The following is a 56,565-nucleotide window of genomic DNA, read 5'->3' on the forward strand; positions in this document are numbered from 1 at the left end:
CCTGCCGCTGCGCTCTCGTGCGCTCGTCCCCGGCGGGCCGGTCGCGCTGCACGAACGGCTCCAGCGCCGCCTGCACCTTCTCCCCGCCGACGGCGTCCAGGTGCCCGCGGAACGACACGCTGCCGTCACCGTGCTTCGACAGCGTCAGCGACCGGCCCTCGGTCGGGTCGGGCTCGGGACCGTCGGGGTCCAGCGCGTTCTCATAGCTCTTGACCACCGCCACCAGCGCGGCGTGCTCCTGCTCGACGGCCACCCCGGTGAGCACCCCGTCGACCTCGCCCAGATCGACCCCGGCGGCGGCGAACGCCGCCCGCCGCCGCGGAGTGACCAGCCCGGCGGCCTCGGCCACCTGCGCCGCGCTCACCCAGCCGGCCTCGTGCGCCTCGGCGAGCACGGGCAGGTGCTCCAGCGCCCGCCCGTTGCCGACGAGCCGGGACGCCGCCGCCGACGACAACCGACAGTGCCCCCGCAGCCACGAGGCCATCGACCGCTGCCCATCGCGCTCCGGCGCCTGGGCCAGCTCCGCCGCCCGCACCCGCCGGGCCAGGGCGGCGTCGATGCGGTTGCGCTCGGCGATGAGCGCGGCGACGTCGTCCAGGACATCGTCACCGGCCTGCCACTCACCCGAACACATGTACGAATAATACCTGAACACGAGGTGTTCCGCGACACGTATCCCCAGGTCAGAGGCTCATCCACAGATCCGCGATGAGCATTGACGACTCCCCAGGGGTGACGTGGAGCCGCGGTCTCCCCAGCCGGGCGAGCGGCCGCCGAGGCACCTCGCAGAGGCGGGGAGAGGTGCACCACCGTCGCTCGCGTGGAACAGGGCACTCGCTCGGAACAGGGCACGAGCTCTCGACGCGACGGACCTGGTGGGCTGACCCCGTGCTGGTGTGGTGGGCTGCCGGGCATGAGCGTCCCGCCGATGACCGCCTGGCCGACGACGGAGCCGGCGGAGGTGGAGCTGGTCAGCGGGGACGCGCGGCTCGCCGTCGACCTCCGCGGCGGCAACCTGCGCGCGCTGACCGTCGGCGACCGGGACGTCCTCGACGGCTACCCGGCCGGCACCGTGCCCACCGGGCGGCGCGGCGGCGTCCTGCTGCCCTGGCCCAACCGCCTGCGCGACGGGCAGTGGACGTGGGAGGGGCAGCAGCTCCAGCTCGACACCGCCGGCCCCGGCAAGCCGGCCGCGCACGGGCTGGTCAGCTGGCAGCGGTGGGAGGTGCTGGCCCGGCACTCCGACGCGGTGACCGTCGGCACCGTCGTCGAGGCCCGGCCGGGCTACCCGTTCCGGCTCGCCGCCGCCGTCGACACCCACCTGACCGGTGAGCGGCTGGCCGTCACCCTGCGGGTCCGCAACGCCGGCCGGCGCCCCGCCCCCTTCGGCGCCGGCATGCACCCCTACCTGTCGGTCGGCGCCACCGCCGACGGCGGCATCGGCGACGCCGAGCTGACCGTCCCCGCCCGCACCGCCCTCGACCTCGAGGGCGGCCTGCCCACCGGCACCCGCCGGCCCTTCGACGGCGCGGTCGGCCGGATCGGCGACCGGCCCCTCGACGACGCCCTGACCGACCTCGTCCGCGACGACGACGGCTGGGCCCGCGTCACCCTGCGCGGCCCGGCCGGCGCGCTGACCCTCGCCGTCGACGGCGCGTGGCCGTGGCTGCAGGTCTACAGCGGCGACACCCTGCCCCAGGGTCAGCGCCGCCGCAGCCTCGCCGTCGAGCCGATGACCTGCCCGCCGAACGCGCTGGCCGACGGCGTCGACCTCGTCGTCCTCGACCCGGGGGAGACCTGGGCGGGGACGTGGACCCTCGGCTGGACGGCGGCCTGACGTGCGCGTGCTCGAGCTGTGGCGCTACCCGGTCAAGTCCCTGCAGGGGGAGCGGCTCGATGCCGTCGACGTCGGCCCTCAGGGGCTGACCGGCGACCGGCAGTGGGCGCTGTTCGACCGCTCCACCGGCTTCGGCCTCACCGCCCGCCGGGTGCCCGACCTGCTCTTCGCCGCCGGGCGGCTCCGGGACGACGGCGGCGTCGAGGTGGTGCTGCCCGACGGCACGGTCACCACCGACGACGGCGTCCTGTCCGACTGGCTCGGCCGGCCGGTGACCCTGCGCGCCGCCGAGGTCGAGCGCGGGCCGCGGCACTACGAGGCCCCTGACGACGACGAGGACGTGTGGGACGCCTTCGAGGGCGCGTCCGGCGCGTTCCACGACAGCTCCCGCATCCGGGTCTCGCTGGTCTCCACCGGCACCCTGGGCACCTGGGACCGCCGCCGGTTCCGCTCGAACGTGCTCCTCGACGGCGCCGGCGAGGACGCCCTGGTGGGCGGCACGGTACGGCTGGGCACCGCGGTGCTCGACGTCCTCAAGCCGGTCAGCCGCTGCGTCATGGTCACCCGGCCGCAGCCCGGCGGGATCGGCCGCGACACCACCGTGCTCAAGACCATCCACCGCGAGCGCGGCAGCACCCTCGCCGTCGGCGCGCTGGTGCCGGTGCCCGGCCGGGTGGCGGTCGGCGACGAGCTCGTCCCCGCGTGACCATGGGGGACATGCGCACCGTCGAGCTCCGTCCCGGCGAGGACTCCATCCGCCTCGGCCAGCTGCTCAAGCTCGTCGACGCCGTGCCCACCGGCGCCCAGGTGAAGGACGTGCTGGTCACCGGCTCGGTCCGGGTCAACGGCGAGCCCGAGGACCGCCGTGGCCGGCAGGTCCGCCGCGGCGACGTCGTCTCCATCGAGGGCGGCGAGGACGTGCGCGTCGCGTGAGCGCCGCGGCGCGTTCCACGTGGAACCCCGTCGTCCCGCGCTGGCCGGAGGCGGCCGGTCCCGACGTCGACGCCATCCGGGCCGAGTTCGACGTCCCGGAGGAGTTCCCGCCGGCCGCACTGGCCGAGGCCGCCCGGATCGCCGCCGGGCCGCCGCTGCCCGACCTCGACGCCACCGACCTGCCGCTGGTCACCGTCGACCCGCCGGGCAGCCGCGACCTCGACCAGGCCGTGCACCTGGCCCGCGACGGCGGCGGCTACCGCGTCAGCTACGCCATCGCCGACGTCGGATCGGCCGTCCCGCCCGGCAGCGCGCTCGACGCCGAGGCGCGGCGCCGCGGGCAGACCCTGTACGCGCCGGACCGGCGCACGCCGCTGCACCCGGAGGTGCTGAGCGAGGGCGCGGCCAGCCTGCTGCCCGGCGAGGTCCGCGGCGCGGCGCTGTGGACCGTCCGCCTCGACGCCGACGCCGGCGTCCGGTCGGTCGAGCTCCGCCGCGCGCGCGTCCGCAGCCGTGCGCGGCTGGCCTACCCCGACGTCCAGGCGCAGGCCGTCGCCGGCACCCTGCCCGACGCCGTCGCGCTGCTGCCCGAGCTCGGCCGGCTGCTGCAGGAGCAGGCGGCCGACCGCGGCGCCATCGAGCTCGGCTCGCCCGACCAGGAGGTGGTCCGCACCGACGGCGGCGGCTGGACGCTGGTCACCCGCGCGCCGCTGCCGGTCGAGGGCTGGAACGCGCAGGTCTCGCTGCTCACCGGCCGGGTGGCCGCGCGGCTCATGCTCGACGGTGGCGTCGGCCTGCTGCGCACCCTCCCGCGGGCCCGCACCGAGGACGTCGCCCGGCTGCGCCGCCTGGCGCCCCTGCTCGGCGTCGGCTGGCCCGCGGGCACGGCACCGGGCCAGGTGCTGGCCGGGCTCGACCTGACCGACCCGCGGCACCTGGCCTTCCTCGAGGAGGCCGCCGCCCTGCTGCGCGGCGCCGCCTACACCCCCGTCGACGGCGACCCGCCGGAGGACCCCGGCCACGCCGGCGTGGGCGCCCCGTACGCCCACGTCACCGCGCCGCTGCGGCGGCTGGTCGACCGGTTCGGCACCGAGGTGTGCCTGGCGCTGGCCGCGGGCCGGGAGCCCGACCCCGCGGTGCGCGCCGCGCTGCCGGAGCTGCCGGCGCTCATGGCCGCCTCCGACCGGCGCACCCGCGCGGTGGAGCGGGCGGTCGTCGACGCCACGGAGGCCTGGCTGCTCGCCGGCCGCGAGGGAGAGGAGTTCGAGGCGGTGGTGGTGGACGCCGACGGCGGGCGCGGCACCGTCGTCCTCGACGAGCCGGCCGTGCGGGCGCGCTGCGCCGGCACCGGCCTGGAGCCCGGCTCGCGGGTGCGGGTGCGGCTGGAGGAGGCCGACGTCGCCCGGCGGTCGGTGCGCTTCGCGGCGGTGGACGCGTGACCGGCACCCGCGCGCCGTACCTCGCCGACCGGCTGCAGGGCTTCGGGACGACGGTGTTCGCCGAGATGAGCGCGCTGGCGACGGCGACCGGGTCGATCAACCTCGGCCAGGGCTTCCCCGACACCCCCGGGCCGGCCGAGGTCCTCGACGTCGCCCGCGCGGCCATCGGCACCGCGCACGACCAGTACCCGCCCGGCCCCGGCACTCCGGAGCTGCGCGCCGCGATCGCCGCGCACGTGGAGCGCTTCCGCGGCCTGGCCTACGACCCCGACACCGAGGTGCTGGTCACCGCCGGAGCCACCGAGGCGCTCACCGCGGCGATGCTGGCGCTGGTCGAGCCCGGCGACGAGGTGGTGCTGTTCGAGCCCGTCTACGACAGCTACGCCGCCGCGGTCGCGATGGCCGGCGGCGTGCTGCGCCCGGTGCCGCTCACCCCGCCGCCCGCCGACACCGACGGCGCCGTCTGGACGTTCGACCCCGCCGACCTGCGCGCCGCCGTCACCGACCGCACGCGACTGCTGCTGCTCAACACCCCGCACAACCCGACCGGGAAGGTGTTCGGCCGCGCCGAGCTCGACGCGGTCGCCGAGGTCGTGCTGGGCGCCGGCGTGCTGCTGGTCACCGACGAGGTCTACGAGCACCTGGTCTTCGCCGGCGCGGAGCACCTCTCCCCGGCCACGCTGCCCGGCCTGCGCGAGCGCACGCTGGTGGTGAGCAGCGGGGGCAAGACGTTCAGCACCACCGGCTGGAAGGTCGGCTGGACGTGCGGCCCGGCGCCGCTGGTGGCCGCCGTCCGCACCGCCAAGCAGTTCCTCACCTACGTCAACGCCGGGCCGTTCCAGCCGGCGATCGCCGCCGGCCTCGGTCTCCCCGACGCCTGGTTCACCGGCATCGCCGCCGACCTCGAGCGCCGCCGCGACGTGCTGGTGGCCGGCCTGCGCGACGCGGGGCTGCCCACCATCGCCCCGGAGGCGACCTACTTCGCGACGGTCGACGTCCGCGGGATCGCCCCCGACGGCGACGGGCTGGCGTTCTGCCGCGCGCTGCCCGAGCGGGCCGGGGTGGTCGCCGTCCCCGCCGGGGTGTTCTGGACCGCGGAGCACGCCGACCTGGGCCGGCACCTGGTCCGGTTCGCCTTCTGCAAGCGCGACGAGGTGCTCACCGAGGCCGTCGCCCGGCTGGGCAGGATGTCCCCATGAGGTCCGTCCGGGAGAGGGTCCGCAGATGAGGTTCGGCGTGGTCCAGCACGACATCGTCTGGGAGGACCGGGACGCCAACTACGCCCGGCTCGCGCCGCAGGTGGCCCGCGCGGCCGCCGCCGGCGCGGAGTTCGTCCTGCTCAGCGAGACGTTCTCCACCGGCTTCTCCATGACACCCGGCATCGGCGAGCCCGAGGACGGCCCCTCGGCGCAGTTCCTGCGCGCGCAGGCCGCCGAGCACGGCGTGTGGGTGGCCGGCAGCTGCCCGGAGGTCGCACCCGGCTCCGGCCTGCCGTTCAACTCCCTCGTCCTGGCCGGGCCCGACGGCACGACCCACCGCTACCGGAAGCTGCACCCGTTCACCCACGGCGGCGAGGCCGAGCGGTTCCGCGCCGGCGAGGCGCCGGTCACGGTGAGCATCGGCGGCCTGCGGATCACGCCGTTCGTCTGCTACGACCTGCGCTTCGCGAACGTCTTCTGGGCGGCCGCCGAGGACACCGACGTCTACCTGGTGACGGCGAACTGGCCGGCTCCCCGCCGGCACCACTGGACGACGCTGCTGCGGGCCCGCGCCATCGAGAACCAGGCCTACGTGGTCGCCTGCAACCGCGTGGGCACCGGGGGCGACGGCCTGGAGCACGCCGGCGACAGCCAGGTGGTCAGCCCGATGGGGGAGCTGCTGGCCAGCGCCGCGGGCGGCGAGACGCTCGTGCTCGCCGACGTCGACGCCGCCGAGGTGACCGCGACCCGGAAGCGCTTCGCCTTCCTCGCCGACCGCCGTCCCTGAGGCGGCGGCCGGCGGGACCGGTCAGCGCACCGGCGGCGACGCCTGGGGGTACTACTGAGTCGGGTACTCCTGCGGGGACGCTGCCTGTGGGGAGGTCGGCCGCGGTGAGCCGGACTGGTCGACGACGATCTGCTCGCGCTGCACCTGGTCGGTGATCCGCTCCTGGCCCTGGACGAGCTCGGTGCGCAGCCGCACCCGCTCGACCGGCACGACCTCGACGTTGACCACCGGGCGCTCGGCGTGCAGCACGATCTCCTCGGGCACGCCGCCGGCCACCCCACCTGCCGCCGCGCCCGTCATCGCGCCCGCCGTCCCGCCGGGGACCCCGCCGGCCGCACCGGCCGGGAGCAGCGACTCGCCGGGGCCGGGGTCGGGCGCGTCGAGGGGCACCTCCTCGACGCGGATCTCCTCGCGCCGGATCGGGACGGTCACCTGCACCTCCTCGGTGACCACGTACTTGACCACCCGGACGCGGGTGGCGGCGACCTGCTGGGTACCCACCCGCAGCTGCTCCTCGCTGCGGGTCATCGCGCCGTCGGTCATCCCGTGCTGCGGGGTGTGCTCGGCGGCCGGCGGCGGCGCGGCCTGCTCGGTGGCGGTGCGGACGTCGGTCGCCGGCGGCGGCACCGGCCGGGTGCCGGGGTCGGTCACGGCCGTGCCGGCGGGCGCCGTCCCCGGGCCGGCGGGGGTCCCGGCGGCGAGCCGGTCCTGGGGAACGGGCGGGACCGGGCCGCCGGCCGCGGTCGGCGCGTCCGTGCCGGTGCCCGCAGCGGGAGCCGTGCCGAGGCCGTAGTGCCGGCGCAGCTCGGCCTCCTCCTCCGGGCTCAGGTGGTCCCCGCCGATGGCCGGGGCGTGCTTGACGGCGTCCTTGCCAACCGGCACCTGCAGCACGCCGTCGGTGAAGGTGGCCTCGGTCGCCGGGACGATGGAGTGGCGCGTGCCGAACAGGCCGGTGCTGACGGCGACCCAGGTCGGTGCACCCGTGCGGTCGTCGACGAAGAAGCTCTCGACGGTGCCGATCTTCTCGCCGTCCGGCCCGTGTGCCGTGCTCCCGATCGCCGCGGACAGGTCTCGCTCGCTCAACACGGTGCTCGCCTCCTCCGGATCGCCTGCTCTGGCGGTCCACCGGCGAGGGCATGCCCGGTCCGGAGTGCCGCGACACCCTGCTCACGCCTACGGTCGACACGGGAGCAGACCCGGCGGAGGAGGACGACGTGGGCGGCGTGCAACTCGAGGTCGAGCGCAAGTTCGAGGCCAGGCCGGACGCCGTCCTGCCCGACCTGGCCGGGGTCGGCGGCGTCGTCACCGCCGAGGACGCGGGGACGCAGGAGCTCGACGCGACCTACTTCGACACCGCGGACCTGCGGCTGGCCCGCGCGCGGATCACCCTGCGCCGGCGCACCGGCGGCACCGACGCCGGCTGGCACCTCAAGCTGCCCACCGCCGTCGCGGGCTCGCGCCGCGAGGTGCACGCCCCGCTCGGGGTGCGGCGCACGGTCGTGCCCAAGGCGGTCACCGAGCCGGTCACCGCCGTCCTGCGCGGGGTCCGCCCCGAGCCGGTCGCCACCCTGCAGACGACGCGGCTGGTGACCGACCTGCGCGACGGCGAGGGCCGGCTGCTGGCCCAGGTCGCCGCCGACACCGTCACCGGCACCGCGCTGGCGCCGGACCCGGCCTCCCCGGCCGAGGTCACCACGTGGCGCGAGCTGGAGGTGGAGCTCGTCGACGGCGACGAGGCGCTGCTCGACGCCGTCACCGAGGCCCTGGCCGCGGCCGGCATCCGGCCCTCGGACTCGCCGTCCAAGCTCTCCCGGGTCCTCGCCGGCCGGCTCGCCGCGCTGGCCCCGGCCCCGCCCGTCCCCGCCGCAGCCCCGGCGCCCGAGCCCGCCAAGGGCCGGAAGAAGAAGGGGCGCAAGCGGGACGACGGCGGCTCCGGCCCGACCGCGGCCGACGTCGTCCTGGGGGCCCTGCGCGCCCAGGTCCAGGCGCTGCAGGTCGCCGACATCGGCGTGCGGACCGGCGACCCCGAGGGCGTCCACGACCTGCGGGTGGCCTGCCGGCGGCTGCGCAGCATCCTCGCCGCCTTCCGGCCCGTCCTCGACCGCACCGCCACCGACCCCGTCCGCGACGAGCTGCGGTGGATCGGCGCCGCGCTCTCCGGTGCCCGCGACGGCGAGGTGGCCCTCGAGCACCTGCGCGCGGTCGTGGCCACCCAGCCGGTCGAGCTGGTCCGCGGGCCGGTGTCCGCGCGGCTGCGCACCACCGAGGTGGCCGACGTCGAGCGGGGGCGCAAGGCGGCCGTCCGGGCGCTGTCGGACAAGCGTCACCTGGCCCTGCTGGACTCCCTGGACGCGCTGCTGGCCGACCCGCCGCTGGCCGCGGCCGCCGGCGAGCCGGCGCGGGCGGTGCTCACCGACGCGGTCCGGCGCACCGGCAAGCGGCTGGCCGCCCGCATCGACGAGGCACGCACCCGCGGCGCCCAGGAGGAGGTCCACGACCAGGACGCGGACCACGCCCTGCACGAGGCGCGCAAGGCGGCCAAGCGGGTCCGCTACACCGCCGAGGTCGCCACACCGGTGCTCGGCGCGCCCGCCGAGGCGCTGGTCACCTGCATGAAGCAGGTCCAGGACGTGCTCGGCGAGGCGCAGGACACCGTGGTCACCCGCCAGTGGTGCACCCGGCTGGCCACCGCGGCCTCCGGCGCGGGGGAGGACACCTTCACCTACGGCCGGCTGCACGCCCTCGAGGAGGTCCGCGCCGAACGGGCCGACCGCGCGTTCTGGGCGCTGGAGCCGAACCTGCGCACCGCCGTCAAGGCCGCTGCCAAGGCCTGATCGGGGCCTGATCAGGGCCTGACCGGGGCCTGACGGCGCGCCGGGCGGGAACAGGGGGACCGGCCCGCGCGTCTCCCCTGCCGGGCACGTGCCGCCCGCCGTCCGTCCGAAGCGAGGTCCTCCGCTGTCCCTGATCGCCCTGCTCGGGTTCGGCACGGTCGTCCTCGTGGCGATGCTCCTGCTGCACGCCTACCTGTGGTGGCGGCTGGTCCGCGCCACCACCGTGCCCGGGCGGCTGCGCCGGCGGCTGACGCTGCTCACCGCCGTCCTCGCGCTGCTCCCGGCCGGCGCCGTGCTGCTGCGGCGCGCGCTGCCGTTCGAGGCCGAGGTGGTCCTGGCCTGGGCCGGCTACAGCTGGCTGGGCATCGCCTTCTACCTGTTCCTCGCCCTGCTGGCCCTCGAGCCGGTGCGGCTGCTGCTGCGGCTGCGCGACCGCCGGCGCGCGCCCGCCGCCGCCCCGGACCCGGTGCCGGACCGAGTCCCGGCCGGCGCCGCGGCCGCGGCTGCCGAGCCGGGTCGGCCCCGTCCAGAGGCTCGCCGCGAGCCTGCGAGCGCTGAGGAGGAGGACGGGGTCCTTCTGCCGAGCCGGCGGCTGTTCCTCGCCCGCGGCCTCGCCGTCACGGCCGGCGCGGTGGCGCTCGGCACGGCCGGCACCGGCGCCTACCTCGCCAACTCCGCGCCCGTCGTGCGCCGGGTGCCGGTCACCCTGCCGCGGCTGGACCCGGCGCTGGACGGGCTGCGCATCGTCACCTTCTCCGACGGGCACCTGTCGGCGACCTACGGCGGCCGGCGCTTCGAGCGGGTGGTCGAGACCGTCAACGCCCAGCGCCCCGACGTCGTGGCCATCGTCGGCGACCTCGTCGACGGCGAGGTCGACGAGCTGCGCGGGGAGGCCGCGCCGCTGGCCGACCTGGTCAGCGAGCAGGGCGTCTTCTTCGTCACCGGCAACCACGAGTACTTCGTCGACACCGAGGCGTGGCTGCGGCACCTGCCCACCCTGGGCATCGACGTGCTGCGCAACGAGCGGGTGGCGATCCGCCGGGGCGGGGCGAGCCTCGACCTGGCCGGGATCGACGACCGCACGGCGGCGTCCTCGGGTCTGCCCGGCCACGGCGCCGACGTCGACGCCGCGCTCGACGGCCGCGACGACGCCGTCCCCGTCGTCCTGCTCGCCCACCAGCCGGTGCAGGTGGAGCAGGCCCGGGCCGCCGGGGTCGACCTGCAGCTGTCCGGTCACACGCACGGCGGTCAGCTGTGGCCCTTCGACTACGCCATCCGGCTCGACCAGCCCGCCGTCGAGGGGCTGTCGCGCCACGGCGACACCCAGCTCTACGTGACCGCCGGAGCGGGCAACTGGGGTCCGCAGATGCGGGTCGGCGCGCGGCCGGAGGTCACCGTGATCGAGCTGCGCGCCCCGGGAGGGTGAACGGGAGAGACGTCTCATACGACATGACGTCCGCAGACGTCTTCCCCCGCCTACGCTGGCGGGCGTGACGGCAGCGACGGCGGGACCGAAGTACCTCTCGGTCCGGGAGCACCTGCGGCGCCGGGTGGCGGCGCTGCCCGAGGGGGCGCTGCTTCCCCCGGAGCCGGTGCTGTGCGCCGAGTACGGGGTCAGCCGGATCACCCTGCGCCGCGCCGTGGACGGGCTGGTCACCGACGGGCACCTGGTGCGCGAGCAGGGCCGCGGCACCTACGTCACCCGGCCGGCCATCCGGCACGAGTACCGCGAGAGCTTCGTGCACCGCATCGCCGGGTGGAGCTCGGTGATGGCCGAGCAGGGCGCGCAGGTGGGCACCACGGTGCTCCGGCAGCGGGTGGTCCCGGCGCCGCCGCCGGTCGCCGCCGAGCTCGCCCTCGACGTCGCCCAGGACGTCGTCGAGCTCGAGCGGCTGCGCAGCGTCGACGGCGCGCCCAACCACGTGGCGCACAGCTTCCTGCCCGCCGACCGCTACCCCGAGGCCGCCGTCGAGGACTTCAGCGAGGGCTCGCTCTACGAGTTCCTGCGCCGCGAGTACGGCGCCGACCTCGCCCACGCGCGGATCGTCGTCGACGTCGGGACCGCCGCCCCGGACGAGGCCGAGCTGCTGCAGGTCGCCGCCGGCTCCCCGCTGCTCGTCGTCCGCACCACCGTGCGCGACAGCGACGGGCACCCGCTGGTGCACAGCTTCTCCCGGCTGCGCCCCGACGTGAGCCAGGTCGAGTTCGAGGTCTCGGTCACCGGCCGCTGAGCGCGGTCAGGCGGGGCTCGAGGTCGAGGACCATCCGGACGAAGCCGGCGCGCCGGGCGGCGTAGCCGAGCAGCTCGTCGGTGACCGGCTCGAACAGCACGTGCAGCGGCATGCCGGTGCAGGGGTACCGCAGCAGCGCCGCCAGCAGCACCCCGGTCTCCACCTCCTCGGCGGGGACCTCGACCCCCTCGGCGGCCAGGCCCCGCACGTGGGCGGCGACGGCCGGCCCGAGCAGGCCCGGCACCTCCTCGGCCGGCGCGTCCCCACACTCCGCCCGGCCGAACAGCAGCGGCACGAGGTCGAAACCGGCCGGTGCCGGCCCGGCCATCGCCCAGTCGACGAGCACGAACGTGTCCGGCGCGGCCGCGGGGCGCAGCAGGTTCATCGGGGTCGCGTCCCCGTGGCTCGGCAGCACCGGCAGGGGCGCCAGCCGGGCGTGCAGGCCGGTCACGCGGGTGGTCAGCGCGCAGACCTCCGCGCGCAGGGCCGCGACCTCGGGCACCTGCATGACCGGCGCGGCCCAGGTGCCGTCGTCGAGCAGCCAGGGGACCGCCCAGCTGCCGAGCTGCTCGTCGCGGTAGACGGTGAGGAAGTCCCCTCCCGGCATGGCCGGCCACGGGCGTCCCCGGCGGCGGGCGGCCAGCCGGCCGAGCGCCTCCGCGGCGCGCACGGTGTCCTCCGCCGTCCACGGGGCGTCGACGGGGTCGGCGTCCTCGAACCACAGCGTCAGCCGGTCACCGGGCTGCTCGTGCACCGCGACCACGGTCGGGGGCCGCAGGCCCGGCGGCGCGCACTCGGCCAGGCCGGCGGCGAGGACGTCGGCCTCCATCCGCCACGGGATGGTCGCGTCGAGGTGCGCCCGCGCGTCGTCGGGCATCTGCGGCGGCAGGCCGTACCGGGCCGACTGCAGCTCCTTGGCCACCAGGCGCAGCTCGACCGGCCGCCCCGCCCCGTCGCGGCCCTCGACCCGCACCCGCGCGAGGCCGCGGGTCGTGGGGGCGCTGATGTCGTGCGGGAGGGGCCGGCAGGTGACCGCGTCCACCTCGAGCCCGGGGTCGGCGGTCCAGCGGCGCAGGCCGGGCAGCAGGTCGGCGATGACGGCCCCGCCGGGCAGCTCGCCTCCCGTCGTCGCGCTCCGGGGGGAGGTCGTCATCGCGGGCTCCGTGGGAGAATGGTCAAGCCGCTTGTCTGACGAGGGTGATGGTGAAGCAGCTTGTCCGATCCCGTCAACGGGTTTCCGCCCCTCGTCACCGCCCTGCTGGAGGCGGCGATGAGCCGGGTCCGCGACGAGCTCTACGCGCTCAGCGAGGAGCGCTTCCCCGGGCTGCGGATGCGTCACTACCGGCTGCTGGCCCTGCTGCCGCCCGAGGGCGAGCGGCTGAGCCGGATGACCGTCGACAGCGGGCTGACCAAGCAGGCGCTGGCCCAGGCCCTGGCGCCCCTGGAGGCCGGCGGCTACGTCGAGGTCGTGCCCGACCCCGGTGACCGGCGGGCGCGGCTGGTCCGGCTGACCGACCGCGGCCGGGCGGTGGACGACGCCGCCCGCGACCGGCTCGCGGCGGTGGAGCGGGACTGGGCGGGGCGGGTCGGGGCCGAGCGCTACGCCGTCGCCCGCGGCGTGCTGGCCGACCTCGCGTCCCGGCCAGGCGTCCGCGGCCGCCCGGTTACCGTCGAGGGGTGACCACGGCGAGCGGGACCCGGGAGGTGGCGGCCCCGCGCAGCAGGGTGTGGCGGGCGCTGGCCGTGCTGGAGCCCTACTGCGCGGTGTGCGACGTCTCCTACGTGGTGGACGGCGACCGTGCCGGGGAGGGCGCGCGGTTCGTCTGCGTGCCGGGCCGGCTCGCCGACGGCGCGACCCCCCGCTCGGGCGCCCCGCGCGGGGAGATCGTCGAGTGGGAGCCCGAGCGCCTGGTCACCACCCGGCTGGAGCTCACCCCCGAGACCTGGACGACGCGCATCGAGCTCGCCGACGCCGGCCCCGGCGCCACCCGGGTCACCATCACGCTCACCCACGAGCCGCGCCGCGTGCGGCTGGCCGACCGGTTCACCCGCTCGGCGCTCCAGCGCATGGTGCGCGACACCGTCGACGGCGAGCTGGACAAGCTGCCGGCACACGTCGAGCAGGTCCCCGCCGGCTGACCTCCCCCGTGAGGGTGGACACGCGTCGGCCGAGCGCACGGGGGTAGAGGGAGCGACAGGAGCGCCCGGCGACCGGCCGGGCGCCGCGTCCCACGGAGGTCCCACCGTGATCGGTTTCCTCGTCGCCGGGCTCGTCATCGGCGCCCTCGCCCGCCTCATCGTCCCGGGCAAGCAGCACCTCGGCATCCTCGCCACGCTCGCCCTGGGCCTGGTCGGCTCGCTCATCGGCGGGCTGATCGCGCAGTTCTTCGGCACCGGGAGCATCTGGGAGCTCAACGTCCTCGGCTTCGTGTGCGCCGTCATCGCGGCGGTGCTGCTGATCGGCGTCGCCGAGAGCATCGCCGGGCGCAACCGCCGCGCCGTCCGCTGACCGGCCGCCGGGGGAGCGGCCGGGCTACAGGTCCACCGACTCCCCCGGCGTCAGCCGGGCGTAGGGGGTGGGGGTCCCCGGCCCCCGCTCCCCGAGCAGCCCGCCCACCAGGCCCAGCCCGGTGTCGTTGAGCAGGCCGTCGTGCACCGCGTAGGCCTGGTCGGCGCCGACCGCCCGCACGTAGTCGATCACCTCGGCCGTCTTCGACCAGGGTGCGTGCACCGGCAGCAGCAGCGTGGCCACCGGCGCCCCCGGCACGGTGAAGGCGTCGCCGGGGTGGAACACCCGCCCCTCCACCAGGAAGCCGACGTTGCGCACCCGGGGCAGCTCGGGGTGCACCACCGCGTGCCACTCCCCGTGCACCGTCACGTCGAAGCCCGCGACCGTGAGCGCGTCGCCGTCGCCGACGGTGTGCACCCGGCCGCCCAGCCCCTCGAGCTGCCCGGCGACCGACGGGTTGGTCCACACCTCCAGCGCCGGGTCGGCGTCCAGGGCCGCGCGCAGCCGGTCGCCGGCGAAGTGGTCGGGGTGCTCGTGGGTCACCAGCACCGCCGTCGCCCCCTCCAGCGCCGCGGGCTCGGTCCACGCCCCGGGGTCGACGACCAGCCGCCGGTCGCCGTCGCTGACCACCACGCAGGCGTGACCGTGCTTCGTGAGCTCCATGGGGGGCATCCTGCCGCCGGCCCGCCCGGCCTGCCGCCTCACCCGGAGGGAGGAGCCGGGAGCGGCCCGGCTGGCGCCGCGGCGCCGTGCTGCCGACCTCCCCGGCATGGCCCCCACCGCCTTCGCCGCCACCGCCTTCGCCGCCGCCCGCAGCCGGGCGCACGGCCCCACGAACGCCCTGTGGCACGCCGTCGAGCTGCACCGGCCCGCGGGGGAGGTCGACGGCGCCTGCGAGCTGACGCTGTGCGGCACGCTCGCGCGGGTCGCCGTCGACGAGCCGTGGCCGTCGTCGTCGCGCGACGTCTGCCGCGCCTGCGCCACCCTCGCCGGCGTCCGCTGATCCTCAGGCCCCCTGGGCCAGCTCGGCGCGCAGCCGTGCCAGCAGGTCCGAGCGGGTGCCGGCGCCCAGCCGCTGGCGCATCCGCGAGACGTGGTGCTCCACCGTCTTGGCGGAGATGTAGAGCTGCCCGCCGATCTCCCGGTAGGTCTGCCCGGCCACGACCAGCCGCGCCACCTCGCGCTCCCGCTCGCTGAGCTGCCCCCGCTGCGCGGGGACCCCGACGGCGCCGCCGTCGGCGTCGTCCGCCACCGGGCCGGCCGGCGGTGCCGCCGGCTCGCAGCCGGCGCCGTCGGCGACCGAGCGGGCGCAGGCCAGCAGCGCCGCGCGGGCCCGCAGGTCGGTGGCCCGGGCCGCGGCCTGACCGGCCAGCCGGGAGCCGTCCCAGCCCAGCCCCACCGCGGTGAGCTCCTCGGCGGTGGCCACGACGGCGGCCGGGTCGATCTCGTCGCTGAGCACCTGCAGCCAGGTCCGTCCGGCGCGGGCCAGCGTGGCCGCGTAGGGGCTGGTCCGGGCGGCGGCGACCAGCGCCGCCGCGTGCGGCCGCAGCCCGTCGCGGTCGTCGGTGATGATCGCGGCCTGCGCACCGCTCCAGTGCAGCGGCACCGCCCACAGCTGCGGGTCGCCGAGGCGGGCCAGCAGGTCCTGCGCCTGCGCGAGTTGCGAGCGCAGCCGCTCGCCGTCGCGCAGCCGGGCCGCGGCCACCACCAGCTCGCCCAGCGGCAGCAGGGTGAACAGGTCGACCGGGTGCCGGACGACGGCCTCCCGGGCCCGCACCCACGCCGCGACGAGGGCCGCGGCGTCCCCGCTGCGCCGGGCCAGGCCCACCTCCATCGCCTGCAGGAAGACGTCGTCGCGCGGCTCGAGCGGGCCGCAGGCGACCGCGCGGGCCTGCGCCATCAGCTCCCGGGCGCGCGTCATCCGCCCGGCCAGCATCGCGATCCACGCCTGCAGCAGCAGGTGGCGCGGCCGGCTCGAGGGCCCGCCGAGATCGGCGGCGACGGCGCGCTGCAGCACCGACTCGGCCACCGGCAGCTCGCCGCTGTGCAGCCCGACCAGCGCGGCCAGGGCGGCGGGGGTGTCGGGCAGCAGCGCGGTGCGGCCGACCGGCTCGAGCAGCGCCGCCGAGCGGGTGAGCGTCGACAGCGCCGCGGTGATGCCGTCGGCGGCCTCCGCCCCGGTGCGCAGCGACTGCACCACACCCTGGGCCATGAGCTCCTCACCCACCGACAGCACGCTCGCCAGCCCCAGGCCGGCGCGCGGGCCCGCCAGCACGGTGGCCGCCTCGCCGGCGGCGCCGGTGGCCAGCAGGGCCAGGGCCGCCGACCCGGCGCGCTCCCGCCCGGCCAGGAGGTAGAGCTCGGCGGCGCGGGCCAGCAGCCCCCGCTGCGCCAGCACGGTCGCCGTCACCGCGGCGGCGCGGGGCCGGTCGGCGGCGGCCGGGTCGGCGAGCGCGACGTCGGCCCACTGCAGGGCGCCGTCGAGGTCCCCGGTGAGCGCGGCGGCCTGGGCGCGGCGGGTGGCGAGTGCCGGTGCCGGGGCTCCGGCGGCGACCGCCTCGGACCACAGCTCACCGGCCAGGGCCGGGTCGGTGGCCAGGACGGCGTCGCCCTGCCGCTCGAGCAGCGCGGCCGCCTGCGGGTCGCGGACGCGGTCGGCGGCCAGCCGGCGGGCCAGCGCCACCGGCTCCTCGCCGCGGTCGACGAGCAGGCCCAGCACGCGGCGCCGGGTGCGGCGGGTGACGTCGGGCGGCACCGATCCGAGCAGCACCGACGCCACCAGCGGGACGACGGCGCCGCCGGCCTGCAGCAGCCCGGTGGCCCGGGCGGCGGCGAGCAGCCCGGCCACCTCGTCGGCCGGGACACCGAGCACCCCGCCGAGCACGTCGTCGTCGAGCGGGGCGCCGGCCGCGACGGCGTGCAGCAGCCCGCGGGTGTCGTCGTCGACGGCGTCGAGCTCGGCCCGGACCCGCGCGGCCACCTCCTCGGGCACCGGTCGTCCCGCGGCGGGCCGGGTCGCGTCGGAGCCCCGCCCGCGGGCGGCCAGCGCGGCCAGCAGCGCGTGCGCGAGCCCGGGCAGCCCGCCGGTCTGGACGGTGACGGCGTCGACGAGCTCGGGGGCCGCGGCGGCGCCGAGCCGCTCGCGGGCCCACTCGGCCACCTGCACGCGGTCGGCGGGACCGAGCAGCACCGACCGCCGGTCGGCGCCCACCTCGGCCAGGAGCGCCCCGAGGGGCGCCGGGCGCGGCCACGGGCGGAAGGCGAGGACCACGTGGCCGCGCGGGTGCCGCAGCAGCGGGACGAGCCGCTCGGCGAGCTCCGGGGTGAGCCGGTGGGCGTCGTCGACGACGACGGCGAACTCCCCCGGGGGGAGGGTCAGGTCGTCTGTGCGCCCGTCGAGGACGGGGACGCCGGCGCGCGTCCAGACGGCGGCCAGCTCGGCGAGCAGGCGGGTCTTGCCGGTGCCTCCGGCGCCGCGGACGAGCAGGGGGCCGGCGCCGGTGGCGAGGTCGCGCACCCGGCCGTGCCCCGGACCGGCGGTCGCGGTGCCAGGGGCGCACGGTGCGGCGGTCACGGGGCCTCCGCCGGGGTGACGGTGTCCCCGTCCGTGGCACCGGACGTGCCGCCGGACGTGGCACCGGACGTGGCACCGGACGTCGCGTCCCCGGCGGTGGTCTCCACGGCCGGGTCGGGTCCGGCCGTCGCCGGGGGATCGGGCGTGGGCTCGGTGGTCGGCTGGGTGGTCGGCTGGGGGTCGGGCGTCGGCTGCGGGTCCGGTGTGGGGTCGGGGGTGGGAGTCGGCGCGGGCTCGGGTGGGGCGGACCCGGTGGGCGGCGGCTCGGCCGCGGCGGTCGGCGTCGTGCCGCTGCCGGTGGCCGGGGGTGCGGAGCTGCCGGTGGTGGGCCCGGCGGTCGTGGGGCTGCCGGTCGTGGGGCTGCCGGTCGTGGGGCTGCCGGCCGCCGGGGTGCCCGCCGCCGTGCCGGTGGGCACCCCGGCGGGCGCGGGGGAGCCCGCCGCCGGGGTCCCGGCCGCCGTCCCCGGCGCCGGGGTGCCGGCGGGCGGGGTGGCCCCCGGGGTGCCTGCCGGGGGCGTCCCCGGCGCCGAGGCGTCGGACCCGGTGCCGGAGCCGGTGTCGGACCCCGCGGCCGTGCCGCGGCCGGGATCGGCGGCCGTCCGGCCGACCGGGCCGGACCCGTCACCGGCCGCCGGCGCGCCGTTCCCGGAGGCGCCGGCGGTCCCCTCGGGGGCCGCGGGCGCCGGGGAGCCGGTGTCGGCCGCCGCCTCCCGGGCCGAGGCGACACCCGCGCCGGGTGCGACCGCGGTGTCCGTGCCGCCCAGGACCGCGGCCAGCGCCGCCGGCCCGACCGCGAGCAGCAGGAACAGGGCCGCCACGACGCCGTACCGGTGCAGCCGGTGGGCCGCGGCGGAGCGCCCGGCGCTCCCGGCCGGGTGCAGGGGAGGACCGACCGGCGGCCGGCCCGAGCGGGGGCCCGGGGGACGCCTCCGGCGCGGAGGCGTGCCGGCGGGCGTGGGATCCGCGGCCGCCGCGGTCTCCGTCGCCGCCTCGCCCGCCGTCCGCAGGGCCTCCGCGGCCAGCGCCGCGGCGCCCAGGGCGGCCGTCCCCGCCGGGTCGGGGCCGACCACCAGGGGCCGGTCCAGCTCGCCGGAGAGCACCTCGGCCACCAGCGGCACCCGCGAACCGCCGCCGGTCAGCACCACGGCGTCGAGGTCGGCGACCGCCCGGCCCGCGGCGCCGGCGGCGGCCGCCACCGCGGCGGCCGACTCCTGCACCCGGTCCAGCAGCAGCTCGTCGAGCTCCTCGCGGGTGAGCCGGACCGGTCCGTCCCCGGCGTCGACGCAGGCGGTGGTGCAGGAGGACAGCTCCTCCTTCGCCGCGACGCAGGCGGCGCGGAGCTGCGCGGGTGCCGCGACGGGGGCCGGGAGGCTGCGGCGGACGAGGGCGAGGACCGCGTCGTCGACGTCGCGGCCGCCCCACGGCTCGGGCGGGGGAGGGGGCGCCAGGTGGTCGAGGCCCGCGGGGCCGTCGGGGGCGGGGCCGACCACCGCGAGGTCCAGCGTGCTCGCGCCCAGGTCGTGGACGGCCACGGTCGGCCGGGCCGGCAGCCGGCCGGCGGCCACGTGGTGCGCGACGGCGGCCACCGCGCCGGAGAGCAGGCTGAAGCGCGGGACGCCGGCCCGCTCAAGCGCGCGGGCGAGCTCGGCGCGGCGGTGCCCGCCCCAGGACGGCGGCACGGTGACGACGGTCCACCCGTCGGGGCGCCCCTCGCTGTCGGCCGCGGCGTCCCGGACCCGCTGCACCTGCGCGGCCAGCAGGTCGGCCGCCGCGACCGGGCGGTCCCCGGCGTACACCGGCGTCGAGGTGCCGGTGCGGGCGACCAGGCCGCGGAGCGCGTCGTCCCCGGCGGGGGGCAGCGGCAGCGGCTCGGGTCCCGTCGCGTCGTCCCTGCAGACCGCGGCGGCGACCCCGTGGTCGCCGACGTCGATCCCCAGTCCGTACTCGCGGTTGCGCACAAGACCCCCAGGCATCTCCCCCGACCGGCCCGTCGCTGGACCGGAGAGTCGTCCGGACCGTATGTCCCACGCGTCACGCCTGTCTCGGTCCCGGTGGGCAGCGGAGCCGGTTCCGCGCCGAGAAGGGGGCGACACCCCGCTACCCCCTAACGGGGAGTCAGCGGCACCCCCCAAACGGGTGGTCGAGACAGGGGGCGGTCCCCCGATGCCGTGACCCTCCGCTGCGGTTGGACTGCGGCCAGGCAGCTCGCCGGCCGCCCGATGACGGGCGGCCCACACGACGGAGGACGCCATGACATCGCTCGCCGGCTCGCTGATCGACTTCATCCTCGGTTTGCTGCGCGACCCCGAGGCCGCCGCGGCCTACGCCGAGGACCCCGAGGGCACGCTGGCCGCCGCCGGCCTCGACGCCACCCCGGCCGAGGTCGACGACCTCGTGCCCATGGTGGCCAGCTACGCGCCGGTCAGCTGGGCCGGCGGCGGGCAGGGCGGCCACGGCGGGCAGGGCGGCCACGGCGGGCAGGGCGGCTCCGGTGGCGGGCACGACGGCGGGCACGGTGGTGGCCACGGCGGCCACGGCCGCGACGACGACGGCGGTCACGGCGGGTACGGCGGCTGGCACGGCGGGCGCGACGAGGACTCCTCCGGTGGCGGGCACGGCGGTGGCCACGGCGGCTGGCACGGCGGCAAGGACGCCTGCGACGACGACGAGGGCGTCAGCCCGACCCCCGCCCCGCCGGCCGGCGAGCACGACTGCGACGACGACGACGACCACTCCGGTGGCGGGTACGGCGGTGGCCACGGCGGCGGTGGCGGCGGTGGCGGGCACGCGCCGGCGCCCGCGGAGCCGGTGGTGATCACCCACCTGCAGACGATCAACTACAGCTACACCGACATCGACGTCGAGATCGACGCCTCGCACAGCATCTGGGTCAGCGGCGACGCGCAGGCCATCTTCGGCGACGACAACGTGGTCGTGGGCGGCGACGGCGTGGCCGCCGGCGACGACGTCAAGGGCGTGGTCGTCGACAACAGCGAGGACAACTCGGTCGACGTCGACGTCGAGGTCGTCAACTCCGGCAACGTGCAGCAGGGCGACGGCAACGTCGTCGGCAGCGGCAACACGACCGACAACTCCACGACGGTCACCGACTCCTACAACCAGGACAACGACGGCGTCGACGACTCGTTCAACGGCTCCTTCAACGGCAACCAGGACAACTCCGGCCAGGACAACTCGACCACCGACAACTCGGTGACCGACTCGTTCAACGGCAACGACCTCTCCGACGACGACGGGGTCGACGTCGACGTCCAGGACTCGTTCAACGGCAACGACCTGTCCGACAACTCCGTGGACAACTCGACCACCGACAACTCCGTGGACAACTCGGTCGACAACTCCGTGAACGACTCCCTCAACGGCAACGACCTGTCCCAGGACAACGACGGGCTCGACGTCGACGTCCAGGACTCGCTCAACGGCAACGACCTGTCCCAGGACAACGACGGCGTGGACGACTCGCTCAACGGGTCGCTCAACGGCAACGACCTGTCCCAGGACAACGACGGTCTGGACGTCGACGACTCGCTCAACGGCAACGACCTGTCCGACGACGACGGGGTCGACGTCGACGACTCCTTCGACGACAACGACCTGTCCGACGACGACCTGGTCGACGTGGACGACTCGCTCGACCACAACGACCTGTCCACCGACGTGACGGCCGTGCACTGACCCACCCGCACCGACCCACCCGGCCGGCCCCGGCCCCGGTGTCCCCCGCGGACGCCGGGGCCGGGCGCCGTCCGGGCCCGGCGACCCGGGGTGGTAGGACGGGGGAGGACCAGGAGGTGGGCGTGGTCACACCCGAACAGCTCGTCGACCGGGCGCTCGTGCTGGCGGAGGCCTGCGAGCGCCCGGAGCTGCACCGCCGGCTGACGCTGGCCGCGGAGCGCGCCCGCACCCCCGGCGTGCGGGTGCTGGTGGTCGGCGAGCCCAAGCAGGGCAAGAGCTCCCTGGTCAACGCCCTCGTCGGCGTGCCGGTGTGCCCGGTCGCCGACGACGTCGCCACCGTCGTCCCCACCGTGGTCCGGGCCGGCGCCGAGCCCCGCGCGACCCTCGTGCGGGCCGACGGCGCCGAGCGCGAGGCGGTGCCGGTGGAGACGGTCGCGGCGGCGGTCACCGGTGAGGCCGCCCGCGGGCTGGTGCGTGCCGAGGTGGAGCTCCCGCGCCGGCTGCTCGAGGGCGGCCTGGAGCTCGTGGACACCGCCGGCGTCGGGGGCGTCGGGATCGCGCACTCCCTGGCCACGCTCGACCTGCTGCCCACCGCCGACGCCGTCGTCTTCGTCTCCGACGCCAGCCAGGAGTTCACCGCGCCGGAGATGGCGCTGCTCGACCAGGCGGCCGCGCTGTGCCCCACCGTCGTCTGCGTGCTCACCAAGACCGACGTCTGCACCGACTGGCGGACCATCGAGGAGATCGACCGCCGCCACCTGGCCGACCGCGGTCTCGACGCGCCGCTGTTCGCGGTGTCCTCGGCGCTGGCCCTGCTGGCGGTGCAGCACCGCGACCGCGGGCTGCACACCGAGTCGGGGATCGCCGCGCTGGTCGACCACCTGCGCCGCGAGGTGGTCGACCGGGCCGAGACGCTGGCCCGCCGGTCGCTGGTGCACGACCTCACCGCCGTCACCGGGCAGCTCGCCCTGGCGGTGCGCAGCGAGCTCGCCGCCCTCGAGGACCCCGCCGGCCGCGAGGAGCTGCTGCGCGGGCTGGAGGCGGCCAAGGCGGCCGCCGACGACCAGCGGCGCCGCTCCTCGCGCTGGCAGCAGGTGCTCGCCGACGGCGTCACCGACCTCATGGCCGACATCGACCACGACCTGCGCGACCGCTCGCGCGTGGTGGTCCGGGAGGCCGAGGAGGTCATCGCCGCCCGCGACCCCGGGGCGGCCTGGCCGGAGATCTCCGCCTGGCTCGACGAGCGCGTCGCCGCGGCCGTGGCCGACAGCTTCGTGTGGGCCGAGCAGCGGTCGCAGTGGCTGGCCGAGCAGGTGGTCGAGCAGTTCGAGCGCGACGGCGGGGGCGTGGTCCCGGCGCTGTCGGTGGGGGACCCCGACGACGCCCTGGACGACCTCGTCGACGTCCCCGCGGTCGACGACGGTGCCATGACCCTGCGGGAGCGGACGCTGGTCGGGCTGCGCGGCTCCTACACCGGCGTGCTCATGACCGGCCTGGTCACCAGCCTCGCCGGCCTGGCGATCATCAACCCGATCTCGCTGGCCGCCGGTGTGCTCATGGGCCGCAAGGCCTACACCGACGACCAGAAGCAGCGGCTGCAGAAGCGGCGCGGCGAGGCCCGCACGGTGGTGCGGCGGCACCTCGACGAGGTGGTCTTCCAGGTCGGCAAGCACCTCAAGGACCGGCTGCGCACGGTGCAGCGCACCCTGCGCGACCTGATCACCGACACCGCCGACGAGGTGTCCCGGTCCCTGGCCGACGCCGTGGCGGCCGCGCAGCGCGCGGCGCAGGCCGCCGCCGCCGACCGCGACGCCCGCGCCCGCCTGCTGCGGCAGCGGCGCGAGCAGCTCGACCGGCTGGCCGCCGACGTCGCCCGGCTCGGCGGCGAGCCGGTGCCCGTCCCGTGAGGCACGGTCGCCCGGACGACCCCCCGGTGACCGACGCGCTGCGCGCCCTCCTCGACGACGCCGTCGAGGCCCACCGCGACCTCCCCGAGGTCGCCGCGCGGCTGGCCGAGGCCCGGCGGCGGCTGGACGAGCCGCTGCGCCTGGCGCTGGTCGGCCGGGTCAAGTCGGGCAAGTCGACCCTGCTCAACGCGCTGGTGGGCGCCCGCATCGCGCCCACCGACGCCGGCGAGTGCACCCGGGTGGTGACCCTCTACCGCCACGGCGCCACCCCGCGGGTCGTGCTGCACGGCACCGACGGGGGGTCCCGGCACCTGCCGGTGCGCCGGGCCGGGGGCGGGCTGCAGCTGGACCTCGGCGGCACCCCGCCGGAGGAGGTCGCCTCGCTCGAGGTCGACTGGCCCTCCGCCGACCTGCTCCCCGCCACCGTCGTCGACACCCCCGGCACCGCCTCGCTGTCGGCGGACACCAGCGCGCGCACCTCCGCCTTCCTCGCCGCCGACGAGGGCCTGTCGGGCGCCGACGCCGTCGTCTTCCTCACCCGGCAGCCCCAGCCGGCCGACCTCGCCGTCCTCTCGGCCTTCCAGGAGGCCACCGGCGGGCGCGCCGCCACGATCACCGTGCTGTCCCGGGCCGACGAGGTCGGGGCCGGGCGGCTCGACGCCCTGGAGGCGGCCGCGTCGGTGGCCCGGCGGCTGTCCGGCGACCCGGCGCTGCAGGCGGTCGGCTCCGCGGTGGTGCCGGTGACCGGGCTGCTCGCGCTGGCCGGCCGCACGCTGCGGCAGGGCGACTTCACCGCGCTGCGGGCGCTGGCCGGCGCCGACCCCGCCCAGGTCGCCGGGATGCTGCTCACCGCCGACCGGTTCGTCCGCGCCGACGTGCCCGGAGCGCCGTCCCGGGAGGTCCGCGAGGGCCTGCTCGACCGGCTGGGCCTCTACGGGACCCGGCTGTCGGTCACGCTGGTGCGGGCCGGCGTCCCCGACGCCGCCACGCTCGCCGAGGAGCTGCTGCGCCGCAGCGGGCTGGTCGAGCTGCAGCTGCTGGTCCGGGTCCAGGTCACCGAGCGCGGGGCGCTGGTGCGCGCCGGGGCCGCGCTGCGGCTGCTCGGCACGGTGCTGGCCGCGCACCCGGGACCGCGCTCGGCCGTGCTCGGCGCGGAGCTCGAGCGCATCCGGCTGGCCCTCCCCGAGCTCGACGAGCTGGAGCTGCTGACCCGCTCCCGGGGGCCGGGCTCGCCGCTGCCCGCCGGGGCGGAGGCGGAGGGGCGGCGGCTGCTCGGCGGCGAGGGCACCGGCCCCGCCGCCCGGCTCGGCCTGCCGGCGGACACACCCCCGGCGGCGCTGCGGACGGCGGCGGTGGCCGCGCTGGGGCGCTGGCGCGCGGCCGCGGCCGACCCGCTGGCCGACCGCGCGACGGCCGACGCCGCCGACGTCGTCGTCCGCTCGTGCGAGGCCCTGCTCGCCGCGCTGGACGGCTGGTCAGCGGGCGCGGTACCAGGCCCGGGCCGGGCGCAGGAACAGCGGGACGACGGCGACGACGAACAGGCCGGCCGCCGTGAGGAGGGCGACCCGGTCGAGGTCGGCGTCCCCGGCCGCCACGCTCTGCGCGACGTCGAGGGCGAGCAGCAGCGGTAGCAGGGTCAGCAGCAGCGCCCACCGCGCCCACGAGCGGCGCCGCAGCACCAGCGCCACCCAGACCAGCGACACCAGGACGAGCAGGCCCACCCCGCCGACCACGCCGGCGACCAGCGTGCGCACCCCGTCGGCGACCAGCTCGGCGGAGGCCGTGGGGTCCTCGGCGGTGGCGGTGGCCGTCAGCCGCGCGTCGAGCGCCGCCCGGTCGAGCAGCATCGCCCCGAGCCCTACGGCCGCCGCCAGGCTGCCGGCCCCCCACAGCACGGCCGCCAGCCGCACGCCGACCGGGCGCCGCGCCTCCGGCGGGGCCAGCGGCAGGGCCACGGAGCTCGCCGTGGCCGGCCGGGGCGGCGGCGGCCGGCCCGCGCGCCCGTCCGGCAGCGGCCGCGCGGGCAGCGGCTGCTCCCCGGCGTCCCGCGGCGTGCCGGCCCGCGGCACCGGCCCGTGCTCCGTCACCGGCCGGTGAAGCGCGGCGGCCGCTTGGCGAGGAACGCCTCGACCGCCTCGGCGTGGTCGGCGGTGCGCCCCAGCTCGGTCTGCAGCCGCGCCTCGAGGGCCAGCGTGTCCGCCAGCGGGTCGGTGGCCGCGGTGGCCAGCACCGTCTTCAGCGCGCGGTAGGCCGCCGTCGGGCCGCCGGCCAGCCGCTGCGCCAGCGCCCGGGCCTCGTCCGCGACCTGCTCGGGCGCGACCACGCGGTGCACCAGCCCCCACCGCAGCGCGTCCTCCGCGGGGAACGGGTCGGGCAGGAGCAGCAGCTCGGTGGCCCGGCCGACGCCGACGCTGTGCACCAGGCGGGAGGCCAGCCCCGAGTCGCTGGACAGCCCGATGCCGGTGAACGCGGTGGTGAACTTGGCGCCGGCCGCGGCCACCCGCAGGTCGCCGGCCATGGCGATGCCCAGGCCCGCCCCGGCGCACGCCCCGTTGATCCCGACGACGACGGGCACCCGCAGCGCGGCCAGTTCCAGCAGCAGCGGGTTGTACTCCTCCTCCACCACCGACAGCGACGTGGCGGCGTCCCCGCGCAGCGACTCGACGTGCTCGGCGAGGTCCTGGCCGACGCAGAACGCCCGGCCGGTGCCGGTGAGCAGCACCGCGCGCACCGACGCGTCGGCGGCGACGTCCCGGACCACCGCGAGCAGCTCCCGGCGCCCCACGCGGGTCAGTCCCGGTCGCCGGAGGGTGATCGTCGCGACGCCGCCGGCGTCCTCGCGGGTCACCGTGGTCGGGGTCACCGTCGTCTCGGACATGCCGCCACCCTGCCACGCGCCCGGACCGCCGCCGAGCGCCGCCGTGCCGGGGGACCCGGGCCGGCCGCAGCCGGTCAGTAAGGTGTGCCTTGCCTCAGTCACCCCTCCGGCGCCGGTCCGGCCCGGACCCCTCCCCAGCCGTCGGAGACCTCCCCGCATGTCCGCGCGCGACCGCCGCCTCCCCCTGCTCACCGCCGGCCTGCTGGCCGCGCTGACCACCGCCGCCTGCTCGGCCGCCGACGGCAGTTCCAGCGAGCGCACCGTGACCGGCGGGGCGGCGCAGCCGGCGGAGGACGCGGCGCTCGCGCAGGCCGGCGCCGACTACCAGCGGTACGTGCAGGACCAGACCGGCGTGCTGCTGGAGCAGACCACCGCCTTCGTGGCCGCGGTGCAGGCCGGCGACGTCGAGGGCGCCCAGGCCCTCTACCCGGTGGCCCGCACCCCCTGGGAGCGGATCGAGCCGGTGGCCGAGAGCTTCGGCGACCTCGACCCGGTCATCGACGGCCGCGAGGGCGACCAGGCCGAGGGCGAGGACTTCACCGGGTTCCACCGCATCGAGCAGGCGCTGTGGGTCGGCGGCACCACCGAGGGCATGGCGCCCTACGCCGACCGGCTGCTGTCCGACGTGCGGCAGGTCGTCGACCGGGCGAACGCGACGACGCTGGAGCCGCTGCAGCTGGCCAACGGCGCCAAGGCCCTCCTCGACGAGATCGCCACCGGCAAGATCACCGGGGAGGAGGAGCGGTACTCGCACACCGACCTGTGGGACCTCGCCGCCAACCTCGAGGGCTCCGAGGCCGCCGTCCAGGCGCTGCGCCCCCACCTCGAGGAGGCCGACCCCGACCTGGTGGCGGAGATCGACGAGCGGTTCGCCGCCACCCGGGCCGAGCTGGAGCAGTACCGCACCGACGGCGGCTGGACCCCGCACGACCAGCTGACCGAGGAGCAGCTGCGCGGCCTGTCCGACGCCGTCACCGCGCTGTCGGAGTCGGTCGGCCGGGTCGCGGGGGTCGTCGCCGGACGATGACCGGGCCGACCTCCGACCGGGCGGGCCTGTCCCGCCGCCGCCTGCTCGGCGCCCTCGGCGCCGGCACCGCCGGTGTCCTCGCCGCGGGCACGGCCGGCGGGGTCATCGGCCGGGCCACCGCCGACGACGCCTCCGCGGCGGTCACCGCCGACGACGCGGTGCCCTTCCACGGCGAGCACCAGGCCGGCATCGTCACGCCCGCCCAGGACCGGCTGCACTTCGTCGCCCTCGACGTCACCACCGACAGCCGCGAGGACCTCGTCGCGCTGCTGCGGGACTGGACCGCCGCCGCCCGCCGGATGACCGCCGGGCAGGACGCCGGCGAGGTCGGCGCGGTCGACGGCGACCGGTACGCGCCCCCGGACGACACCGGCGAGGCGGTCGGCCTGCCGGCGTCCGGGCTGACCCTGACCGTCGGCTTCGGGCCCACTCTCTTCACCACCGCCGACGGCGTCGACCGCTTCGGCCTGGCCGCCCGCCGCCCGGCGCCGCTGGTCGAGCTGCCGTCCTTCCCCGGCGACCAGCTCGACCCGGCGACCAGCGGCGGGGACCTGTGCGTCCAGGCCTGCGCCAACGACCCGCAGGTCGCCGTCCACGCGGTGCGCAACCTGGTCCGCCTCGGCGCCGGGGCGGTGAGCGTGCGCTGGTCGCAGCTGGGCTTCGGCCGGACGTCGTCGACCAGCACCGGGCAGGCCACCCCGCGCAACCTGTTCGGCTTCAAGGACGGCACCGACAACCTCAAGGCCGAGAACCCCGGCGCGCTCGACCGGTTCGTGTGGGTCGGGGACGGCGACGTCGACTGGCTGCGCGGGGGGTCCTACCTGGTCACCCGGCGGATCCGGATGCTCGTCGAGCCGTGGGACAGCGCCACGCTCGACGAGCAGGAGCGCACCATCGGCCGCACCAAGGGCACCGGCGCGCCGCTGGGGCAGCGGGCGGAGTTCGACCCGGTCGACCTCGCGGCGCAGGTCGACGGCCGGCCCGCGATCCCGGAGACCAGCCACGTCTTCCTCGCCCACCCGGCCAACGCCGGGACGGCGATCCTGCGGCGCGGCTACAGCTTCGTCGACGGCTCCGACGGCCTCGGCCGGCTCGACGCCGGGTTGTTCTTCATCGCCTTCCAGCGCGACCCGGAGACCGGGTTCGTGCGGGTGCAGCGCAACCTGCGGCACGACGCGATGAACGAGTACGTCCGGCACACCTCCTCGGCGGTCTTCGCCTGCCCGCCGGGCGTGCGCGACGCCGGCGACTGGTGGGGGCGGGCACTCCTCAGCGGCTGAGGGAGGACCCCGCTGCACCCCACCCCTCGCGCGCTCGGGGCGGGCCCTGCACCGGGGCCGGTTCCAGCCGGTCACCGGGGTGTCGTCGGCGCGTCGGCATGTCGATGCGCAGCCGTGACGCAGGAGACTCCCCGGACGGGTGGTGCTCCTGGGAACATGTGTGGTCCCGGAGGGTGCGGGCACTCCGGTGGAGGGTGCGACGTCCCCGGGTGGACGGCGTCGGCAGCAGGGCCGGCAGGGATGGGAGAGCTCCCGTGGTGGAACCGGGTCGCCGGATGGTCGGTGACCGCTACGAGCTCGTCGCGCTCATCGCCGCCGGTGGCATGGGTCAGGTGTGGCGGGCCACCGACCTGCTGCTGCACCGCCCGGTCGCGGTCAAGGTGCTGCGCAGCGAGTACACCGGCGACCCGACGTTCCTGGCCCGCTTCCGCGCCGAGGCGCAGCACGCGGCGGCGCTGAGCCACCCCAACATCGCCGCGGTCTACGACTACGGCGAGACCGAGGCCGGCGACACCGGCGAGCAGCTGGCCTACCTGGTCATGGAGCTGGTCGAGGGGCAGCCGCTGTCGTCGCTGCTGCGCCAGGAGGGCCGGCTCGACACCGCCACCACGCTGTCGGTGCTCGGGCAGACCGCCGCCGCCCTCGCCGAGGCCCACCGGGCGGGGCTGGTCCACCGCGACGTGAAGCCCGGCAACATCCTGGTCCGGCCCGACGGCAGCGTGAAGATCACCGACTTCGGCATCGCCTGGTCGGCCGGCAGCGTGCCGCTGACCCGCACCGGCCAGGTCATCGGCACGCCGCAGTACCTCTCGCCCGAGCAGGCCGAGGGGCACCTGGCCACCCCCGCCAGCGACGTCTACGCCCTCGGCCTGGTCGGCTACGAGTGCCTCGCCGGGCACCCGGCCTTCGACGGCGACAACGCGGTCACCATCGCGCTCAAGCAGCTGCGGTCCCACCCCGAGCCGCTGCCCGACGACCTGCCCGGCGGGGTCCGCACGCTCATCGGCCGCGCCCTGTCGAAGGACCCGGCGGCGCGGATGCCCGACGGCGCGGCGTTCGCCGCCGCGGTCGAGGACGCCCGCGCCGGCCGGCTGCCGGACCCGGCACCCCCCGTGCCGACGGTCCCCGGGCCGTCAGCCGTCGACGCGGGGCCGGCCACCGAGGTCGCGCCCCCGCCGCCCGGCGCCCCGGCCGCCCGGCCGCGCCGCAGCCCGCCGTCGCGGCCCCGCCGCCGGGCCGCCGCCGTCCTGGTGCCGCTGCTGGCCCTCCTGCTCGGCGCGGGGCTGGCCGCGGCGGTGTTCTCCGCGCTGACCGACCGCACCCCGCCGACCGTCGCCGCCGCGCAGACGCAGGAGGAGGACGAGCAGGGCGTGCTGGTCCGGGAGGACGACTTCGTCGGCCGGCCGGTCGAGGACGTCGCCACCCAGCTGTCCGCGCTCGGGCTCACCGTCGAGCGCCGCGAGCAGGTCACCGACCGCACCGTCCCGGGCGTCGTCACCGCGGTCTCCCCCAGCGGCGTCGTCCTGGGGCCCGGCGACGACGTCGTCGTCACCTACGCCGTGGCGCCGCCGAGCGACTCCGGGTGGTGGGACGGCGACACCGAACGGGGCGACTGGTCGCCGGTGTCCGGCGCCGCCGTCCCCGGCCAGGTGGAGCAGCCCGTCGCGCAGCCGACCGGCACCACCGACGGGACCCCCGCCCCCTCGCCGGAGGCGACCGGGTCGCCGACCCCGCCCACCGCTCCGGCGACGGCGACGACGACACCGGGCGGCCCGGCCGGGGGGACGACGGCGCCGACCACCGCGGCCGGGTCGCTGACCCCGGGGGCGCCCACCACCCGGACGCCGACGACGGCCCCGACCACGACCACGACCCGGACGCCGCCGAGCGACCCGGCCACGACGTCGTCGCCCGGCGGCTCGAGTTCCGAGCCCGGCGGGTCCTCCACGGCGAGCGGCACCTCGCCGGCTGGGGCAGGATCCCCGCAGGCCTGATCGAGGGAGCGGCGGTGAGCGGGAGCGGGGTGCGGGTGATCGGGGGCCGCTACGCGCTCGAGGGCCTCATCGCCACCGGCGGGATGGGGCAGGTCTGGCGGGGGCGGGACACGCTGCTCGACCGCCCGGTCGCGGTCAAGCTGCTGCGCGCGGAGTACAGCGGCGACGACACCGTGTGCACCCGCTTCCGCACCGAGGCCCAGCTCGCCGGCCGCCTCACGCACCGCAACATCGCCGCGCTGTTCGACTACGGCGAGCAGGTCGACGGGGACGGCGTGGTCTGCGCCCACCTGGTCATGGAGCTGGTCGACGGCGAGCCGCTGTCGGCCCTGCTCGCCCGCGAGGGGCCGCTGCCGCCGGACCGCGTGCTGGACCTGGTCGGCCAGACGGCCGCGGGCCTGGCCGCCGCCCACGCCGCCGGGGTGGTGCACCGCGACGTCAAGCCGGGCAACCTCCTCGTCGGCCGCGACGGCGTCGTCCGGATCACCGACTTCGGCATCGCGTGGTCGGCCGGCAGCATGCCGCTGACCCGCACCGGCCAGGTGGTCGGCACCGCGCACTACCTCTCGCCCGAGCAGGCCGCCGGCGGCAAGGCCGGCCCGGCCAGCGACGTCTACGCGCTCGGCATGGTGGCGTGGGAGTGTCTGACCGGGCGGCGCGCCTTCGACGGCGAGAACCCCGTCCAGATCGCCCTGATGCAGATCCGCGAGGAGCCCGCGCCGCTGCCGGACGGCGTCCCCGCGCCGGTGCGCGAGCTGGTGGCGCGGATGCTGGTCAAGGACCCCGCCGGCCGTCCCGCCGACGGTGCGGCGCTGCTCGCCGTCGTCGACGCGGTCCGCTCGGGCAGCCCGCTGCCGCCGGCGCCGCCACCGGTGACCGCGCCGCTGCTGCTCCCCGCCCCGCCTCCGGCCGGCCGGCCGCCGCGTCGGCGGTTCGTCGCCCGGGCGCTGGCGGCGGCCGGCACGCTCGCTGCCGGCGCCGTCCTGGGGGTGGGGGTGCTGCAGCTGGCCGGCACCGGGTCGGGCGCGCCCCCGGCCGCCGTCGCCGACGCCGCCCCCGCGGGCGTCGACGTCCGCCGCGCCGAGGTGGTGGGGCGCGGCGCCGACGAGGTCGAGGACCAGCTGGTGGCCGCCGGCCTGCGGGTGACCCGGGTGAGCGAGCAGAGCGCCGGCGCGGCGGCGGGGACGGTGCTCGCGGTGACGCCGGTCGGGCGGCTGGCTCTCGGCGACCTGGTCACGCTGACCGTCGCGGTCGCACCGCCTCCCGCGGCGCCGTCCTCCTCGGCCCGGACCGGGGAGCCGGCACCGGCGGAGGACGAGGTGCCCTGGTCCCGGAACTGGCCGACGCGGGACGGCGGCGGGTACCCGGCCGGCGACGCGGGGTCCGGCGTCGTCTCGCCCGCGCCGGCCACCTCGGCGCCGGCCGCCCCCGAGGCCGCCGTCCCCGAGGTCGTCGTCCCGGCGCCGGTCGCTCCGGCCGTCCCCGCTCCCGACGAGGTCGACGAGGAGGACGACCCCGACGCCGGTGCGGACGCCGGCCCGGGCAACGGTGCCGGTCAGGGCAACGGCAACGCCGGGGGCAATGGCAACGGGAACGGGAACGGCAACGGCGGGGGCAACGGCCGCGGACGCGACGGCTGACCCCGCCGTCGGTCGTGGTCGGCGGACCGGGCTGCGGCTGCTCAGCCCCGGCGGCGGGCCGGCGCCAGCCACACGGCCACCGCCAGCGCTCCCAGGGCCGCGGTGAGCAGGAAGCCGCGGTCGGAGTCGACCCGCGGCAGGGCGATGAGCACCCAGAACACCGCGAGGCCGGCGAGCCCGCCGACCGCGAGCCGCTCGGCCACGGCCGGGCGCAGCCGCCCGCCGGACAGCAGGCTCGCGGCCAGGCCGACGACGCCGCTCAGGGCGGCGAGCGTGGCGAACGCCGACCACAGCGGCAGGTCCGACCACAGGACCTGGCCGCCCAGGCGCAGCGCCAGCCCGAGCTCGAGCAGCACCAGGCCCACGACGCCGAGCCCCGTGGTGATCAGCACCGCCCGGTCGCGGGGGGTGCGGGGAGCGCGGGCCGTGCGCCGGGGAGGTGCCTCGGCGGCCGGCGCCGCGGGGGCCTCGGCCGGCGCGGCGGGCGGCGGGGGAGGGGGCGGGGTGCCGAAGAAGGAGTCCAGCGGGCCGGTGGGCTGCGGAGGTGCGGTGGCTCCGGTCCCGGCCGGCGGCACCACGGCGGTCGCCGCCTCCGCGTGGACGGGCTGCGGAGCGGTGTGCGGGTAGGCCGGCGGCGGCAGCGGGGCCGGGGCCGCGTGCGGCGGGTGCTCGGGCGCGGTGCCGACGGCGGTGGCGCCGTGCGCGGCGGGAGCCGAACCCGCCGGCGGGACGGCGATCTCCTGCGTGCGCGGGCCGGCCGGTGGCGGCGAGGCGGTCACGGTCGTTCCTCCAGGCGGTCGGCGGTGGACCGGGTCGGGCCCTCCCCGGCACGCTATCCGGGGCGGGCGGCGGGACCCCGGAGGCGGGTCGGCGGGTCCGGTGTCGGGCCCCTGGTCCCCGCCCCCTGGTCCCCGCCGCCGCTGTGTTCTCGCGACCCGGGTGAGCACCTGCGGTCGCCGACACGGGCCGACGCGCCGTGACGGGCAGCGACGACTGCCCACTCGCCGGCGGGCCGCCGTGCGGGGACCGGCTGCGAGCGGCGGGGGCGAGGGGGTCCTCCTAGGGTCGGGCGGGTGGGCACGCGCGCGGGCATCGTCGTCACCGGCACCGAGGTCCTGACCGGCCGGGTCTCCGACCGCAACGGCCCGTGGCTGGCCGAGGAGCTGCGGCAGGCCGGCGTCGACGTCGGGGCCGTGCTGGTGGTCGGGGACCGGCCGGACGACATGCGCGGCGCGCTGGCCTACTTCGCCTCCGCCGGCGTCGACCTGGTGGTCACCACCGGCGGGCTCGGCCCCACCGCCGACGACCTGACCGCCGCCGTCGTCGGCGAGTTCCAGGGGCGCCCCGTCGCCGTCGACGCCGAGCTCGAGCAGCGGGTCGGGGCGATCGTCGAGCGGCTCATGGCCCGCCGCGGCTGGCGGGCCGACCCCGAGGCGACCGCGGCCGGCGTCCGCAAGCAGGCGATGGTCCCCGCCGGCGCGGCGGTGCTGGAACCGGTCGGCACCGCGCCCGGGTTCGTCGTCCCACCGGCCGACGGGCGCGGCGGGCCGGTCGTCGTCGTGCTGCCCGGTCCGCCGTCGGAGCTGCAGGGCATGTGGCCGGCCGCCCTGGCCGCCGGGCCGGTGCGGACGGCGCTGGCCGGGGCCGGTGAGGTGCGGCAGGAGACCGTGCGGCTGTGGGGGACGCTGGAGGCCCAGCTCGCGGCCACGCTGCGCGAGCACGAGGCCGAGCTGGCCGGCCTGGAGATCACCACGTGCCTGCGCGAGGGTGAGCTGGAGATCGTGACCCGGTTCGCGCCCGGGGCGCAGCCGGCCTACGACCGGCTGGGCGCGGTGCTGGCCGAGGAGTACGCGGCGACGCTGTTCTCGACCGGCCCCGCGCTCGACGACCTCGTCGCCGACGCGCTGCGCGACCAGGGACTCACCATCGCCACCGCCGAGTCGTGCACCGGCGGCCTGCTGGTCGCGCGGCTGATCGAGCGGGCGGGGTCCTCGGCCTGGGTGCTCGGCGGCATCACCTCCTACGCCAACTCGGCGAAGGAGCACCTGGTGGGCGTGCCGGGGGAGATGCTGGCCGAGTTCGGCGCCGTGAGCCCGCAGGTGGCGCGGGCGCTGGCGGAGGGGGCACGGGCGCGGTTCGGTGCCGACGTCGGCGTCGGCATCACCGGCATCGCCGGCCCGGGCGGCGGGACGCCGGAGAAGCCCGTGGGCACCGTGCACCTGTGCGTCGTCGGGCCGTCGGGGACCGAGGCGCGGTCGGTGCGGCTGCCGGGCTCGCGGACGGCGGTGCGCGAGCGGTCGGTCGTGCTCGCGCTGCACCTGCTGCGGCACCTGCTGCTGGGTGGCCCGCCGGCGTGAGGCTGCTGGTCCTGCCCGTGCGCGCGCTGGCGTCGTACGGGAGCACCGGCGCGTCGCTGGTGCCGGCCGCCCGGGTGCTCGGGCCGCAGGACGGCTTCGCCGTCGACGTCGTCCGGCTGGCGCCCGGGGGGTCGATCGGCCGGCACCCGACGCGGCTGTGGCAGCTGTTCCTCGTCGTCGAGGGCGGTGGCTGGGTGTCGGGGGCGGACGGCGCCCGGCGCGCCGTCGGGGCCGGGGAGGCGGCCCTGTGGGAGCCGGGGGAGGAGCACGCCTCCGGGACCGACGACGGCCTGCTCGCCGTCGTCGTGCAGTGCCGCGTCCCGCCGGTCGACTGAGGGAGCGCCGGTCAGTCCCGGTCGAGGAGGACGTCGGCCACCTCGGCGCGGTTGGTCCAGCCGTCGACCATGCCGTCGTCCCCGGCGATCAGCACCCGGCCGTCGGCCTCGTCGACGACGCGGTGCAGCCACCACCACCGCAATCGTGCCGGGTGCGTGCGGCGGGCCGGTCGCGGGCAGGACCCCGTCGTGACCACCGTGACGCTGCACGCCACCGGGCCACTGCCGCCGGCCGAGGTGTGGGAGCGCTACGCCGAGCCCGCGCGGTGGCCGACCTGGGCGCCGCAGATCACCGGCGTCCAGGTGCCGGTCGCCCGGCTGGCGGCCGGCGTGACCGGGCGGGTGCGCGGGCCGGTCGGGGTGACGCTGCCGTTCGTCGTCGAGTCGGTGGACGAGGTCGCGCGGCGGTGGTCGTGGACGGTGACGGCCGGTCCGGTGCGCCTGCACCTGCTGCACTGGGTCTCGCAGGGGCCCGACGGCGGCAGCACCACCGGCTTGCGCGTCTCCGGTCCACTGCCCGTCGTGGTCGGCTACGTGCCTCTCGCGCAGCTGGCGATCAGCCGGCTGGTGCGCCCGCTCGACTGACGCTGTCCGGCTCCTCGTGGGCCGTGTCAAGACGTCGCCCGGATCTGTGGACGCGCCTCTGACCTGCGGATACGGGTCGCAGGACGGTCTCCGTTCCGGTATCCTTCGTACATGTGTTCGGGTGAGTGGCAGGTGGGTGACGACGTGCTGGACGACGTCGCCGCGCTGGTGGCCGAGCGCAACCGGATCGACGCCGCCCTGGCCCGGCGGGTGCGGGCGGCGGAGCTGGCCCAGGCCCCGGAGCGCGACGGGCTGAAGTCCATGGCCTCGTGGCTGCGAGGGCACTGCCGACTCACCGACGCCGCGGCCGCCCGGCTGGTGACCGCCGGGCGGGCACTGGAGCACCTGCCCGTGCTCGCCGAGGCGCACGAGGCCGGCTGGGTGAGCGCCGAGCAGGTCGCCGAGGCCGCCCGGGTGGTCACCCCGCGCCGGCGGGCGGCGGCGGCCGCGCAGGGGGTGGACCTCGGTGTGATCGACGCGGCGCTGACCCAGGTCGCGAGCGACGGCGAGCACGCCGACCTCGTGCTGGTGGTGCGGCGCTACTGCGACGCGCTCGATCCCGACGGGCCCGAACCGGATCCCACCGAGGGCCGGTCGTTGACGCTGTCGAAGCACGCCGACGGCAGCCTGTCGTTCCGCGGGCACCTGGACGCCGTGGGTGGGGAGAAGCTGCAGGCGGCGCTGGAGGCGCACGTGCAGGCCGACCGCCCCGCCGGCGACGAGCGCACGCGAGCCCAGCGGCTGGGGGATGCCTGGGTGCAGTGGGCCGACAACGCGCTGGCCGCCGGCAGCCTGCCGGTGCTGCGGACGGTCAAGCCGCACGTGGTCGTCCGCGTCGATCTGGACGACCTGACCGACCCGGCGACCGGCGCGGGCGCGGCCACCATGGGGTTCGGTGCGGTGATCTCCGCCGCCCGCGCCCGCTGGCTGGCGTGTGACGGGACCATCTCCCGGGTGGTGTTCGGCCCCGACGGGGTCCCGCTGGACCTCGGCAGGAGTCAGCGGCTGGTCAGCCGGCAGCTGCGCCGGGCGGTGGAGCTGCGCGACGGCGGCTGCGTGTTCACCGGCTGTGATGCGCCGAGCCACTGGGCCGACGTGCACCACCTGGTGCACTGGATCGACGGCGGCGAGACCAGCCTGGACAACAGCGCACTGCTGTGCGAGCGGCACCACACCCAGGTCCACCACGGCTTCCGCGTCGAACGCCAACCCGACGGCCGATGGCGCACCTACAGACCCGACGGCACCGAGATCACCACCCCGGCACCCCTCGCCCCGACACCACCCGTGCCCACCGCCGCCTGACACCACCTCGACCCGCACGGGACCCTGCCCTCCCGCCGTTCCACGTGGAACGGCGGGCCGGCGTGCGTGGCCGGCCGCAGGCGCACGGCGGGTGAGGACCGGGCGGCGGGGCAGGCCGTACGGTGCCGGCCGTGAGCGCCACGCACGAGGTCACCAACCAGGTCCCGCCACTGGCCGGGTACGACCCGATCGCCGGGGACGCGGTGCTGGCCGAGGCCTGCGTCCGGCACGCGGACCAGGCCACCCTCGCCTCGCTGGCCGACCTCGGGCGGGTGGCCGGGGGCGAGCAGGCGCGCGAGTGGGGCCGGCTGGCCGACGAGAACCGGCCCGTCCTGCGCACCCACGACCGCTACGGCCACCGGGTCGACGAGGTCGAGTTCCACCCCGCCTGGCACGAGCTGATGCGCACGGCGTTCGCGCACGGCCTCGCCGGCACCCCCTGGGCCGCGGCCGGCGCCGGCGACCGGCACGCCCACGTCCGCCGCGCCGTCGGCTACCTCGCCTGGACGCAGGTCGAGGCCGGTCACGGCTGCCCCGTGACGATGACCTACGCCGCCGTCCCCGCGCTGCGCGCCGCACCCGCGCTGGCGGACCGCTACGAGCCCGGCCTGACCGGCACCGGCTACGCCCCCGGGCTCACCGACCCCGCCGCCAAGCCCGGCCTCGTCGCCGGCATGGGCATGACCGAGAAGCAGGGCGGCTCCGACGTCCGCACCAACACCACCCGCGCGGTGCCGGCCGCCGACGGGACGTACGCGCTCACCGGTCACAAGTGGTTCACCAGCGCCCCGATGAGCGACCTCTTCCTCGTCCTCGCCCAGCTGCCCGAGGGCCTGTCCTGCTTCCTCGTCCCGCGGGTGCTCCCCGACGGCAGCCGCAACGTCTTCCGCCTGCAGCGGCTCAAGGACAAGCTGGGCGACCGCGCCAACGCCTCCAGCGAGGTCGAGTTCGACGGCACCACCGCCTGGCCGGTCGGCGACCCCGGCCGCGGTGTCCCGACGATCATCGAGATGGTCAACGCCACCCGCCTCGACTGCGTCGTCGGCTCGGCGGCCACCGTCCGCGCCGCCCTCACCCAGGCACTGCACCACGCCCGCCACCGCCGCGCCTTCGGTGCCCTGCTCGCCGACCAGCCGCTCATGCAGAACGTGCTCGCCGACCTCGCCGTCGAGAGCGAGGCCGCGACGGCGCTGGCGATCCGGCTGGCCGCCGCGGTCGACGGCGGCGAGACGGCGTTCCTCCGGCTGGCCGGCGCCGCGGCCAAGTTCCTCGTCTGCAAGCGGACCCCGGCCGTCGTCGGGGAGGCGATGGAGGTCCTCGGCGGCAACGGCTACGTCGAGGAGTCCGGCCTGCCACGGCTGTACCGGCAGGCGCCGCTCAACAGCATCTGGGAGGGCTCGGGCAACGTCATCGCCCTCGACGTCCTGCGGGCGCTGGGCCGGTCGGGAGAGTCCCTCGCCGCGGTCACCGCCGAGCTCGAGCTCGCCCGCGGCGCCGACCCGCGCTTCGACGACGCCGTGAAGCGGCTCGCCGCCGAGCTCGGCGACCCCGACGCCCTGCCGCTGCGCGCCCGCCGCGTCGCGGGGCTGCTCGCCCTCTGCCTGCAGGCCTCGCTGCTGCTGCGGTACAGCCCGCCGGAGGTCGCCGACGCCTTCTGCGCCACCCGCCTGGGCGGCGACTGGGGCACGGTGCTGGGCACCCTCCCGGCCGGCGTGCCGGTGTCCCGCCTGGTCGAGCGGTCCGTCGTCGCCCCGGTGTGACGGAACGGGAGAGACGGCTGGGGCCGTCCTGTGCCCGACCCCGCGTCACTCCACTACTCTCGGACAGGCGTCGCGCACGGACCGACTTCCCATCCCGTCCCGGTCCGTTCCCGGAGGCGGCCCGCTGGGCGGGACCCGGAGTGCGGCAGGGGGAGAGAGAGCGCGTGCAGCAATCCGACCGTGCAGTCACCATCGCACCCCCGGACCTGCTCGCCAGTGTCCCCGACGCCGTCTGCCGCCTGGACGCCGAGTGGCGCTTCACCTGGGTGAACGCCGCCCTCGCCGAGCTGCTGCAGCGACCGCCGGGACGCCTGCTGGGCCGCCCGGTGCGCGACTGCGTCCCCGACGTCCTCGGCTCGGAGCTGCAGGCGCACGTGCACGCCGCCGTCGGCGAGGGCCGGCCGCGGGCCTTCGAGTACCTCTACGAGCCGCACGACCGGTGGTTTGAGGTGCGCGTCTCCCCGGACGCCCACGGTGGGGCCGTGGTCTTCCTCCGCGACGTCGACACCCGGTATCGCCAGCAGGCCGCACAGGCGCGCCGGCTGGAGCAGATGGCCGGCGTCCTCGACGCGCTGCCCTCCCCGACGGTCCTGCTCGACCGCGACGGCCGGATCCTCATGGTCAACCGGGTCTGGGCGGGCAACGCCCCCCGGGTGCGCGCGCACGGCTGGGAGCCGGCCGACGTCGGCGACGACTACGTGAGCCGGATCCGGCAGGGCCTCTCCCGGGCCGACGCCGATCGCATCGACGACGGGCTCCGGCTGCTGCGCACCGGGCCGGCCGACGTCGTCCCGCGCACGTTCGCCCACGACTACTCCCACGACCTCGGCGAGGACACCACCTGGTGGCGGCTGCAGGCCGCGCGCGTGGACGAGACCGGGCAGGTCGTCGTCACCCACACCGACGTCACCGAGCGTGCCCGCGGCGAGCGGCGGCTGGCCTGGCAGGCCTCCCACGACGACCTCACCGGCCTGCCCAACCGCGCCCGCGTCCTCGAACTCATCGAGGAGGCGCTGGCCGACGAGTCCTCCCGCACCGCGCTGCTGTTCCTCGACCTCGACGGCTTCAAGACGGTCAACGACTCGCTCGGCCACGAGGTGGGCGACGAGCTGCTGCGCCAGGTGGGCGGCCGGCTGGTCGGCCAGGTCCGTCCCGACGACGCCGTCGCCCGGCTGGGCGGTGACCAGTTCGTCGTCCTGGCCCGGTCCTGCGACACCCCCGAGGCGGCCGCGCTCGCCTTCCGCCTGCAGCGCTCCTTCACCCGGCCGTTCAGCGCCGCCGGGCTGAGCGTGCCGGTGTCGGCGAGCATCGGCGTGGCCGTCGCCCAGCCCGGCCAGCGGCGCGCCCACCACCTGCTCAGCGACGCCGACGCCGCCGGCTACGCCGCCAAGGCGGCCGGCCGCGACCGGGTGCGGCTGTTCTCCCCCGACCTGCGCGACGCCGCCCGCTGGCGGATGGACGTCGCCACGCGGCTGCGCGACGGCGCCATGGACCAGTTCGTCGTCCACTACCAGCCCGTCGTGCGGCTCGACACCGGTGAGGTCGAGGGCGTCGAGGCGCTGCTGCGCTGGCAGCACCCCGAGCGCGGGCTGCTCGCCCCCGACGCCTTCCTCTCCGTCGCCGAGGAGACCGGGCAGCTCATCCCCATCACCCGCTGGCTGCTGCGCGAGACGACCCGCCAGGCCGCTGACTGGGCGCGGCAGGGCCTGGCCCTGCGCATGGCGGTCAACATCAGCGCGCGGCACTTCTCCGCCGAGACCCTCGTCCGCGACGTCCGCACCGCGCTCAAGGACTCCGGCCTGGACCCCGAGCAGCTGATGCTCGAGCTCACCGAGACCTCCGTCGCCGAGGACCCGACCCGCGCCGAGGACCAGCTCGCCGTGCTGCGCGGTTTCGGCGTCCGGGTCGCCATCGACGACTTCGGCACCGGCTGGTCCTCGCTGGCCCAGCTCATGGCCCTGCCCATCGGGACGCTGAAGATCGACCGCTCGCTCATCGCCGCCGCCGAGCGCCTGGCCTCCGGTGGCACCGGCGCGGTGCTCGGCGCCATCGTCGAGCTGGCGCACACCCTGGGCATCCGCTCGGTCGCCGAGGGCGTGGAGACCGCGGAGCACCTCCGGATGGTCCGCGAGGCCGGCTGCGACTCCGCCCAGGGCTACCTGCTGGCCCGCCCGATGGCGGCCGCCGACGTCGAGCGCTGGGCGTACCGGGTGCGCGACGGCGGCGGCGACTCCTGCGCGATGGCCCTCGCCGGCCGGCTGGGCTGACCGGCCCGGTGCGCCGTCGCGCCGTCCGCCGGGCGACCGCACCGGCCGGGCCGCCCGTCCGCGTGCCGGAGGCGGCCGGGCAGACTGCCCCCGTGACCGAGACCAGCGTGGCCGAGGACCCCGTCGCGGCGGTGTCCGCCCTGCCCGACGACGAGCAGGGCCGCGGACGCCCGGCGCTGGACCTGCTCATCTGGGACGCGCCGAACATCGACATGACCCTGTCCACGGTCATCGGCGCCCGGCCCACCGCCGCCTCCCGGCCGCGCTTCGACGCGATCGCCGCGTGGTTCGTCGACGGCGCCGGCGACCCGGCCGCCCCGGACGCGCCCGAGGTCGAGGCCTGCGTCTTCGCCAACATCCCGCCCGTCGTCGGGTCGCTGCAGCGCTGGGTCGAGGCGCTGCGCGGGTTCGGCTACGCGGTGTTCGCCCGGCCCAAGGCCCAGCCCGACGACGACATCGACCAGGCGATGCTCGACCACATCGACGTCCGCCGGCACAGCCACCGGCTGCGCCGCCTGGTCGTCTTCTCCGGCGACGGGCGCAACTTCGCCGAGCCGCTGGAGGAGCTCGCGCGCGCCGGCACCCAGGTCGTCGTCGTCGCCTTCAGCGAGGTCGCCGGGTACGCCATCGGCTCGGACCTGCTGGAGTTCATCGACATCGAGGACGTGCCCGGCGCCTTCTCCGCGCCGCTGGACCGCGTCCGCCTCGACGCCCTCCCGCCCGACGGCGCGTGGCTGCGGCCCACCCGGAGCCTGCGCGACTTCGTGTCCTCCTGGACCGCCCGCCGCAGCGGCTGACACGCCCGGCGCCGGACGGCGGTGTCCGCGGTGGCCCGCCGGGGAACGACAGCCCCATGGCGGTCTGCGAGGTCTGCGGCAACGACTACGACATGAGCTTCGAGGTGGTGGCGCAGGGCGCCCGGCACACCTTCGACAGCTTCGAGTGCGCCATCCACCGCATGGCCCCGATCTGCGAGCACTGCGGGGTGAAGGTGATCGGCCACGGCGTCGTCGTCGAGGGGCAGTTCTACTGCTGCGCCCACTGCGCCCGCGCCGAACACCGCGACGCGGCGGTGGCCGACTCCGCCTGAGCGGCGGTCAGTCGCGCGGGATCTCCGGGCTGCGCGGCTCGGGGACCCGGTCGCCGATGCCCTCGAGCGGGGCCAGGCCCGAGGGCAGCCGCGCCCAGACGTGCTTGCGGCCGGGGCGGCGCTCCCAGCCGTAGTCGACCGACAGCTGCGCCACCAGGTGCAGCCCCATCCCGCCGAGGGAGGGGTCGCGGTCGACGGCCGGCACCGGCGGGCGGTCGGGCGCCTCGTCGCTGAGGTCGAGCAGCCAGCCGGAGGGGCTGGCGACGACGAGGGCGCGCACGTCGCCGCCGCCGTGGCGCAGCGCGTTGGAGGCCAGCTCCTCGAAGACCAGCAGCAGGCCGTCGCGGGCGTCCTCGGTCGACGACGAGCTCACCGACGGGTGCGCGATGCGGGCCCGCAGGTCGGCGCGGACGCGGGAGACCACGTGCATGGCCTCCAGCTGCCAGTGCCAGACGTCACCCGCCACCGAGGGCACCGGCACCAGCGGCCACGCCTCCTGGGCCATCGTCACCCCTCGTGTCCCGTCTCCCGGCGCCTCACCGGCGTCCATCCTGACCGAAACCGCCGACGGCTGCAGCGGCGGCCCCCGGCGGGGGGATCCCGGCCAGGGCTGCGGCGAGACCCCGGCCCCGGGCCGCGGACTCCCCGGCGGGCCCCCGCGCCGGGCAGGATGGCGCCCGTGGAGGACCTCTGGCGGGCACTGAGCAGGCTGCAGCTGGTCGACCGGGAGCTGTCCGACGTCCTCGGTGAGGTGACCCGGCTGGCGGCCGAGCAGGTGCCCGGCGTGGACGCGGCGTCGATCACCCTCGTCCGCGGCGACACCCCGCTCACCGCGGCGCACCACGGCGACATGGCGCTGGCGGCCGACGAGATGCAGTACGAGCGCGGGCACGGCCCCTGCCTCGACGCCGGCCGCGGCGGCGTGCAGCTGCGCATCGACGACATGCGCACCGAGACGCGCTGGCCGGACTACACCGCCCGGGTGGTCGACGTCGGCGTCCTCAGCTCGCTGTCCACGCCGCTGCCCTACCAGGGCACCTCGATCGGCGCCCTGAACCTCTACGCGACCCGGGTCGACGCCTTCGTCTCCGCCGACGCCGCCGAGGCGGCCCGCGAGGTGGCCGAGGCCGTGGCGGTCGCCGTCGCCAACGCCGACGCGCACGCCAAGCTCGGCGACCACGCCCGCAACATGGAGCTGGCGATGCAGTCGCGAGCGGTCATCGAGCAGGCCAAGGGCGTCCTCATGGCCCAGCGGGGGGTCGACGCCGAGGGCGCCTTCGACATGCTGCGCGCGGCCTCGCAGCGCTACAACCGCAAGCTGCGCGACATCGCCGCGGGCATCGTCGCCTCCACCCAGGGCACGCCGCCCGCCTGACCGCCGGGCTCAGCGCGTCCGTGCGGCGAGGCCGGCCAGCCGGCCGACGAGGAACTCCACGGCGGCGGCGCTGTCGACGGTCTCGGCGACGTCGACGGCGGTGGGGGAGTCCGACACCGCGCGGCGGTCGACCAGCGTCTGCCCGCGGCCGGCGCCCCGGGTGGTGTCCACGACGACGTCGCGGCGGACGGTGCCCAGCGTCCCCGGCACGATGGCCTCGGTGAGCGCCAGCGCGTCGTGGACGACGACGCCGGTGGTGCCGTACGAGCTGCGCGCGTGGTCGACGTACTGCTGCAGGATCGCCGCCGCCGTCGCCCCCACCGGCCCGGCAGCGGCGAAGCGGGCGATGCCGTCCTCGTCGAGCACCGTGGGCACCGTGACGTCGAGCCCGACGAGCACGGTGGGCACCGCCGAGCCGAGGACCCGCGCCGCGGCCTCGGGGTCGGCCCACACGTTGAACTCGGCGGCCGCGGTGACGTTGCCGCCGCGCGCGGCCGAGCCGCCCATGAGGACCAGCCGGTCGATCCGCGCCGCGGCCTGCGGGTAGGTGGCCAGCAGCAGCGCGATGTTCGTCCACGGCCCGATGGCGGCCACGGTCACCGGCTCCTCGCTGGCCAGCAGCAGCTCGGCGAGCGCGACGACGGCCGGCCGCGGGTCGACGGCGGCCGGCGACGGCGCCAGCTGCGCCCCGCCGAGGCCGGTCTGCCCGTGCACGTGCCCGGCCCGCTCCGGCTGGGGGTACACCAGCGACTCGGCGGCGCCGGCGGCGACCGGGACGTCGGAGCGGCCGGCCAGGTGCAGCACCCGCAGCGCGTTGTCGGTGGTCTGCGCCAGCTCGACGTTGCCGTGCGTCGTCGTCACCAGGCGCAGGTCGACCTCGGGACTGGCCAGGGCGAGCAGGATCGCCAGGGCGTCGTCGATGCCGGGGTCGGTGTCGATCACCAGGGGTCGCGGTCGGGGAGCAGCCACCCGGTCATCCCAGCAGACCCCGTCGGGCAGGATCGAGCCCGTGCCCGACGTCCTCCTCGCCAGCTGTGCCGCCGCCACCGGGAAGGACGAGGACGAGCCGCTGCTGCTCGCCGCCCTGGCCGCCGTGGGGCTGTCCGCCGCTCCCGCCGACTGGGCCGACGACGGCGTCGACTGGGGCGCCGCGGCCGCCGTCGTCGTCCGCTCCACCTGGGACTACGCGCCGCGGCGCGAGGAGTTCCTCGCCTGGGCGCGCCGCGTGGAGGCCGTGACCCGGCTGGCCAACCCCGCCGACGTCCTCACCTGGAACACCGACAAGCGCTACCTGCGCGAGCTGGCCGCCGCCGGGGTGCCCGTCGTCCCCACCGCCTGGGCCGAGGTCCCGGGCGACGTGGCCGCCGCGCTGGAGCGCTGGCCCGGCGACGTCGTGGTCAAGCCGGTGGTGTCGGCCGGTGCCCGCGACACCGCCCGCTTCTCCCCGGCCGAGCGAGAGCAGGCGCGTGCCGCCGCGGAGGGGATCCTCGCCGGCGGTCGCGCGGTGATGGTGCAGCCCTACCTCGACCGGCTCGACGCCGAGGGGGAGACCGGCCTGGTGTACGTCGAGGGTGCGTACGGCCACGCGTTCGGCAAGGGCGCGCTGCTGGCCGGCGGGCCGCTCGGCGAGGGGCTCTACGCCGAGGAGGAGATCACCTCCCGCACGGCGACGGCGGCCCAGCGGGCGATCGGCGACCGGGTGCTGGCCTGGGTGGCCGAGCGGACCGGGCGCACGCCGCTCTACGCCCGCGTCGACCTGGTCCCCGGCGAGGACGGCGACCCGCAGGTGATCGAGGTCGAGCTCACCGAGCCCAGCCTCTTCCTCACCACCGACGGCGGGGCCGCCGACCGGCTCGCGGCGGCGATCAGGCGCCGGGTCGGCTGACCGCCGTCCCCTGGCGCGCCTCGGCCCGCCGCCGCGGCAGCGCCGTCACCGCGTAGAGCAGCAGCCCGACGGCCAGCAGCACCCCGGCGAAGGCCCAGGTGCGGGCCTCCTGCTGCCACAGCAGCAGCAGGCAGGAGGCGATGCCGAGCACCGGCAGCACCAGCGGCGTCCGGAAGTGCGGCGCCTCGACCCGGTCGCGCCGCAGCACCAGCACGGCGGTGTTGGTGCTCAGGAAAACGAACAGCAGCAGGAGCACCACGGTGCTGGCCAGCGTGGCGAGGTCGCCGGCGAGGCTGAGCCCCATCGCGACGGCGGTGGTGACCGCGATCGCCACCCACGGCGTCCGCCGCCGCGGGAGCACCCGGCCGAGGACGGCGGGCAGCAGCCGCTGCTCGGCCAGCCCGTAGGCCATGCGGCTGGCCATGATCAGGGTGAGCAGCGCGCCGTTGGCGACGGCGACCAGTGCGACCAGGCTGAACAGCCGGTCGGGGATGCCGGCGTCGGCGGCGCGGACCACCTCCAGCAGCGGCCCGGTGGACCCGGCCAGCTCCTCCGGCGGCAGCACCACGGCGGCGGCGATGCCGACCAGCACGTAGACCAGGCCGGCGGTGAGCAGCGCACCGAACAGGGCCCGGGGGTAGACCCGCCGGACGTCGCGGACCTCCTCGGCGAGGTTGGCCGACGTCTCGAAGCCGACGAAGGAGTAGTAGGCCAGCAGCGCCGCCGAGAGCACCGCCGTCGCCGCGGACACCCCGGGCGGGAACTCCAGCGCCCGGGCCGGCTCGCCGTCGCCGCCGAACAGCACCACCGCGCCGAGGACGACGACGAGCACCAGCCCGGAGGTCTCCACCAGCGTCATCACCAGGTTGGCGCGCAGCGACTCCTGGATGCCGCGGGCGTTGAGCAGTGCCACGGCGAGCAGGAACACCAGCGCGGCCGGGGCGGCGGGCACGTCGAGGAAGACGCCGAGGTAGTCGCCGGCGAAGGCCAGCGCGAGCCCTGCGGCGCTGGTGACACCGGCGGCGAGCATGCAGAAGCCGACGAGGAACGCCACGACGGGGGAGCGGAAGGCGCGCTCGGCGAAGACCGCCGACCCGCCCGCCCGCGGGTACTTGGTGACCAGCTCGGCGTAGGAGGCGGCGGTGAGCAGCGCCAGCAGCAGCGCCACGAGCAGCGGCACCCAGATGGCGCCGCCCACCTCCGCGGCCACCGCGCCGACGAGCGCGTAGACGCCGGCCCCGAGGACGTCGCCGAGGATGAACAGGTAGAGCAGCGGGCCGGTGACCGCGCGGCGCAGCTTCGTCCCGGGCTCGCCGGTGCCGGCCGGGGCCGTCGCGGTGGACGGAGCCGGGGACGGGGCGGTGGACGCTGCGGTGGCCCCGGTGGGGGACGGCTCGGTCACCGATCGAGTCTGGGCAGGCTCGTTGACGCCGGCAACCGGACCGGCCGGTTCCGGGACGGGTCCGACACGCCGGGCGCGCCGGGGCGCGTCCCGGGGTGACCGCGGGCCCGGCGGGGCGGTCCCACGCTCGGTGGCCGCCGACCTGTCGACAAGTGCTCGCCGGCAGCACACGGTCACCAACGCGCAGGTCAGAGCCGCACAACGGTTGCGTCACGGGGCCTCCAGGACGTGTCCCGACGAGCCGTCCGCGAGGCCCGCGGTCCCTACCGTTCTCCTCGTCCGCAGCACCTTCCCCGGCTGCGGACACAGACCCCCCGAGGAGGCCGGCATGGCGATCGACCGGGCAGCCGCCCTGTGGTCGGCCCCCCTGCCGCCGGTGTCCCCGCCGGTGTCGCGACCGGTGGCGCGGGCGGCCTCGCGTCCGGTCCCGGCTCCGGCTGCGGCGCCGGCCGTGCTGCCGGACGACCGGCCGCTGACCGGCCTCCTCGACCTGCTCGAGCGCGCCGGCTCCCCGCCGCGCCGCCGTCGCCCGGTCCGGGCCGCCGCCACGCGGCACCCGGTCGCCCGGCGGGCGCTGCGTCCGCTGCCGGTGGCCCGCCCGGTGCCCGCGCCGCGGCCACGCCCCTCGGCGGCCGCGGCGACCCCCGCCGTGCTCCCCGCGGTGCCCCCGGTCCCGGCGTCCGCGGCGGCCCGGCCCGCTCCCGGCTCCCGGCTGGGGGCGCGCCTCCGCGCGACGGTCCGCCGCCTGGCCCTGTGGGGCGCCGGTCCCGACGGCGCCCACGCCGCGTGGCCGACCCCGCCGGTCGTCGTCCCGCCGGCCGGCCCCGGTCTGGTGCGCCGCCTGGCGCTCTGGGGCGCCGGTCCCGACGGTGCGCACCTCGCCTGGGGCGCCCCCCGGCGGCCGGCCCCCGCTCCCGTCGCGAACGGGCCCGTGGTGCTCACCGAGCTGCCGAGCACCCCCACGGTCAGGCCCGCGGTGTCTTCCCCCACCGCGGCGTCTCCTCCGGCCGGCGCCGCCCGGCCGGTCCCCGCCCCGCGCCGGGCGGCGCCGGCGCTGGCCCCCGCGGGCTGGCCGCTGCGCCCGGCGCCGGGCTCCTCGCGGGCGCGGGCGCCCGACCCACCGGTGTCCCTCGCCGGTGCGGTGCGGACCCGGGGCGACCCGGCCGTGCACCGGGCCCGGGGCTCGCCCCGGCCCCCACCGGCTCCCGACTGATCCCCCGCGCCTCCTCCTCCCAGGACGTCGCGCGTCCGCTCCCCTCGTCGACCGAGCCCGACGGGCCCGGCCACCCCCGTCCCCCCGCGGGTGGCCGGACCGACGGCCCGCTCCCCGAGCAGTTCCCTCCCGGCCTCCACGGCCCACCCCTGGCCCTCCCGCGGCACCGCCCCGCCGCCGGCAGACCGCACCGCACGACGATCCGGCCTCGACCTCCCGCCGACTGACCCGACCCGGGTGCAGCGCGCGGACTCTCCCGGGAGGCCCGGACGCGACGCGGGACGGCGACCCCGGCAGCGCCCGCGGACGAGGACCCAGGCCCTGCCGGTGCCCGGCGCAGGACGACCCACCCCGTCGTCCCCGGGTCTCTGACCGGCACGACCTGGCCAGGACGGCGCCGGCCCCACCGGCCGCCCGAGGGAGACGCTCGCCGGACCGGGACGCGGTCCCGGCCCGGCGCCGCGACGAGGGAGACCGCAGGACGCCGTCCCGGGAGCCCGGGGTGGGAGGGACCACGGCCTCGACGGGCGCCCCAGGAGCGTCGGACCGGCAGCCGGCCGGCTCGCTCCCGGGGCGCCCGTCCGGCGTTCCGGGCCCCCCGAGTTGCGGATCCGGTCGGTACAGGGTTCGTTGCCCTCCGTGGGGTCGCGGTCCGGCGGCCCGACGACGGAGAGGACGAGGATGCACGCACGCACGAAGGCGGTGCTCGCCGGAGCCGCCGCCCTGCTCACCGCCGGCCTGGTGGCACCCGCCCCGGCCGGCGCGGTCACCGGGGGCACCGAGGACAGCGCGAACACGTACTCCAACGTGGGGATGCTGGCCTTCTACAGCGACGGCGGCCGGTACCGCTGCTCCGGGACGCTGGTCAGCCCGACCGTCGTCCTCACCGCCGCGCACTGCACCGACGGGACCGACGGCAAGACCCTGGTGACCTTCGACTGGGAGGTCGCCCGCACCCAGCCCGCACCGGGCGAGCCCTCCGCGCTGCCGGTCGCCGCCGACCCCGCCGCCGGGTACACCGGCAGCGAGGAGACCGACGGCTCCGACTGGTACTCCGGCACCGCGCAGACCCACCCGGGCTACTCGGACTTCACCGACCAGCGGAACTGGAACGACGTCGGCGTCATCGTCCTCGACGAGCCGGTCACCGGCATCGAGCCGGCGCAGCTGGCCGCCCCGAACGAGCTCGACCAGTACGCCCAGCCGCGGTTGAACTCCACGACGTTCCGCGCCGTCGGCTACGGCACCGAGGTGCGGCAGGCCGACTCCGGCCCGCAGAAGCCGACGCCGATGAGCTACCCGATCGTGCGCCGCTACACCGACGTCGTCGGGCAGAAGCTGACCGCGCAGATCCTGCAGGTCAACGGCAACGAGAACGACAACCGCGGTGGCGGCGGCACCTGCTTCGGCGACTCCGGGGGCCCGAGCTTCGCCCCGTCGGGCAACGTCGTCACGGTGACCAGCTACGGCTACACGAGCAACTGCCGGTACATCGACGGCCTGCAGCGCGTCGACATCCCGGTCGTGCAGGACTGGCTCGCGCAGTTCGGGGTCACCCCGGCCGCCTGAGCCCTCGACGGAGCCCCGGTCCGCCGGCCGCGGACCGGGGCTCCCGCACGCCGGAGGCGGGTGTCGACTCCGGCACACCGGTTGTCTCCCACCGCCCCGGCATGGGAGAAAGGACGGCGGACCGCCGCTCTCCCCCGCACGAATGGACCTCCCGCTCCCCGTGACCGTCCCCGAGCAGCGTCCGGGGTCGCCGGGTGAGGCGCCCCGGCCGCTGTCCCTCCTCCCCGACGACGCCGAGGTCAGCCGGCTCCGCTTCGAGCTCGCCATCGACGCCGCCGGCATCGGCAGCTTCGACTGGGACCTGCTCACCGGCCGGCTCGCCTGGGACGAGCAGCTGCTGTCCCTGTTCGGCTACCGGCCCGGCGGCTTCGACGAGACGATCGAGGCCTTCGCCGCGCGGCTGCACCCCGACGACCGCGACCGCACCCTGCAGGCGCTGCAGGAGGCCGTCGAGACGGTCGGCACCTACGAGGCGGAGTTCCGCGTCGTGCTGCCCTCCGGCGACACCCGCTGGGTGCAGGGCCGCGGCCGGGCGCTGGCCGACTCCCGCGGCCGGGCGGTGCGGCTGCTCGGTGCCGCCCTCGACACCACCCGGCTGCGCGAGGGCGACGCCCGCGTCTCGCGGGTGCTGGAGACCATGCGGTCGGCGTTCTTCGCCCTCGACCGCTCGTGGCGGTTCACCTACGTCAACGCCGAGGCCGAGCGGGTGCTGCACCGCAGCCGCGACGAGCTGCTCGGCGGCGACCTGTGGGAGCTCTTCCCCGCCGCCGTCGGCAGCGACTTCGAGGTCAACTACCGCGCGGTGATGGAGCGCGGCGAGGAGCGGGTCTTCGACGCCCACTACCCGCCGCCGCTGGACGCCTGGTACGAGGTCCGGGCGTGGCCCGGGCCCGACGGCCTGTCGGTGTACTTCCTCGACGTCACCGAGCGCCGCGCCGCCGAGGAGCGCGCGCGGGCGAGCGCCGCCCGCCTCACGCTCCTCGCCGAGGTCAGCGCGCTGATGTCGGCGACGCCGGGCTCCGCGGCGGCGGAGCGGGCGGCGCTGCAGCGGGTGGCCGAGGCCGTCGTCCCGGTCCTGGGGGACTGGGCGATCCTCACCCTGGCCGACGGCACCGACGGCCGGATGCACGACGTCGCCAGCTGGCACGCCGACCCCGCGATGCGCCCGGCGACCGCCGCCTACGCCGGTCTGCGGCTGGCCTCCATCGCCCCCGACGCCCCGGTGCTGCAGGCGCTGGGGTCGGGCCGGCTGCTCACCGTGGCCGACGTCCCGGCAGTGGTCCGCCCCACCCTCCCCGAGGGCGAGGTGCTCGAGGTCTTCGACGCGCTCGCCCCGCGGACGGCGGTCACGCTGCCGCTGCTCGCCCGCGGCCGCACCCTCGGCGCGCTCAGCGTCTACCGCGGCGCCGACCGGCCCGCCGCCACCGCCGAGGACGTCGCCGCAGCCCGCGAGGTCGCCGACCGCGTCGCGCTCGCGCTGGACAACGCGCGGCTGTTCGACCAGCAGCGACGGCTGGCCGAGGCGCTGCAGCGCAGCCTGCTCACCGCGCCGCCGCAGCCCGACGACGCCGAGATCGTCGTCCGCTACCAGCCGGCCGTGCAGGTCGCCCAGGTCGGCGGCGACTGGTACGACGCGTTCCTGCCGCGCGACGGGTCGACGGTGCTGGTGATCGGCGACGTCGTCGGGCACGACACCGAGGCCGCCGCGGCGATGGGCCAGCTGCGCGGGATGCTGCGGGGGATCGCCCACCGCGGCGACAACCCGCCCGACGCCGTCCTCGCCGAGCTCGACGACGCCATGGAGGCGCTCGGGCTGCACACCATGGCCACCGCGGTGGTCGCCCGGGTGGAGCAGACGCCGCAGCAGCGCGCCGCCGGGACGACGACGCTGCGCTGGTCCAACGCCGGTCACCCGGTGCCGCTGCTGCTCACCCCCGAGGGCGAGGTGCACCGGCTCGGCGGCGCCCGGGGGCAGCTCATGCTCGGCGTCGACCCCGGCGCGCACCGCACCTCCCAGGAGCTGGAGGTGCGCCGCGGCTCGACGCTGCTGCTCTACACCGACGGACTGGTCGAGGGCCGCGACCTGCTGCTCGACGAGGGCACCGACCGGCTGTGCGCCGCGCTGGCCCAGCTCGCCGACCTGCCGCTGGAGCGGCTGTGCGACGCGCTGGTCACCCGGCTGCAGCCCGAGGGCCTCCAGGACGACGTCGCCCTCGTCGCCATCCGCCTCCACCCCCAAGGGTGACGGGGTCGCCTCAGGCCGGGGGGAGCACCGCCCAGACGGTCTTGGCGTCGCCGTCGACGTACCAGCCGTGCGCGGTGGACAGCTCGGCGATCAGGTAGAGCCCCAGCCCGCCCCGGCTGGGGTCGCGGTCGACGGCGGGCGTGGGCGGGGTGCCGGCGGCGCCGTCGGACACGGCCACCAGGAAGGCGTCGCCGGTGCGGCGGACCGCGGCCTCGACGTGCCCCCCGCCGTGGCGCAGCGCGTTGGAGGCCATCTCGTCGAGGACCAGCAGCAACCGGTCGCGCAGGTCGGCCGGGCCGTCGACCTCCTCCGACCGGCGCAGCTCGTCGCGCACCCGCGGCAGCTCGGCGACGTCGGAGAGCTGCCAGGACAGCCCGTCCCACGCGGGCGGCGGGGACGCCGGAGGCCAGCCGGGCACGGCTGGTCCGCGTCTCACCCGTCAGCTCCTCGCGCGTACCGCCCACTGCTGGGCGTCGATGTCCAACACCTGCGTATGGCTCGCGCCGGCCGTCCCCAAACACGGAAGGACCGAGGTCACACCCCCGGGACCCCGGCCAGCGCGGCGACGTACTGGGCGACCAGGGCGGGGTCGCGCATCACCGGCCCCATCAGCGCCACGCCGGACGCCCCCGCGGCCAGGCAGCCCGCCACGTCGCCCGGGAGCACGCCGCCGAGCGCCAGCACCGGGGGAGCGGCCGGGGTCAGCGCGGCCAGGCCCGCGGTGCCCAGCGCCGGGCCGTACCCGGGCTTGGACGCGGTGGGCGCGAACGGGGAGAGCGTGACCCAGTCGCAGCCCTCCGCCGCGGCGCGGGCCAGCTCGGCGGCCGAGTGGCAGGAGCGGCCGACCAGCGGGGGCCGGACCGAGGGGAACGGGTCGGCCGCCGACAGGTGCACGGGCGAGCCGCCCGGGGCGCCGTCCGCGCCGCCCCACACCAGCAGGCCGCCCACCGGGGCGAGCACCGCGCGCAGGTCGGCGGCCAGCGCCGTCCGGTCGGCGCGCGGCAGGTCCCTGTCCCGCAGCCAGACCGCGCGGGCGCCGGCCGCCACGGCCGCGGCCACCACCTCGGGCAGCGGGCGGCGCGCCTGCGTCCGGTCGGTGACGACGAGCAGGCGCGGTCCGCTCACAGCGCCGGCAGGCCCACGGGCGACGTCGAGGCCTCCGCGTGCAGGCGCCGCGGGATCCGGCCGGCCAGCCGCGCCAGCCGGCCGGCCTCCACCGCCGAGCGCATGGCCAGCGCCATCCGCTCGGGGTCGCGCGCGCGGGTCACCGCCGAGGCCAGCAGCACCGCGTCGCAGCCGAGCTCCATCGCCAGCGCGGCGTCGGAGGCGGTGCCGATGCCGGCGTCGAGGACGACCGGGACGTCGACGGCCTCGCGCAGCAGCGCGATGGCGTGCGGGTTGCGGATGCCCAGGCCGCTGCCGATCGGCGAGCCCAGCGGCATCACCGCGGCGCACCCGGCGTCGGCCAGCCGGCGGCCGAGCACCGGGTCGTCGGTGGTGTAGGCGAGCACGGTGAACCCCTCGGCCACCAGCTGCTCGGCGGCGTCGAGCAGCTCGACGGCGTCGGGGAGCAGCGTGACGTCGTCGCCGATCACCTCCAGCTTGACCCAGTCGGTGCCGAAGGCCTCGCGGGCCAGCCGGGCGGTGCGCACCGCCTCCCGGGCGGTGCGGCAGCCGGCGGTGTTGGGCAGCAGCCGGACGCCGGCCCGGTCGAGCACCTGCACCATCGAGCCGCTCGCCGAGGCCTCCACCCGGCGCAGCGCCACGGTCACGAGCTCGGTGCCCGAGGCGCGGACGGCGGCCTCCAGCGCCTCGAGGCTGGGCACCCCGCCGGTGCCCAGCAGCAGCCGCGAGCCGAACGCCACCCCGCCGAGCTCGAACACGTCGCCGCCATCGGCCGCTCGGCCCCCGTGCAGGGGCCCGCCACGAGCTCGCGAGTGGCGGGGGGCGAGGGGGTCCTTCACCGTCAGCCTCCTGCGGTCGGGGCGAGCACCTCGACGGCGTCGCCGGGGACGAGCCGGGTCGCCGCCCAGCTGCTGCGGGGGACGACGTCGCCGTTGCGGGCCACGGCCACCCGGTCGTGCCCGGCGGCCCGGGCGGCGACGAGGTCGGCCACGGTGGCGCCGTCGGCCAGCTCGGCCGGGTCGCCGTTGACGGTCAGCTGCACTCGGGTCCTCCGAAGCGGTCGGCGGTGAACGGGGCGGCCACCTCCGGCAGGGCGCCGGTGGCCAGCAGGTCGGCGGTGGCCTCGGCGGTCACCGGGGTGAGCAGCACGCCGTTGCGGTGGTGACCGGTGGCCAGCACCAGCCCCGGCAGCGACGAGGGCCCGAGCAGCGGCGCGTTGTCCGGCGTGCCCGGCCGGAAGCGGGCCAGCGTCTCGGTCAGCTCCAGCTCCTCGACCTCCGGGACGACCTCGACGGCGTCGTGCAGCAGGTCGTGCACGGCGCCGGCGGTCACCCGCGCGTCGAAGCCGCGGTCCTCCACGGTGGCCCCGACGACCAGCCGGTCCCCGCCGTACGGGACGAGGTAGACGGGTCGGCCGCGCACCAGCGCGCGCACCGTGCCCGCGAGCAGGCCGTCGGCGCCCGCCAGCCGCAGCACCTGCCCCTTCACCGGGCGCACCGGCAGCGCCGGCGCCCCGGGCAGCGCGCCGCTGTGCGCGCCGAGCGCGAGCACCGTGGCGCCGGCCGCCAGCACGGCGCCGGAGGCCAGCCGCAGTCCCGCGGCGCGGCCGCCGTCGACCACGACCCCGGTCACCCGCTCCCGCACCAGCCCCACGCCGGCGGCCGCGCACGCCGCCAGCAGCGCGGCGTGCACCGCGCGGCCGTCCACGGAGTGGTCGCCCTCGACCAGCAGCCCGCCGCGCACCCGGGTGCCCAGCGCCGGCTCCCGGCGGCGGGCCTCGCGCGGGGTCAGCCGCCGCGCGGCCAGGCCGAGCTCGCGCTGGAAGGCGTGCAGGGCGTCGAGCTCGCCGGCGTCGTCCTCGCCGAGGCCGACCACCAGCGTGCCCGCGGTGCGCAGCCCCACCGGCCACCCCGACGCGGCCGCCAGCTCGGCGGCGAACGCCGGCCAGCTGCGCAGCGAGGCCAGGCCCAGCCGCAGCAGCGGCTCCTCGCGGTACCCGACCTCGGCCACCGGCGCGAGCATCCCGGCCGCGGCGGCCGAGGCGCCGCCGCCCGGGGCGTCGTCGGCGACGGTCACCGACAGCCCGCGCCGGGCGGCCCGCCAGGCCACCGCGAGCCCGACCAGCCCGCCGCCGGCGACGGCGACGTCGGTCACCGGCGGCGGGCGGCGAGCGTCACCGGCACGGTGAGCGCCACGGCGACGGCGAGCCCCACCAGCGACGCCGACCAGCCGTTGGCCGGGTCGATGCCCAGGTCGGCCTGCCGCGCGGTCCACCACGCCGTCCAGCCGGCGCCCGGGCCGGGGAACCAGGTGGGCAGCGTGAGCTGGTAGGCGACGAACCCGGCCAGCCACGGCAGCAGGTACAGCGGCCGGGCCGGGGCGGTGTCGGAGGTGTCCCAGCGCCCGCGCGGGGTGGTCCAGTAGGCCACGACCAGCACGCCGGCCAGCGGGACGAACACCGCGCCGATGAGGAAGAGGAACGGCTCGTAGGCGGCGACGTCGAGGGAGAGGGCGAGCAGCGTGGCGAGCGTGCCCACGGCGCCCGCGAGCACCCGCCGGTCCAGCCGCGCGACGACGTTCTGCGCCGACACCGCGGTGGAGTAGAGGTTGGCGAAGGCCTCGTCGAGCTCCACGGCGACCAGCACGAGCACCGCCAGCGCGCCCAGCGGGACGGCCAGCAGCGCGTCGACGACGTCGAGCCCGGCGCTGCCGTAGGCGGCCAGCGCCAGCACGCCGAGCACGAACATCACCACGGTGGCCAGCCCGTAGCCGACCGCCGACCCGACCCCCGCCGCGCGGGCGCTGCGCACGTGCCGGGTGTAGTCGGCGGCCAGCGGCACCCAGGAGACCGGCAGCGCGATCACGACGTCGGCCGCCGTCCAGAACGACGTCGCCCCGCCGCCCCCTATCGGCGGCAGCGGCTCGGCGAGCACCTGCACGAACAGGTAGCCGACGGCGGCCAGCGCCGCCCACACCGCGTACCGGGCCAGCACCCGGACGACGCCGAGGGGCCGCAGCGCCATCGCGGTCGCCAGCAGCCCCGCGGCGAGGACGAACGGCCAGCGCGGCGCGCCGAGCACCCGGGAGGCGGCCTCGGCGATGACGACGATCTCGAACGTCGCCCAGCCGACGCACTGCACGAGGTTGAACGCCGTCGGCAGCCAGGACGTGCGGCGGCCCAGCAGCCCGCGCAGCAGCACCATCCCCGGCACGCTCTCCCGCGCGCCGGCCGCGGCGACCGCCCCCAGCAGCGCCGAGCCGACCACCGCGCCGACGACGATCGCGGCGACGGTGACCCACAGCGGCCGCCCCGGCAGGACGACGAACACCGCTGCCACCGGCAGCAGCAGGCTGACGCCGAGGTTGGCCCACAGGCCGAGGGTGTCGGCCAGGCCCAGGGTGCGCGGCGGCGCGCCGTCGAGGGTCAGGGGCGCCTCGGGGGTGCCGACGACGTCGGTACGGACGGGGTCCGCCGCGCTCATGCTCGCTCCCTACGCCGGCATTACCCGGTCAGGTTCCAGCGGTCGGCGGCGCGTCCAGCCGCCCTCTCAGCCCGGTCGACCCGAGCTCCCGCACGTGGCGCGGCCACCATAGCCACCCCGTAGGGTCGGCCGCCGTGCCGGTCGCCGACCTGCTCGTCCGCCACGCCGACGCGTGGGGCCGAGCCACCCGTGCCCCCTTCCTCGACGCCGTCCGCGACGGCACGCTGCCGCCGGCCGCGTTCGACACCTGGCTGGTGCAGGACGCCTGGTTCCTCGCCGACCTGCTGCGCTTCCAGGCCCGGCTGCTGGCCCGCGCCCCGCGCCCGGCGCAGGCGGTGCTGGCCGCCGGGTGCGTGTCGCTGGTGGAGGAGCTGGACTGGTTCGCCCGGGTCGCCGAGGAGCGCGGCCTGGACCTCGCCGCGCCGCGCCTGCCGGCCACCATCGCCTACGGGGACCTGCTCTACCGGCTCGACGCCGCCGACGTCGGCACCGCGCTGACCGCGCTGTGGGCGGTGGAGCGGGCCTACCTCGACGCCTGGTGGTCGGCGCGGCCGGGAGCGGAGCAGTACCGCCCGTTCGTCGAGCACTGGACCGTGCCCGGGTTCGCCTCCTACGTCGCCGGGCTGCAGGCCGCCGCCGACGACGCCGGCCCGGCCGACGAGACGGTGTTCCTCGAGGTGGCCGCCGCGGAGGAGGCGTTCTGGGGGATGGCGCGGTGACCCTGTCGGCGCAGCTGTGGGCCGGCAGCGCCGACCTCGCCGCGGCCGCCGCCGGGCACCCGTTCGTCACCGGGATCGGCGACGGG

53 protein-coding genes and 1 riboswitch (1 of these 54 only partly in view) are annotated in these 56,565 nt (G+C 77.7%); of the genes, 35 read left to right on the forward strand and 18 right to left on the reverse strand.

Translation table 11 applies throughout. From position 1 onward, the window contains the following. Positions 1–634 (reverse strand): DUF222 domain-containing protein (locus tag ACI8AD_RS18870; protein ID WP_456872062.1); only part of this gene is annotated, 634 nt, incomplete at its 3' end. A gap of 279 nt (positions 635–913) precedes the next feature. Here ACI8AD_RS18870 and ACI8AD_RS18875 point away from each other — a divergent pair. From ACI8AD_RS18875 to ACI8AD_RS18900, 6 genes are read left to right on the forward strand one after another with little or no spacing between them, the layout of a single operon-like run. Beyond that, on the forward strand, positions 914–1,837 hold the full coding sequence (locus ACI8AD_RS18875) for an aldose epimerase family protein (RefSeq protein WP_456872063.1): 924 nt from the start codon (positions 914–916) through the stop codon (positions 1,835–1,837). 1 nt (position 1,838) lies between these two features. Further along, positions 1,839–2,543, forward strand: coding sequence for an MOSC domain-containing protein (locus ACI8AD_RS18880; RefSeq protein WP_456872064.1), 705 nt, complete (start codon positions 1,839–1,841; stop codon positions 2,541–2,543). An 11-nt stretch (positions 2,544–2,554) separates the two neighbouring features. Further along, positions 2,555–2,770, forward strand: a complete 216-nt coding sequence (locus tag ACI8AD_RS18885) for an RNA-binding S4 domain-containing protein (RefSeq protein ID WP_456872065.1) — start codon at positions 2,555–2,557, stop codon at positions 2,768–2,770. Further along, complete coding sequence (locus tag ACI8AD_RS18890) at positions 2,767–4,209, forward strand: RNB domain-containing ribonuclease (RefSeq protein WP_456872066.1); 1,443 nt, start codon at positions 2,767–2,769, stop codon at positions 4,207–4,209. The genes ACI8AD_RS18885 and ACI8AD_RS18890 overlap by 4 nt, the downstream gene beginning before the upstream one ends. Next, entirely contained in the window at positions 4,206–5,408 is a 1,203-nt protein-coding gene (locus tag ACI8AD_RS18895; RefSeq protein WP_456872067.1) for a pyridoxal phosphate-dependent aminotransferase, read from the forward strand. Before ACI8AD_RS18890 ends, ACI8AD_RS18895 begins: the two co-directional genes overlap by 4 nt. Positions 5,409–5,433: 25 nt before the next feature. Next, complete coding sequence (locus ACI8AD_RS18900; RefSeq protein ID WP_456872068.1) at positions 5,434–6,195, forward strand: nitrilase-related carbon-nitrogen hydrolase; 762 nt, start codon at positions 5,434–5,436, stop codon at positions 6,193–6,195. A 51-nt stretch (positions 6,196–6,246) separates the two neighbouring features. Here ACI8AD_RS18900 and ACI8AD_RS18905 read toward each other — a convergent pair whose 3' ends face one another. Then, positions 6,247–7,281 carry a DUF2382 domain-containing protein gene (locus ACI8AD_RS18905; protein ID WP_456872069.1) on the reverse strand — a complete coding sequence of 345 codons (1,035 nt, stop codon included), beginning with the start codon at positions 7,279–7,281 and terminating at the stop codon, positions 6,247–6,249. 128 nt (positions 7,282–7,409) lie between these two features. On the opposite strand from ACI8AD_RS18905, the gene ACI8AD_RS18910 reads away from it, so the two are divergent. The 3 genes from ACI8AD_RS18910 (at position 7,410) to ACI8AD_RS18920 (ending at position 11,260) form a co-directional block, all read left to right on the forward strand. Then, complete coding sequence (locus ACI8AD_RS18910) at positions 7,410–9,029, forward strand: CYTH and CHAD domain-containing protein (RefSeq protein WP_456872070.1); 1,620 nt, start codon at positions 7,410–7,412, stop codon at positions 9,027–9,029. Between the two features lie 172 nt (positions 9,030–9,201). Further along, positions 9,202–10,455 (forward strand): metallophosphoesterase, encoded by a 1,254-nt coding sequence (locus tag ACI8AD_RS18915; protein ID WP_456872119.1) that lies wholly within the window; start codon positions 9,202–9,204, stop codon positions 10,453–10,455. Positions 10,456–10,519: 64 nt separating this feature from the next. Next, a complete protein-coding gene (locus ACI8AD_RS18920; protein ID WP_456872071.1) occupies positions 10,520–11,260 on the forward strand; it encodes a GntR family transcriptional regulator in 741 nt (246 codons plus the stop codon). Here ACI8AD_RS18920 and ACI8AD_RS18925 read toward each other — a convergent pair. Then, positions 11,247–12,413, reverse strand: coding sequence for a hypothetical protein (locus tag ACI8AD_RS18925; RefSeq protein ID WP_456872072.1), 1,167 nt, complete (start codon positions 12,411–12,413; stop codon positions 11,247–11,249). The genes ACI8AD_RS18920 and ACI8AD_RS18925 overlap by 14 nt on opposite strands. Before the next feature lie 117 nt (positions 12,414–12,530). Here ACI8AD_RS18925 and ACI8AD_RS18930 point away from each other — a divergent pair, with 117 nt between their 5' ends. The 3 genes from ACI8AD_RS18930 (at position 12,531) to ACI8AD_RS18940 (ending at position 13,769) form a co-directional block, all read left to right on the forward strand. Beyond that, a complete protein-coding gene (locus ACI8AD_RS18930; RefSeq protein ID WP_456872073.1) occupies positions 12,531–12,941 on the forward strand; it encodes a MarR family winged helix-turn-helix transcriptional regulator in 411 nt (136 codons plus the stop codon). Then, positions 12,938–13,399 carry an SRPBCC family protein gene (locus tag ACI8AD_RS18935; RefSeq protein ID WP_456872074.1) on the forward strand — a complete coding sequence of 154 codons (462 nt, stop codon included), beginning with the start codon at positions 12,938–12,940 and terminating at the stop codon, positions 13,397–13,399. Before ACI8AD_RS18930 ends, ACI8AD_RS18935 begins: the two co-directional genes overlap by 4 nt. 106 nt (positions 13,400–13,505) lie before the next feature. Beyond that, positions 13,506–13,769: a GlsB/YeaQ/YmgE family stress response membrane protein gene (locus tag ACI8AD_RS18940; RefSeq protein WP_456872075.1), complete on the forward strand. Its 264-nt coding sequence runs from the start codon at positions 13,506–13,508 to the stop codon at positions 13,767–13,769. Positions 13,770–13,793: 24 nt separating this feature from the next. Here the strand turns inward: ACI8AD_RS18940 and ACI8AD_RS18945 are convergent, their stop codons facing one another. Next, on the reverse strand, positions 13,794–14,432 hold the full coding sequence (locus ACI8AD_RS18945) for an MBL fold metallo-hydrolase (RefSeq protein WP_456872076.1): 639 nt from the start codon (positions 14,430–14,432) through the stop codon (positions 13,794–13,796). Between ACI8AD_RS18945 and ACI8AD_RS18950 the strand changes: the two genes are divergently transcribed. Then, positions 14,422–14,772, forward strand: coding sequence for a hypothetical protein (locus ACI8AD_RS18950; protein ID WP_456872077.1), 351 nt, complete (start codon positions 14,422–14,424; stop codon positions 14,770–14,772). The two genes, ACI8AD_RS18945 and ACI8AD_RS18950, sit on opposite strands and share 11 nt — an antisense overlap. A gap of 3 nt (positions 14,773–14,775) precedes the next feature. Here the strand turns inward: ACI8AD_RS18950 and ACI8AD_RS18955 are convergent, their stop codons facing one another. After that, positions 14,776–17,343: a LuxR C-terminal-related transcriptional regulator gene (locus tag ACI8AD_RS18955; RefSeq protein WP_456872078.1), complete on the reverse strand. Its 2,568-nt coding sequence runs from the start codon at positions 17,341–17,343 to the stop codon at positions 14,776–14,778. Next, positions 17,340–19,316 (reverse strand): Hsp70 family protein, encoded by a 1,977-nt coding sequence (locus tag ACI8AD_RS18960; RefSeq protein WP_456872079.1) that lies wholly within the window; start codon positions 19,314–19,316, stop codon positions 17,340–17,342. Before ACI8AD_RS18960 ends, ACI8AD_RS18955 begins: the two co-directional genes overlap by 4 nt. Positions 19,317–19,593: 277 nt before the next feature. Here ACI8AD_RS18960 and ACI8AD_RS18965 point away from each other — a divergent pair, with 277 nt between their 5' ends. The 3 genes from ACI8AD_RS18965 to ACI8AD_RS18975 all read left to right on the forward strand — a co-directional run bounded on the left by ACI8AD_RS18965 (position 19,594) and on the right by ACI8AD_RS18975 (position 24,577). After that, a complete protein-coding gene (locus ACI8AD_RS18965; protein WP_456872080.1) occupies positions 19,594–21,039 on the forward strand; it encodes an IniB N-terminal domain-containing protein in 1,446 nt (481 codons plus the stop codon). Positions 21,040–21,161: 122 nt separating this feature from the next. Beyond that, the gene (locus ACI8AD_RS18970) at positions 21,162–22,946 is read left to right on the forward strand and encodes a dynamin family protein (protein ID WP_456872081.1); all 1,785 of its coding nucleotides are present in this window, start codon (positions 21,162–21,164) and stop codon (positions 22,944–22,946) included. Positions 22,947–22,972: 26 nt separating this feature from the next. Beyond that, positions 22,973–24,577: a dynamin family protein gene (locus tag ACI8AD_RS18975; RefSeq protein ID WP_456872082.1), complete on the forward strand. Its 1,605-nt coding sequence runs from the start codon at positions 22,973–22,975 to the stop codon at positions 24,575–24,577. 452 nt (positions 24,578–25,029) lie between these two features. On the opposite strand, the gene ACI8AD_RS18980 is transcribed toward ACI8AD_RS18975, so the two are convergent. Continuing rightward, a complete protein-coding gene (locus ACI8AD_RS18980; protein ID WP_456872083.1) occupies positions 25,030–25,824 on the reverse strand; it encodes an enoyl-CoA hydratase-related protein in 795 nt (264 codons plus the stop codon). A gap of 157 nt (positions 25,825–25,981) precedes the next feature. Between ACI8AD_RS18980 and efeO the strand changes: the two genes are divergently transcribed. The 4 genes from efeO to ACI8AD_RS19000 all read left to right on the forward strand — a co-directional run bounded on the left by efeO (position 25,982) and on the right by ACI8AD_RS19000 (position 31,765). Continuing rightward, on the forward strand, positions 25,982–26,851 hold the full coding sequence (gene efeO / locus ACI8AD_RS18985; protein ID WP_456872084.1) for an iron uptake system protein EfeO: 870 nt from the start codon (positions 25,982–25,984) through the stop codon (positions 26,849–26,851). Next, positions 26,848–28,131 (forward strand): iron uptake transporter deferrochelatase/peroxidase subunit, encoded by a 1,284-nt coding sequence (gene efeB / locus ACI8AD_RS18990; RefSeq protein WP_456872085.1) that lies wholly within the window; start codon positions 26,848–26,850, stop codon positions 28,129–28,131. Before efeO ends, efeB begins: the two co-directional genes overlap by 4 nt. Before the next feature lie 254 nt (positions 28,132–28,385). Beyond that, the gene (locus ACI8AD_RS18995; protein ID WP_456872086.1) at positions 28,386–30,125 is read left to right on the forward strand and encodes a serine/threonine protein kinase; all 1,740 of its coding nucleotides are present in this window, start codon (positions 28,386–28,388) and stop codon (positions 30,123–30,125) included. Positions 30,126–30,139: 14 nt separating this feature from the next. Continuing rightward, entirely contained in the window at positions 30,140–31,765 is a 1,626-nt protein-coding gene (locus ACI8AD_RS19000; protein ID WP_456872087.1) for a serine/threonine protein kinase, read from the forward strand. 41 nt (positions 31,766–31,806) lie between these two features. Here the strand turns inward: ACI8AD_RS19000 and ACI8AD_RS19005 are convergent, their stop codons facing one another. Continuing rightward, on the reverse strand, positions 31,807–32,544 hold the full coding sequence (locus ACI8AD_RS19005) for a hypothetical protein (protein ID WP_456872088.1): 738 nt from the start codon (positions 32,542–32,544) through the stop codon (positions 31,807–31,809). Between the two features lie 294 nt (positions 32,545–32,838). Between ACI8AD_RS19005 and ACI8AD_RS19010 the strand changes: the two genes are divergently transcribed. Both ACI8AD_RS19010 and ACI8AD_RS19015 read left to right on the forward strand, forming a co-directional pair. After that, positions 32,839–34,122 (forward strand): competence/damage-inducible protein A, encoded by a 1,284-nt coding sequence (locus tag ACI8AD_RS19010; RefSeq protein WP_456872089.1) that lies wholly within the window; start codon positions 32,839–32,841, stop codon positions 34,120–34,122. After that, on the forward strand, positions 34,119–34,457 hold the full coding sequence (locus ACI8AD_RS19015; RefSeq protein ID WP_456872090.1) for a cupin domain-containing protein: 339 nt from the start codon (positions 34,119–34,121) through the stop codon (positions 34,455–34,457). Before ACI8AD_RS19010 ends, ACI8AD_RS19015 begins: the two co-directional genes overlap by 4 nt. Before the next feature lie 11 nt (positions 34,458–34,468). Here ACI8AD_RS19015 and ACI8AD_RS19020 read toward each other — a convergent pair whose 3' ends face one another. Further along, positions 34,469–34,654, reverse strand: a complete 186-nt coding sequence (locus tag ACI8AD_RS19020) for a hypothetical protein (protein WP_456872091.1) — start codon at positions 34,652–34,654, stop codon at positions 34,469–34,471. On the opposite strand from ACI8AD_RS19020, the gene ACI8AD_RS19025 reads away from it, so the two are divergent. From ACI8AD_RS19025 to ACI8AD_RS19050, 6 genes are all read left to right on the forward strand, one after another. Continuing rightward, entirely contained in the window at positions 34,647–35,042 is a 396-nt protein-coding gene (locus ACI8AD_RS19025) for an SRPBCC family protein (RefSeq protein WP_456872092.1), read from the forward strand. The genes ACI8AD_RS19020 and ACI8AD_RS19025 overlap by 8 nt on opposite strands. A 111-nt stretch (positions 35,043–35,153) precedes the next feature. After that, the gene (locus ACI8AD_RS19030; protein ID WP_456872093.1) at positions 35,154–36,347 is read left to right on the forward strand and encodes a DUF222 domain-containing protein; all 1,194 of its coding nucleotides are present in this window, start codon (positions 35,154–35,156) and stop codon (positions 36,345–36,347) included. A gap of 131 nt (positions 36,348–36,478) precedes the next feature. Next, positions 36,479–38,107 (forward strand): acyl-CoA dehydrogenase family protein, encoded by a 1,629-nt coding sequence (locus ACI8AD_RS19035; protein WP_456872094.1) that lies wholly within the window; start codon positions 36,479–36,481, stop codon positions 38,105–38,107. Between the two features lie 164 nt (positions 38,108–38,271). After that, the gene (locus tag ACI8AD_RS19040; protein WP_456872095.1) at positions 38,272–40,374 is read left to right on the forward strand and encodes a putative bifunctional diguanylate cyclase/phosphodiesterase; all 2,103 of its coding nucleotides are present in this window, start codon (positions 38,272–38,274) and stop codon (positions 40,372–40,374) included. Between the two features lie 92 nt (positions 40,375–40,466). After that, entirely contained in the window at positions 40,467–41,171 is a 705-nt protein-coding gene (locus ACI8AD_RS19045) for an NYN domain-containing protein (RefSeq protein WP_456872096.1), read from the forward strand. A 56-nt stretch (positions 41,172–41,227) separates the two neighbouring features. After that, a complete protein-coding gene (locus tag ACI8AD_RS19050; protein WP_089405396.1) occupies positions 41,228–41,464 on the forward strand; it encodes a hypothetical protein in 237 nt (78 codons plus the stop codon). Between the two features lie 7 nt (positions 41,465–41,471). On the opposite strand, the gene ACI8AD_RS19055 is transcribed toward ACI8AD_RS19050, so the two are convergent. Continuing rightward, a complete protein-coding gene (locus tag ACI8AD_RS19055) occupies positions 41,472–41,969 on the reverse strand; it encodes an ATP-binding protein (RefSeq protein WP_456872120.1) in 498 nt (165 codons plus the stop codon). A gap of 174 nt (positions 41,970–42,143) precedes the next feature. On the opposite strand from ACI8AD_RS19055, the gene ACI8AD_RS19060 reads away from it, so the two are divergent. Continuing rightward, positions 42,144–42,839 (forward strand): GAF and ANTAR domain-containing protein, encoded by a 696-nt coding sequence (locus ACI8AD_RS19060; RefSeq protein WP_456872097.1) that lies wholly within the window; start codon positions 42,144–42,146, stop codon positions 42,837–42,839. Positions 42,840–42,848: 9 nt separating this feature from the next. Here the strand turns inward: ACI8AD_RS19060 and ACI8AD_RS19065 are convergent, their stop codons facing one another. Beyond that, the gene (locus ACI8AD_RS19065) at positions 42,849–43,808 is read right to left on the reverse strand and encodes a nucleoside hydrolase (protein ID WP_456872098.1); all 960 of its coding nucleotides are present in this window, start codon (positions 43,806–43,808) and stop codon (positions 42,849–42,851) included. A gap of 40 nt (positions 43,809–43,848) precedes the next feature. Between ACI8AD_RS19065 and ACI8AD_RS19070 the strand changes: the two genes are divergently transcribed. Next, a complete protein-coding gene (locus ACI8AD_RS19070; RefSeq protein WP_456872099.1) occupies positions 43,849–44,724 on the forward strand; it encodes an ATP-grasp domain-containing protein in 876 nt (291 codons plus the stop codon). Here ACI8AD_RS19070 and ACI8AD_RS19075 read toward each other — a convergent pair. Further along, positions 44,705–46,126 (reverse strand): APC family permease, encoded by a 1,422-nt coding sequence (locus tag ACI8AD_RS19075; protein ID WP_456872100.1) that lies wholly within the window; start codon positions 46,124–46,126, stop codon positions 44,705–44,707. The genes ACI8AD_RS19070 and ACI8AD_RS19075 overlap by 20 nt on opposite strands. A gap of 328 nt (positions 46,127–46,454) precedes the next feature. On the opposite strand from ACI8AD_RS19075, the gene ACI8AD_RS19080 reads away from it, so the two are divergent. The 3 genes from ACI8AD_RS19080 to ACI8AD_RS19090 all read left to right on the forward strand — a co-directional run bounded on the left by ACI8AD_RS19080 (position 46,455) and on the right by ACI8AD_RS19090 (position 51,153). After that, positions 46,455–47,339 (forward strand): hypothetical protein, encoded by an 885-nt coding sequence (locus tag ACI8AD_RS19080; RefSeq protein ID WP_456872101.1) that lies wholly within the window; start codon positions 46,455–46,457, stop codon positions 47,337–47,339. Between the two features lie 681 nt (positions 47,340–48,020). Next, a complete protein-coding gene (locus ACI8AD_RS19085; RefSeq protein ID WP_456872102.1) occupies positions 48,021–48,908 on the forward strand; it encodes a S1 family peptidase in 888 nt (295 codons plus the stop codon). A gap of 142 nt (positions 48,909–49,050) precedes the next feature. Beyond that, positions 49,051–51,153 carry a SpoIIE family protein phosphatase gene (locus tag ACI8AD_RS19090; protein WP_456872103.1) on the forward strand — a complete coding sequence of 701 codons (2,103 nt, stop codon included), beginning with the start codon at positions 49,051–49,053 and terminating at the stop codon, positions 51,151–51,153. A gap of 10 nt (positions 51,154–51,163) precedes the next feature. Here ACI8AD_RS19090 and ACI8AD_RS19095 read toward each other — a convergent pair whose 3' ends face one another. From ACI8AD_RS19095 to ACI8AD_RS19120, 6 genes are all read right to left on the reverse strand, one after another. Beyond that, on the reverse strand, positions 51,164–51,589 hold the full coding sequence (locus tag ACI8AD_RS19095; protein WP_456872104.1) for an ATP-binding protein: 426 nt from the start codon (positions 51,587–51,589) through the stop codon (positions 51,164–51,166). Positions 51,590–51,687: 98 nt separating this feature from the next. Beyond that, the gene (locus ACI8AD_RS19100; protein ID WP_456872105.1) at positions 51,688–52,278 is read right to left on the reverse strand and encodes a thiamine phosphate synthase; all 591 of its coding nucleotides are present in this window, start codon (positions 52,276–52,278) and stop codon (positions 51,688–51,690) included. After that, complete coding sequence (locus ACI8AD_RS19105) at positions 52,275–53,036, reverse strand: thiazole synthase (RefSeq protein WP_456872106.1); 762 nt, start codon at positions 53,034–53,036, stop codon at positions 52,275–52,277. The genes ACI8AD_RS19100 and ACI8AD_RS19105 overlap by 4 nt, the downstream gene beginning before the upstream one ends. Before the next feature lie 83 nt (positions 53,037–53,119). Continuing rightward, entirely contained in the window at positions 53,120–53,320 is a 201-nt protein-coding gene (gene thiS, locus ACI8AD_RS19110; protein ID WP_456872107.1) for a sulfur carrier protein ThiS, read from the reverse strand. Beyond that, the gene (gene thiO, locus ACI8AD_RS19115) at positions 53,311–54,432 is read right to left on the reverse strand and encodes a glycine oxidase ThiO (RefSeq protein ID WP_456872108.1); all 1,122 of its coding nucleotides are present in this window, start codon (positions 54,430–54,432) and stop codon (positions 53,311–53,313) included. Before thiO ends, thiS begins: the two co-directional genes overlap by 10 nt. Next, on the reverse strand, positions 54,429–55,760 hold the full coding sequence (locus ACI8AD_RS19120; protein WP_456872109.1) for a purine-cytosine permease family protein: 1,332 nt from the start codon (positions 55,758–55,760) through the stop codon (positions 54,429–54,431). Before ACI8AD_RS19120 ends, thiO begins: the two co-directional genes overlap by 4 nt. Then, positions 55,759–55,857, reverse strand: a riboswitch (TPP riboswitch). It overlaps the preceding gene by 2 nt. Positions 55,858–55,894: 37 nt before the next feature. Between ACI8AD_RS19120 and ACI8AD_RS19125 the strand changes: the two genes are divergently transcribed. Next, positions 55,895–56,479, forward strand: a complete 585-nt coding sequence (locus tag ACI8AD_RS19125) for a thiaminase II/PqqC family protein (RefSeq protein WP_456872110.1) — start codon at positions 55,895–55,897, stop codon at positions 56,477–56,479. Next, positions 56,476–56,565, forward strand: the 5' end (the start) of a protein-coding gene (locus tag ACI8AD_RS19130; RefSeq protein ID WP_456872111.1) for a TenA family protein. The gene runs 564 nt beyond the window's last position; 90 of the gene's 654 nt are visible here — the first part of the coding sequence; its start codon is at positions 56,476–56,478; its stop codon lies off the right edge, out of view. The genes ACI8AD_RS19125 and ACI8AD_RS19130 overlap by 4 nt, the downstream gene beginning before the upstream one ends.

This window comes from Geodermatophilus sp. SYSU D00766 (assembly GCF_054049915.1).

Bases quoted from the DNA above. Each gene is read 5' to 3' on its own strand.
- ACI8AD_RS18875 (WP_456872063.1), top strand. From the start codon at position 914: ATGAGCGTCCCGCCGATGACCGCCTGGCCGACGACGGAGCCGGCGGAG.
- ACI8AD_RS18885 (WP_456872065.1), top strand. From the start codon at position 2,555: ATGCGCACCGTCGAGCTCCGTCCCGGCGAGGACTCCATCCGCCTCGGC.
- ACI8AD_RS18900 (WP_456872068.1), top strand. From the start codon at position 5,434: ATGAGGTTCGGCGTGGTCCAGCACGACATCGTCTGGGAGGACCGGGAC.
- ACI8AD_RS18915 (WP_456872119.1), top strand. From the start codon at position 9,202: ATGCTCCTGCTGCACGCCTACCTGTGGTGGCGGCTGGTCCGCGCCACC.
- ACI8AD_RS18925 (WP_456872072.1), bottom strand. From the start codon at position 12,413: ATGACGACCTCCCCCCGGAGCGCGACGACGGGAGGCGAGCTGCCCGGC.
- ACI8AD_RS18930 (WP_456872073.1), top strand. From the start codon at position 12,531: ATGAGCCGGGTCCGCGACGAGCTCTACGCGCTCAGCGAGGAGCGCTTC.
- ACI8AD_RS18945 (WP_456872076.1), bottom strand. From the start codon at position 14,432: ATGGAGCTCACGAAGCACGGTCACGCCTGCGTGGTGGTCAGCGACGGC.
- ACI8AD_RS18960 (WP_456872079.1), bottom strand. From the start codon at position 19,316: ATGCCTGGGGGTCTTGTGCGCAACCGCGAGTACGGACTGGGGATCGAC.
- ACI8AD_RS18965 (WP_456872080.1), top strand. From the start codon at position 19,594: ATGACATCGCTCGCCGGCTCGCTGATCGACTTCATCCTCGGTTTGCTG.
- ACI8AD_RS18980 (WP_456872083.1), bottom strand. From the start codon at position 25,824: ATGTCCGAGACGACGGTGACCCCGACCACGGTGACCCGCGAGGACGCC.
- efeO (WP_456872084.1), top strand. From the start codon at position 25,982: ATGTCCGCGCGCGACCGCCGCCTCCCCCTGCTCACCGCCGGCCTGCTG.
- efeB (WP_456872085.1), top strand. From the start codon at position 26,848: ATGACCGGGCCGACCTCCGACCGGGCGGGCCTGTCCCGCCGCCGCCTG.
- ACI8AD_RS19030 (WP_456872093.1), top strand. From the start codon at position 35,154: ATGTGTTCGGGTGAGTGGCAGGTGGGTGACGACGTGCTGGACGACGTC.
- ACI8AD_RS19050 (WP_089405396.1), top strand. From the start codon at position 41,228: ATGGCGGTCTGCGAGGTCTGCGGCAACGACTACGACATGAGCTTCGAG.
- ACI8AD_RS19055 (WP_456872120.1), bottom strand. From the start codon at position 41,969: ATGGCCCAGGAGGCGTGGCCGCTGGTGCCGGTGCCCTCGGTGGCGGGT.
- ACI8AD_RS19080 (WP_456872101.1), top strand. From the start codon at position 46,455: ATGGCGATCGACCGGGCAGCCGCCCTGTGGTCGGCCCCCCTGCCGCCG.
- ACI8AD_RS19085 (WP_456872102.1), top strand. From the start codon at position 48,021: ATGCACGCACGCACGAAGGCGGTGCTCGCCGGAGCCGCCGCCCTGCTC.
- ACI8AD_RS19090 (WP_456872103.1), top strand. From the start codon at position 49,051: ATGGACCTCCCGCTCCCCGTGACCGTCCCCGAGCAGCGTCCGGGGTCG.
- ACI8AD_RS19120 (WP_456872109.1), bottom strand. From the start codon at position 55,760: ATGAGCGCGGCGGACCCCGTCCGTACCGACGTCGTCGGCACCCCCGAG.